The sequence below is a fragment of the Levilactobacillus tangyuanensis genome, from assembly GCF_003946545.1.
In the GTDB taxonomy this organism is placed as follows: domain Bacteria; phylum Bacillota; class Bacilli; order Lactobacillales; family Lactobacillaceae; genus Levilactobacillus; species Levilactobacillus tangyuanensis.
Genome location: NZ_RHOA01000010.1, coordinates 1 through 57,671 on the forward strand (window position 1 = coordinate 1; position 57,671 = coordinate 57,671).

General features: G+C 49.7%; 55 protein-coding genes (1 of these 55 running past the window's edge). 9 read left to right on the forward strand and 46 right to left on the reverse strand.

Annotation, left to right across the window (positions count from 1 at the left end; all coding sequences use genetic code 11):
* Positions 1 to 312 precede the first annotated feature (312 nt).
* The 10 genes from hslO to pth form a co-directional block, all read right to left on the reverse strand.
* Complete coding sequence (gene hslO, locus EKM96_RS07590; RefSeq protein WP_125642039.1) at positions 313 to 1,200, reverse strand: Hsp33 family molecular chaperone HslO; 888 nt, start codon at positions 1,198 to 1,200, stop codon at positions 313 to 315.
* A gap of 110 nt (positions 1,201 to 1,310) precedes the next feature.
* A complete protein-coding gene (gene ftsH, locus EKM96_RS07595; protein ID WP_125642042.1) occupies positions 1,311 to 3,410 on the reverse strand; it encodes an ATP-dependent zinc metalloprotease FtsH in 2,100 nt (699 codons plus the stop codon).
* A gap of 107 nt (positions 3,411 to 3,517) precedes the next feature.
* Positions 3,518 to 4,060 (reverse strand): hypoxanthine phosphoribosyltransferase, encoded by a 543-nt coding sequence (gene hpt, locus EKM96_RS07600; protein ID WP_125642045.1) that lies wholly within the window; start codon positions 4,058 to 4,060, stop codon positions 3,518 to 3,520.
* Positions 4,053 to 5,444, reverse strand: coding sequence for a tRNA lysidine(34) synthetase TilS (gene tilS, locus EKM96_RS07605; protein WP_125642048.1), 1,392 nt, complete (start codon positions 5,442 to 5,444; stop codon positions 4,053 to 4,055). Before tilS ends, hpt begins: the two co-directional genes overlap by 8 nt.
* Positions 5,445 to 5,521: 77 nt before the next feature.
* Positions 5,522 to 6,064, reverse strand: a complete 543-nt coding sequence (locus tag EKM96_RS07610; RefSeq protein WP_125642052.1) for a S1 domain-containing RNA-binding protein — start codon at positions 6,062 to 6,064, stop codon at positions 5,522 to 5,524.
* A gap of 268 nt (positions 6,065 to 6,332) precedes the next feature.
* The gene (locus EKM96_RS07615; RefSeq protein ID WP_125642055.1) at positions 6,333 to 6,743 is read right to left on the reverse strand and encodes an FtsB family cell division protein; all 411 of its coding nucleotides are present in this window, start codon (positions 6,741 to 6,743) and stop codon (positions 6,333 to 6,335) included.
* Positions 6,744 to 6,855: 112 nt separating this feature from the next.
* Complete coding sequence (locus tag EKM96_RS07620) at positions 6,856 to 7,128, reverse strand: RNA-binding S4 domain-containing protein (protein WP_061777240.1); 273 nt, start codon at positions 7,126 to 7,128, stop codon at positions 6,856 to 6,858.
* A 3-nt stretch (positions 7,129 to 7,131) separates the two neighbouring features.
* Positions 7,132 to 8,712: a putative polysaccharide biosynthesis protein gene (locus EKM96_RS07625; protein ID WP_125642058.1), complete on the reverse strand. Its 1,581-nt coding sequence runs from the start codon at positions 8,710 to 8,712 to the stop codon at positions 7,132 to 7,134.
* Positions 8,713 to 8,724: 12 nt separating this feature from the next.
* The gene (gene mfd / locus EKM96_RS07630; protein WP_125642061.1) at positions 8,725 to 12,279 is read right to left on the reverse strand and encodes a transcription-repair coupling factor; all 3,555 of its coding nucleotides are present in this window, start codon (positions 12,277 to 12,279) and stop codon (positions 8,725 to 8,727) included.
* 17 nt (positions 12,280 to 12,296) lie between these two features.
* On the reverse strand, positions 12,297 to 12,854 hold the full coding sequence (gene pth, locus EKM96_RS07635; protein ID WP_125642064.1) for an aminoacyl-tRNA hydrolase: 558 nt from the start codon (positions 12,852 to 12,854) through the stop codon (positions 12,297 to 12,299).
* A gap of 289 nt (positions 12,855 to 13,143) precedes the next feature.
* Here pth and EKM96_RS07640 point away from each other — a divergent pair, with 289 nt between their 5' ends.
* From EKM96_RS07640 to cbpA, 3 genes are all read left to right on the forward strand, one after another.
* Entirely contained in the window at positions 13,144 to 14,103 is a 960-nt protein-coding gene (locus EKM96_RS07640; RefSeq protein WP_125642067.1) for an L-lactate dehydrogenase, read from the forward strand.
* Positions 14,104 to 14,305: 202 nt separating this feature from the next.
* Entirely contained in the window at positions 14,306 to 15,694 is a 1,389-nt protein-coding gene (locus tag EKM96_RS07645; protein WP_125642071.1) for a L,D-transpeptidase family protein, read from the forward strand.
* 277 nt (positions 15,695 to 15,971) lie between these two features.
* Complete coding sequence (gene cbpA / locus EKM96_RS07650) at positions 15,972 to 16,613, forward strand: cyclic di-AMP binding protein CbpA (RefSeq protein ID WP_125642074.1); 642 nt, start codon at positions 15,972 to 15,974, stop codon at positions 16,611 to 16,613.
* A gap of 68 nt (positions 16,614 to 16,681) precedes the next feature.
* Here cbpA and EKM96_RS07655 read toward each other — a convergent pair whose 3' ends face one another.
* The 9 genes from EKM96_RS07655 to EKM96_RS07695 form a co-directional block, all read right to left on the reverse strand.
* Positions 16,682 to 17,062 carry a type II toxin-antitoxin system PemK/MazF family toxin gene (locus EKM96_RS07655; RefSeq protein ID WP_125642077.1) on the reverse strand — a complete coding sequence of 127 codons (381 nt, stop codon included), beginning with the start codon at positions 17,060 to 17,062 and terminating at the stop codon, positions 16,682 to 16,684.
* A 30-nt stretch (positions 17,063 to 17,092) separates the two neighbouring features.
* A complete protein-coding gene (locus EKM96_RS07660; protein WP_125642079.1) occupies positions 17,093 to 17,320 on the reverse strand; it encodes a hypothetical protein in 228 nt (75 codons plus the stop codon).
* Positions 17,321 to 17,403: 83 nt separating this feature from the next.
* Positions 17,404 to 18,528 carry an alanine racemase gene (gene alr, locus EKM96_RS07665; protein WP_125642082.1) on the reverse strand — a complete coding sequence of 375 codons (1,125 nt, stop codon included), beginning with the start codon at positions 18,526 to 18,528 and terminating at the stop codon, positions 17,404 to 17,406.
* 2 nt (positions 18,529 to 18,530) lie between these two features.
* Complete coding sequence (acpS, locus tag EKM96_RS07670) at positions 18,531 to 18,890, reverse strand: holo-ACP synthase (protein WP_125642242.1); 360 nt, start codon at positions 18,888 to 18,890, stop codon at positions 18,531 to 18,533.
* A 182-nt stretch (positions 18,891 to 19,072) separates the two neighbouring features.
* Positions 19,073 to 20,638 carry a DEAD/DEAH box helicase gene (locus EKM96_RS07675; RefSeq protein ID WP_125642085.1) on the reverse strand — a complete coding sequence of 522 codons (1,566 nt, stop codon included), beginning with the start codon at positions 20,636 to 20,638 and terminating at the stop codon, positions 19,073 to 19,075.
* Positions 20,639 to 20,828: 190 nt separating this feature from the next.
* The gene (locus tag EKM96_RS07680) at positions 20,829 to 22,214 is read right to left on the reverse strand and encodes a UDP-N-acetylmuramoyl-tripeptide--D-alanyl-D-alanine ligase (RefSeq protein ID WP_125642087.1); all 1,386 of its coding nucleotides are present in this window, start codon (positions 22,212 to 22,214) and stop codon (positions 20,829 to 20,831) included.
* A gap of 285 nt (positions 22,215 to 22,499) precedes the next feature.
* A complete protein-coding gene (locus tag EKM96_RS07685; protein WP_125642090.1) occupies positions 22,500 to 23,285 on the reverse strand; it encodes a hypothetical protein in 786 nt (261 codons plus the stop codon).
* Between the two features lie 74 nt (positions 23,286 to 23,359).
* Entirely contained in the window at positions 23,360 to 24,250 is an 891-nt protein-coding gene (gene htpX, locus EKM96_RS07690) for a zinc metalloprotease HtpX (protein WP_125642092.1), read from the reverse strand.
* Positions 24,251 to 24,258: 8 nt separating this feature from the next.
* A complete protein-coding gene (locus EKM96_RS07695) occupies positions 24,259 to 24,834 on the reverse strand; it encodes a LemA family protein (protein WP_125642095.1) in 576 nt (191 codons plus the stop codon).
* Positions 24,835 to 24,938: 104 nt separating this feature from the next.
* On the opposite strand from EKM96_RS07695, the gene EKM96_RS07700 reads away from it, so the two are divergent.
* Positions 24,939 to 25,397, forward strand: a complete 459-nt coding sequence (locus EKM96_RS07700) for a low molecular weight protein-tyrosine-phosphatase (RefSeq protein WP_125642098.1) — start codon at positions 24,939 to 24,941, stop codon at positions 25,395 to 25,397.
* A gap of 61 nt (positions 25,398 to 25,458) precedes the next feature.
* Here the strand turns inward: EKM96_RS07700 and EKM96_RS07705 are convergent, their stop codons facing one another.
* The 9 genes from EKM96_RS07705 to EKM96_RS07745 all read right to left on the reverse strand — a co-directional run bounded on the left by EKM96_RS07705 (position 25,459) and on the right by EKM96_RS07745 (position 34,510).
* Positions 25,459 to 27,660 carry an L-type lectin family protein gene (locus tag EKM96_RS07705; RefSeq protein WP_125642101.1) on the reverse strand — a complete coding sequence of 734 codons (2,202 nt, stop codon included), beginning with the start codon at positions 27,658 to 27,660 and terminating at the stop codon, positions 25,459 to 25,461.
* Positions 27,661 to 27,906: 246 nt separating this feature from the next.
* Entirely contained in the window at positions 27,907 to 28,947 is a 1,041-nt protein-coding gene (locus EKM96_RS07710) for a DUF916 and DUF3324 domain-containing protein (RefSeq protein WP_125642104.1), read from the reverse strand.
* 94 nt (positions 28,948 to 29,041) lie between these two features.
* A complete protein-coding gene (locus EKM96_RS07715) occupies positions 29,042 to 29,755 on the reverse strand; it encodes a WxL domain-containing protein (protein WP_125642107.1) in 714 nt (237 codons plus the stop codon).
* Between the two features lie 43 nt (positions 29,756 to 29,798).
* On the reverse strand, positions 29,799 to 30,446 hold the full coding sequence (locus tag EKM96_RS07720; RefSeq protein WP_125642110.1) for a WxL domain-containing protein: 648 nt from the start codon (positions 30,444 to 30,446) through the stop codon (positions 29,799 to 29,801).
* Between the two features lie 19 nt (positions 30,447 to 30,465).
* Positions 30,466 to 30,894, reverse strand: coding sequence for an LPXTG cell wall anchor domain-containing protein (locus EKM96_RS07725; RefSeq protein ID WP_125642113.1), 429 nt, complete (start codon positions 30,892 to 30,894; stop codon positions 30,466 to 30,468).
* A gap of 454 nt (positions 30,895 to 31,348) precedes the next feature.
* A complete protein-coding gene (locus tag EKM96_RS07730; RefSeq protein ID WP_125642116.1) occupies positions 31,349 to 32,056 on the reverse strand; it encodes a class A sortase in 708 nt (235 codons plus the stop codon).
* 149 nt (positions 32,057 to 32,205) lie between these two features.
* Complete coding sequence (locus EKM96_RS07735) at positions 32,206 to 32,457, reverse strand: type B 50S ribosomal protein L31 (protein WP_061777380.1); 252 nt, start codon at positions 32,455 to 32,457, stop codon at positions 32,206 to 32,208.
* A gap of 100 nt (positions 32,458 to 32,557) precedes the next feature.
* Complete coding sequence (locus EKM96_RS07740; RefSeq protein WP_125642118.1) at positions 32,558 to 33,844, reverse strand: UDP-N-acetylglucosamine 1-carboxyvinyltransferase; 1,287 nt, start codon at positions 33,842 to 33,844, stop codon at positions 32,558 to 32,560.
* A 126-nt stretch (positions 33,845 to 33,970) separates the two neighbouring features.
* Positions 33,971 to 34,510: a TetR/AcrR family transcriptional regulator gene (locus EKM96_RS07745; RefSeq protein ID WP_225417705.1), complete on the reverse strand. Its 540-nt coding sequence runs from the start codon at positions 34,508 to 34,510 to the stop codon at positions 33,971 to 33,973.
* A 187-nt stretch (positions 34,511 to 34,697) separates the two neighbouring features.
* On the opposite strand from EKM96_RS07745, the gene EKM96_RS07750 reads away from it, so the two are divergent.
* The gene (locus tag EKM96_RS07750) at positions 34,698 to 37,031 is read left to right on the forward strand and encodes an ABC transporter ATP-binding protein/permease (protein ID WP_125642121.1); all 2,334 of its coding nucleotides are present in this window, start codon (positions 34,698 to 34,700) and stop codon (positions 37,029 to 37,031) included.
* Between the two features lie 58 nt (positions 37,032 to 37,089).
* Here the strand turns inward: EKM96_RS07750 and EKM96_RS07755 are convergent, their stop codons facing one another.
* From EKM96_RS07755 to EKM96_RS07765, 3 genes are all read right to left on the reverse strand, one after another.
* Positions 37,090 to 38,697 (reverse strand): CTP synthase, encoded by a 1,608-nt coding sequence (locus EKM96_RS07755; RefSeq protein ID WP_125642124.1) that lies wholly within the window; start codon positions 38,695 to 38,697, stop codon positions 37,090 to 37,092.
* Positions 38,698 to 38,875: 178 nt separating this feature from the next.
* Entirely contained in the window at positions 38,876 to 39,541 is a 666-nt protein-coding gene (gene rpoE / locus EKM96_RS07760; protein ID WP_125642128.1) for a DNA-directed RNA polymerase subunit delta, read from the reverse strand.
* Between the two features lie 45 nt (positions 39,542 to 39,586).
* The gene (locus tag EKM96_RS07765; protein WP_125642131.1) at positions 39,587 to 40,027 is read right to left on the reverse strand and encodes a DUF1934 domain-containing protein; all 441 of its coding nucleotides are present in this window, start codon (positions 40,025 to 40,027) and stop codon (positions 39,587 to 39,589) included.
* A gap of 206 nt (positions 40,028 to 40,233) precedes the next feature.
* Here EKM96_RS07765 and EKM96_RS07770 point away from each other — a divergent pair, with 206 nt between their 5' ends.
* The 4 genes from EKM96_RS07770 to yidA (EKM96_RS07785) are packed head-to-tail and all read left to right on the forward strand — an operon-like array spanning position 40,234 to position 44,097.
* Positions 40,234 to 41,061, forward strand: a complete 828-nt coding sequence (locus EKM96_RS07770) for a lipoate--protein ligase family protein (RefSeq protein WP_225417707.1) — start codon at positions 40,234 to 40,236, stop codon at positions 41,059 to 41,061.
* A gap of 21 nt (positions 41,062 to 41,082) precedes the next feature.
* The gene (locus EKM96_RS07775; protein WP_125642134.1) at positions 41,083 to 42,450 is read left to right on the forward strand and encodes an HD domain-containing protein; all 1,368 of its coding nucleotides are present in this window, start codon (positions 41,083 to 41,085) and stop codon (positions 42,448 to 42,450) included.
* Complete coding sequence (gene yidA / locus EKM96_RS07780; protein WP_125642137.1) at positions 42,451 to 43,272, forward strand: sugar-phosphatase; 822 nt, start codon at positions 42,451 to 42,453, stop codon at positions 43,270 to 43,272.
* Between the two features lie 15 nt (positions 43,273 to 43,287).
* Positions 43,288 to 44,097: a sugar-phosphatase gene (yidA, locus tag EKM96_RS07785; RefSeq protein WP_125642139.1), complete on the forward strand. Its 810-nt coding sequence runs from the start codon at positions 43,288 to 43,290 to the stop codon at positions 44,095 to 44,097.
* A gap of 451 nt (positions 44,098 to 44,548) precedes the next feature.
* On the opposite strand, the gene EKM96_RS07790 is transcribed toward yidA (EKM96_RS07785), so the two are convergent.
* The 15 genes from EKM96_RS07790 to metG form a co-directional block, all read right to left on the reverse strand.
* The gene (locus tag EKM96_RS07790) at positions 44,549 to 44,905 is read right to left on the reverse strand and encodes a DUF3899 domain-containing protein (RefSeq protein ID WP_125642142.1); all 357 of its coding nucleotides are present in this window, start codon (positions 44,903 to 44,905) and stop codon (positions 44,549 to 44,551) included.
* A 67-nt stretch (positions 44,906 to 44,972) separates the two neighbouring features.
* On the reverse strand, positions 44,973 to 45,953 hold the full coding sequence (locus EKM96_RS07795; protein ID WP_125642145.1) for a ribose-phosphate diphosphokinase: 981 nt from the start codon (positions 45,951 to 45,953) through the stop codon (positions 44,973 to 44,975).
* Between the two features lie 83 nt (positions 45,954 to 46,036).
* Complete coding sequence (glmU, locus tag EKM96_RS07800; RefSeq protein WP_125642148.1) at positions 46,037 to 47,416, reverse strand: bifunctional UDP-N-acetylglucosamine diphosphorylase/glucosamine-1-phosphate N-acetyltransferase GlmU; 1,380 nt, start codon at positions 47,414 to 47,416, stop codon at positions 46,037 to 46,039.
* A gap of 19 nt (positions 47,417 to 47,435) precedes the next feature.
* Positions 47,436 to 48,266, reverse strand: a complete 831-nt coding sequence (gene purR, locus EKM96_RS07805; protein ID WP_125642251.1) for a pur operon repressor — start codon at positions 48,264 to 48,266, stop codon at positions 47,436 to 47,438.
* 184 nt (positions 48,267 to 48,450) lie between these two features.
* Complete coding sequence (locus EKM96_RS07810; protein WP_125642151.1) at positions 48,451 to 49,248, reverse strand: metal ABC transporter permease; 798 nt, start codon at positions 49,246 to 49,248, stop codon at positions 48,451 to 48,453.
* A complete protein-coding gene (locus EKM96_RS07815; RefSeq protein ID WP_125642154.1) occupies positions 49,241 to 49,939 on the reverse strand; it encodes a metal ABC transporter ATP-binding protein in 699 nt (232 codons plus the stop codon). The genes EKM96_RS07810 and EKM96_RS07815 overlap by 8 nt, the downstream gene beginning before the upstream one ends.
* On the reverse strand, positions 49,936 to 50,847 hold the full coding sequence (locus EKM96_RS07820; RefSeq protein ID WP_382336250.1) for a metal ABC transporter solute-binding protein, Zn/Mn family: 912 nt from the start codon (positions 50,845 to 50,847) through the stop codon (positions 49,936 to 49,938). Before EKM96_RS07820 ends, EKM96_RS07815 begins: the two co-directional genes overlap by 4 nt.
* Positions 50,848 to 50,947: 100 nt before the next feature.
* A complete protein-coding gene (locus EKM96_RS07825; RefSeq protein ID WP_125642159.1) occupies positions 50,948 to 51,880 on the reverse strand; it encodes an alpha/beta hydrolase in 933 nt (310 codons plus the stop codon).
* An 878-nt stretch (positions 51,881 to 52,758) separates the two neighbouring features.
* The gene (locus EKM96_RS07830; protein WP_125642161.1) at positions 52,759 to 53,343 is read right to left on the reverse strand and encodes a uracil-DNA glycosylase family protein; all 585 of its coding nucleotides are present in this window, start codon (positions 53,341 to 53,343) and stop codon (positions 52,759 to 52,761) included.
* Between the two features lie 23 nt (positions 53,344 to 53,366).
* On the reverse strand, positions 53,367 to 54,221 hold the full coding sequence (gene ispE, locus EKM96_RS07835; protein ID WP_125642164.1) for a 4-(cytidine 5'-diphospho)-2-C-methyl-D-erythritol kinase: 855 nt from the start codon (positions 54,219 to 54,221) through the stop codon (positions 53,367 to 53,369).
* 111 nt (positions 54,222 to 54,332) lie between these two features.
* Positions 54,333 to 54,569 (reverse strand): Veg family protein, encoded by a 237-nt coding sequence (locus tag EKM96_RS07840; RefSeq protein ID WP_061777444.1) that lies wholly within the window; start codon positions 54,567 to 54,569, stop codon positions 54,333 to 54,335.
* Between the two features lie 99 nt (positions 54,570 to 54,668).
* Positions 54,669 to 55,559: a 16S rRNA (adenine(1518)-N(6)/adenine(1519)-N(6))-dimethyltransferase RsmA gene (gene rsmA, locus EKM96_RS07845; protein ID WP_125642167.1), complete on the reverse strand. Its 891-nt coding sequence runs from the start codon at positions 55,557 to 55,559 to the stop codon at positions 54,669 to 54,671.
* Positions 55,552 to 56,121 carry a ribonuclease M5 gene (gene rnmV, locus EKM96_RS07850; protein ID WP_125642170.1) on the reverse strand — a complete coding sequence of 190 codons (570 nt, stop codon included), beginning with the start codon at positions 56,119 to 56,121 and terminating at the stop codon, positions 55,552 to 55,554. The genes rsmA and rnmV overlap by 8 nt, the downstream gene beginning before the upstream one ends.
* Positions 56,108 to 56,887: a TatD family hydrolase gene (locus tag EKM96_RS07855; RefSeq protein WP_125642173.1), complete on the reverse strand. Its 780-nt coding sequence runs from the start codon at positions 56,885 to 56,887 to the stop codon at positions 56,108 to 56,110. Before EKM96_RS07855 ends, rnmV begins: the two co-directional genes overlap by 14 nt.
* A gap of 68 nt (positions 56,888 to 56,955) precedes the next feature.
* Positions 56,956 to 57,671, reverse strand: the 3' end of a protein-coding gene (metG, locus tag EKM96_RS07860) for a methionine--tRNA ligase (RefSeq protein WP_125642176.1). The gene runs 1,294 nt beyond the window's last position; only the last 716 of its 2,010 coding nucleotides appear in the window; the start codon falls outside the window, past its right edge — the gene reads right to left on this strand; its stop codon occupies positions 56,956 to 56,958.

Below are 57,671 nucleotides of genomic sequence, written 5' to 3' on the forward strand. Positions count from 1 at the left end.
TGGGTTTGATATAAATATCAAACCGCCCTACACATATTTGGTTTGTCGAAACAATGTTCAGTTTTCAAAGGTCTACCTTGTCACAACGTTACTCCCTGTGACAACTCAATAAGAATAACATACCTTATCATTAGCCGTCAAGAGAAAAATTAACGTTTATTTGTTAAGCAACACTCTGTGTCGCCGTGACAACGTTTATAAATATACCAAGATTTGGATGATTGGTCAAGCCATTTTTGTATAAAATTGACAAAAGTGCAAATAAATTAGTAAAAGGGCGCCCACCATGCGGTGAGCACCCTTTTTTTATGGTTATTTTGCCTGAGTTTCGGCCAAAATGGTCCGTAAATCATCTTCGGAAAAATGATAATGATTGCCGCAGAAATGACAAACGGCATCCGCACCATGGTCCTCATCAATCATTTCTTGCAAGGCCTGTGGCTGCACTGAGGATAATGCCTTAGCAAACCGGTCTTTGGAACAATCGCACTTAAAGCCGACGGGGAGTTTCTGAAGAATCTTAACCTCTTCATCCTTAAAGAGAAGCTTCAAGATGTCCTCTGGCTTCTGTCCCGCCAATAACAGCTCTGATACCATTGGCATCGCCTCAATGCGCTTTTCTAACCGACTAATCGCCTCATCGGAGGCCCCAGGCATGACCTGAATCATGAACCCACCAGCTACCTTGACACTATTGTCCGGCTCTACAAAGACTGAGACCCCTACGGCACTCGGAATCTGTTCTGACTTAGCCAGATAGTAAGTGAAGTCTTCTCCCAGTTCTCCTGATACTAACGGCACTTGTCCCGTATAGGGTTGTCCGAATCCTTGGTCCTTAGTCACTGTCAGCATACCAGCGGTACCGACAGCCTTTTTAACATCAATTTTATGTTTATTATTCAATGGTAAATTGATATGCGGATACTGGAGGTACCCCTTAACCGTTCCATCCGCATTCCCGTCGGCAACAATCGCGCCAACCGGGCCGTGACCATTGACCTTAACCGTTAAGGTCTCCTTCCCTTTTAACAGAGAGGTTGACAGCAACATGGTGCCAATCAAGGTCCGTCCAAGGGCAGCCGTCGCGGCACTCCAGGTGTCGTGTTTCCGTTGTGCTTCAGCAACCGTCTCAGTGGCATCTACCACATAGGCTCGAAACATTCCGTTATCAATCAAACTTTTTACTAAATAATCTGCCATGCTCTTTATAACGTCCTTTCGTTCATACAGTCATGCCCTACCATACCAGAAACCTTTGCATTTGCAAACAAAAAAGGAATCGGAGTTATCCGGTCCCTTTTCCTCACAACCTATTCAGAATCGCTTTGGTTTGACTGGTCATCAACAGAACTTGCTGGTGATTCAGCTTCACTCGAGTCAGCGGCAGCTGATGAAGCCAGCTTAGCTTCGGTAGAAGCCTGGCGTTCTGCTTCACGCCGTTCCAACTCACGCTTGGATTCTTCAAACGTTGCTGCTTTTTCGCTTGGGAATTCGTTTGCGCTGTCCTTATCGGGCATCTTACCCGTATTGAACAGACTAAGAATTTGCTTTTCATCCAACGTTTCATACTTCAGCAAGGCTTCGGCAATTAACTTGTGTTCTTCCTTGTGTTCGTTCAAAATCTTCCGAGCAGTCTCGTGGGCTTCTCCGATGATTCGACGAACTTCACTGTCGATCAGGTTAGATGTGTTTTCAGAGTATGCAGGCTGGTTGTAGTATCCGGCGCCAGCAAATGGTTGCCCACTGCCGCTTTCGAGTGCTACAGTCCCTAACTTGTCACTCATCCCATACTGGGTGACCATGGAACGGGCAATTTGTGTTGCCTGTTCAAAGTCATTAGAGGCACCGGAGGATTCAGAATCAAAGATTAATTCTTCAGCCGTCCGACCACCCATTAACCCGGCAATCTGTTCCATAGCATCCTTCTTGGACATCAGCATTTGATCTTCACGTGGCAACATGATGGCGTAACCGCCAGCACGACCCCGCGGAACAATCGTCACCTTGTGGACAACCCGGGCGTCGTTTAAGACTAACCCAACAATCGTATGCCCAGCTTCGTGATAAGCGACCGTCTTGCGTTCCTGCGGACTGACCACACGGTCCTTCTTCGCAGGTCCCGCAATGACCCGGTCTTCAGCCTCATCCAAATCAGATGCGTCAATTTGAGTCTTGTTACGACGAGCTGCCAGCAAGGCGGCTTCGTTCAACAGGTTTTCCAAATCGGCCCCAACGAAACCAGGGGTTTGCTTTGAAATTTCCTTCAAATCAACATCATTAGCTAACGGCTTGTTCTTCGCGTGAACCTTAAGGATTGCCTCACGGCCCTTAACGTCAGGACGACCAACTAAGATCTTCCGGTCAAACCGGCCTGGACGTAGTAAGGCTGGGTCCAAGACATCAGAACGGTTAGTGGCGGCCATAACAATGACCCCTTCACTCCCCGTAAAGCCATCCATTTCAACCAGCAATTGGTTCAAGGTTTGTTCACGTTCATCGTGGCCACCGCCCATGCCGGCACCACGTTGACGACCAACCGCATCAATTTCATCAATAAAGATGATTGAAGGTGCGGCCTTCTTGGCCTGTTCAAACAGATCCCGGACACGGCTAGCCCCAACCCCGACAAACATTTCCACAAAGTCAGAACCAGAAATTGAGAAGAATGGTACGGCAGCTTCACCAGCAACAGCTTTGGCCAGCAAAGTTTTACCAGTACCAGGCGGGCCCTCGAGTAACACCCCGGATGGGATCCGGGCCCCTAACGCAACGAACTTTCTAGGATTCTTCAAGAACTCAACCACTTCAACCAGTTCTTGCTTTTCCTCTTCTTCACCCGCGACATCGGAAAAACGAACTTTATTTTCCTTACTATCGGCAGGCTTAGCCTTGCTCTTCCCAAAGTTCATGACTCGACCATTGCCGCCACCTTGGCCGGCTTGGCCCATCATCATGTAGAAGAAGAAGAAAAAGATCAAGAGTGGTGCCACGTAAACCAAGAGGTTAATCCAGAAACCACTGGACTCCTCGGCCTTCGTGTTCACCTTTACATTGTGATTCTTGGCGGTCTTGTCAATCTCAGAAACCGTCGAGTTATTAGTTAAAACTTGGGTACTAAATCCAGTCACTGCGGTACTCTGTGAGCCACCGAGGCTGAAACCGGTGTTGGTCGAACGCTTTTGGGCGTCACGGTATTCACCGGTGATCTTGTAAACTCCACCAGACGGTTGAATGGAGAAGTTCTTGATCTTATTGGCATTCAAGTCCTTCACGAACTGACTCGATTGGATTTCTTGGGATTGTGAATTGCTGCTATTTCCATTGAACATGTAAATAACACCAACGATCAACAAGAACATCACAATGTAAAACAGGCTGTTACGGAACAGTCCATTTCGTCGATTATTCATGTCTTGCCTCCTTACTCACAGTTCCCAGTTTTAACATAGGAACGAAAATTTGGGCTTTGGCCCTTTTACTAAATAAGATGTTATCACAATTGACTATCGTTGACTAATTATTTATCTGAATAGACGGAAGGCTTCAAAACACCGACGTAAGGCAGGTTCCGATATTTTTCTTCGTAGTCCAAGCCGTACCCAACCACGAACTCACTTGGAACATTAAACCCAACGTAATCGGCCTTAGCCTCAACCACACGGCCACTGGGTTTGTCCATCAATGTGCAGACCTTAATCGAGTTAGCCTGACGGTCCTTTAGAAGGTCCTCAAGGTACTTTAAGGTCCGACCAGTGTCGATAATGTCTTCAACTAACAAAATGTCGCGACCAGCAACGTCCGTGTCGAGATCCTTCAGGAGCCGAATGGTTCCAGAGGATGCCGTACCACCGTTGTAACTGGAAACATCGATAAAGTCGATTTCTGCATAAATATCCATATCCCGAATAACATCTGTCATAAACAAGATGGCACCCTTCAAGACACAGATGATTAATGGGGTCTTACCCTTATAATCCTCCGTGAGCTGAGTTCCTAATCGTTTACAAGCTGCGGCGATATCTTCCTCACTGTACAGAACCTTTTCAATATCGTTATTCATGCTGTTCCCCTTTCATCTCATCACGCTTCAAAATTAGATGGTACGCTGTTGCATGCGTTTGCCGTGGCCAGACCGACCATTTGACTCCCGGTACCGCCAGAACCTCCTGCTTAGCTGTCACCAGCACCGATATTTGTGCCCGTTGATCACGTGGAATCTTCGCGTTGATCAGCGCTCGCCGAACGGACTGGTGATGACCATTCCGTAACCGTAGCACATCTGTCGGTGTCCAAGGACGAACCTGCAAGGGTAACTGGTCAGGCGTCAAAGTCACCGTCTGCGCCACCTCCTCCTTCTGAGAGGCTGAGGCCACAAACAGCCCTAGCTGCCAACCGCGACCAATCGCATGGTAATGGTTTAAGTCTACCATAAATCGAAATTGTTCCACGGATTTTTCTCCGCTTTTTTTCGGTTGCCAAACTTTGAAGACCTGGTACCGTTTCTCCACGACCCAGCCAAGTCCCAACTTCACGGTCCCGGTGGGGTGTTGCCGGCTCTTTAACAATCGGAAGACCTGTTCCAATTTTGGCTTTTCGGTGGCCAGTGTCGGCTCAGCCTGTTTCAATACCTTCATTAAGATAATCGACTGATTGACCTCTGACTGTGATAATAGTTTCTCAACAGAACCGGTTATCGGGTCAGCCGCCGTGAGAATATTGCTCATAGCCGCCGTGATTTGTGGCTGGGCCAAATCCAAGGTCGTTCTCAGTTGGTCAGCGTAGTCTAAAATGTGGCGATCTACCTGCGGATTCTCTTCCCGTAGCTGAGGCAAGATAACCTGACGCACCCGGTTGCGGCTGGCCACCAATTCCCGATTTGTAGCATCCTCATACCAGGGAATCCGTTCTGCAACGGCGAAGTCGTGAAGCTCCTGCTTGGTCATCGTGAGCAATGGCCGAATCACCTGCCCCATTCCCAATGGACGGCTGGCTGGCATCCCAGTTAACTGATCCAACTGACCGCCGCGAATCAACTTTAACAGAATGGTTTCGACCTGTTCATCTGCCTGGTGGGCCGTGGCGACCCAGTCTGCCGATTGCTGCTCAAGCTGTTCCTTGAAGAACCGGTAGCGAAAGTCTCGCGCTGCGAGTTCAATCCCGTTTGCGGGATGATCGCCTATCGGCCAACGCTTGATCACCAAGGGCACCTGGTGTACGTGACACCAGTCCGTCAGAAAGCCTTGCTCAACCTCACTCTGATCTCGTAGTTCATGATTGACATGAACGACCGTTAATTGCGGTCGTTCGCTCACCGGCAATTGGAGAAATAGCGTCAAGAGGGCCATCGAGTCGACGCCTGTTGAAACGGCAACCAATCCTTTTTGGGTGGGATCATTCCAACCATGAGCCGCACAGATTTCCCGAAACCGTTCAATTAATGACATCACATCGCCCTCCCGCTGAATTATCCCTGACAAAAAAGGGCCGCACGAATGCGGTCCTCATCTCTTTAAAGGCGTGATTAACTACGCCGGCCACCACGACCGCCACGCTTGCCTTCAGTATTACGCTTAATAGTTGCCAGGCGATCTTCACTTTGTTTCATGAAGCCTGACATCAAATCGTCAAAGCTTTCTTCATGTTTAGCAGCGTGATGCCCTGAAAAACGGCCATTTGCTGAACTATGGTGTTGTGCCCGGGGCCCGTTGTTGTCGAACCGTCGACCATGTTCCTGACTTGAACCACCATGATTAGCATTACTCTTACCATGAAAATCATGATGTTCGCTATGACTAGGCCGATCATGATGTGGCCGGTCGGCTGCTGGATGGTCACTAGCCTTACGAATTGAAAGACCAATCTTACCATCATCACCAACAGTCAGGACCTTAACCGTCACTTCGTCCCCTACCGTCAAAACGTCATGAATATCCTTAACATATCCATCAGAAATTTCACTAATGTGAACCAACCCGGTCTTGTGGTCACCTAAATCAACAAATGCACCAAAGTTCGTAATCCCGGAGACCTTTCCGGTAACTTTAGCTCCAACCTCGATTGCCATAAACAAGAAGTTCCTCCTTAAAATAAGTGATTTCAGTATAACACAGTTTTAACCAAACCCCTACGCCAAAACAAAAAATATCATGCGACGTTTCATTGAAATCAGGGGCACGAAAGCTGATTAAACTAACCTTCACGCCGCCCATTCCCGAACCAGTCCGTCTGATTCAGGGGCTCAACTAATGAGAAAGCCATCACCGACCAACCTGGCTCTCACTAAAAAATCAGAAAACCGCCAGCCAAGAATCCACTGACGGTTTTCTAAGACCTTACTTGGCAGTTACATCGCCAGCATGGTCGCCTGGGAGACTATAGATCGTCTCACTGGACTTCGAATAATAATACTTGGACCGAATTAATTGCCCAACGTAGTCATCATTGTTAAGTTGCTTAACCTGAAGCTTTAACTTCTGGCTCTCGGCCTTCGTGCGCTTCAAGTGCTGTTCACTCGTGGCAACCTGGCTATTCACGTGGCGGAGACTAGCATTCGTCCGAATGAGCTGAACCCCTAGGATCGCTGCAAAAATCACGAAAATGGCGATGATCCGCGTTGCCCGTCGCTTGCGACGCTTACCCAAAACCGGAGTATGCTTCACCGCATCCCGTTGGTGGCTAAGCCGACGGGTGTATTCATTCTCTAAGCGTTCAACTTTACTAGCTTTGGCTTTCACATCGGCCATCCCCACTCACTCCTCGACTTTTCACCAGATAATTTAACTTGAGTATAGCAAGTTTCAATATGGTCGTCTAGCTAGTTAAGCATATTGTAAAAGATTCGTCACATTCAAAGCGTTATTCTTGCCGGAAGTCTTGTGCATATTCTTCTTTGACGATGGTGTACATCCGTTCAGCATCATCCTTCTTAGTTGTCTCCAACAGCTCATTAACTTGTACCGTTAATGTTTTGTTACCGAACTTAATAACCAATTCATCATTAGTCACCACGTCACTCGAAGACTTGGCAACCTTACCATTGATCATGATCCGGCCCTTGTCAGCAATTTCCTTGGCAACTGACCGCCGTTTGATAATCCGTGAAACCTTCAAATATTTATCTAATCGCATAATTTATTTTCCTCCAATTTGGCCTAGTCGCTGCCAAAATCTTAATAATCGTTTAGCAAAGGGCAAGGTTAACCATTCCCGAACGGTCAATAGACGCCACCATAACGCCACCGCCAAGAACACCAACGCCCCAACTGGAATGAGAACCAGCAGTCCCGCACCGTCTAGGAGTCGACCACTGGTCAGCCGCGGCCACACCGTTTCGCTAATCCCAACCAACCCGCGCAGACTGATCACCATCAACCCGGTGCAACCAATCAGTTTAGCCAAGAAGCCAGTCGTCCAGACGCCTGACCGTAATTCCACCGCGGAACCGTACCAGATAACCACTAGGGTCACCAAGAGACCGGCTACCGTGAGCCAACTGGCGCCAATCCCGCCAAAACGTTCAACCATCCAGTGATTGCCCACCATTTTCACAGCTAGCCCCACTAATAGGGCCACCACCGTTAGACGATAGCCATCCTGGCTCTGAAGCACACTGTTATAGGTCTGAATCAAGGTGGCTAAAACGATGCTCAACATGTAAATAGCCAGCATCGTGGCGCCTTGGGCATCCCCGAACAACAGGCGATCGACCCAGGGCATCAACGAGATTAAACCGGCCGCGGCCGCGGTAGCAATAATCAAGGCGATCCGCATCATGGTTGCCGTTAGCCGTTTAAAAGCCAACGGCCGTTGCTGTCGTTGGGCCTCCGTTAGTGCTGGCAACAAGGACGTCGCAAACGCCACCGCCACCACTAGTCCTAGCTGGACCAGTGGCTGGGCGCGATCATAGATCCCCTTCAGGCTCTTGGCCGCCAAATCAGATGCCCCGCCAGCCACTAAGCCATTCTTAACCGTAAACGAATCGACCAACTGGAAAAGCACCATCATCGCCGTTAACAGGCACAGGGTTCCCCCCTCGATCAGCAGGCGCCGACCCAAATGAGCTATCGGCGTTCCAGTAGTTGCCACCGGTTTTCGCCAGCGTGGCAGGACTAAGCAGGCCGCGATGGCCGCAAAGGTCCCGCTGCTGAGGGTCCAGACCCCCATCCGGTAATCCGACCAACCATGATGGGTCGCCCAAGCAGCTGCCACTAAGATAATGGCCACCCGGACCAGCTGCTCCACCACCTGAGAACGGGCCGTGGGTAACATGTCGAACTGCCCCTGGTGGAGTCCTCGATTGACCGAGAGCTCCGGCATGAGTAGAAACATCCACGCCACCATTCGAATCAGTGGCGTCAGTTGCCGATCACCCATTCCCGCCGCAATGAAGGGCGCGCCCAGCATTAGGCCAAGGAACACCCCACCGGCTAGCAACCAGACCCAACGATAGACTTGTCGAGCAATCTGCTGTTGGCTGGGCAGGTCAGGCACACTGGCAATTAATTTTGAAATAAACACGGGTAACCCACTCAGCGCAAAGGTCATGCCAATCCCATAGATTGGATAGACCTGTTGGTACACGTAAAAACCCGTGTTGCCCACCATATTCTGAAAGGGCACCCGATAGACCGCACTGAGTAACTTGGCAATAAATGCCGCGATCGACAGGACCAGGGCCCCGCGTAAGGTTGTATTCAAATGACGGTTGCCCATGGTCGACCTCCTTTATTCAGCCGAGGACTCAGACTTCTGGTTTTCTTTAGGCTTCGTTGTCACTTCGACAACGTCGCGTAAGGCCGCGAGAAATTGGTGTAACTGAGGTAACCAATCGGCCGTTTCCATCCGTGGTTGAATAACCAACTTGATATGCAGTCGATCGTCATTAATCCCCACAGTTGCCTTAAGCTTCGTGGCGGCCAAGGCCTTGAAGACATCTTCGCCACCGAGAATATTAGTCCCACGCTTCGAAATCGTGACAAAAATATCCCCATCCACGCGACGAATCTTATCAACCAGCGCCTGATCGGCAGCCAACTTCAACTGACCTATCGTCAGTAATTGGGCCACCGCCGCTGGGTAATCCCCAAACCGGTCAATCAGATCGGCCTGAATTTCACTCACTTCATCGTCACTTTCCAGTTGACGAATTCGCTTATACATTTCAATCTTTTGTTGCTCATCAGTAATGTAATCACCGGGCAGATAAGCTTCCACGCCCAGTTCGACCGTGGTATCCGTCTTGGGCTGAACATGTCGACCGCGCTTCTTGGCCACGGCATCACTTAACATTTGCGTATAGAGATCATACCCCACCGAGTTAATGAATCCATGTTGTTGCTTACCCAATAAGTTACCGGCCCCACGAATGGACAGGTCACGCATGGCAATCTTGAAACCAGAACCCAGTTCAGTGAAGTCTTTGATGGCCTCGAGCCGCTTTTCACTGACCTCGGTCAACACCTTATTAGGTTTGTAGGTAAAGTAGGCGTAGGCAACCCGGTTGCTCCGACCGATTCGGCCCCGCAGTTGATACAGCTGTGACAGACCCATTCGGTCCGCATTCTCCACAAACAGCGTGTTGGCGTTCGCAATATCAATCCCGGTTTCGATGATCGTCGTGGTGACTAACACATCGTAATCGCCCCGCAGAAAGTCCACGAGGACCCCTTCTAACTGAGCTTCCGTCATTTTACCATGAATATAACCCACGTGGGCTTCGGGAACCAAGGCCTGGATCTGGCCAACGGTCTTCTCAATATCCTCCACGCGATTGTGCAGGTAGAAAACCTGTCCGCCCCGTTGCATTTCACGTCGAATACCATCCTGAATGGCCCCGGCGTTTTGTTCCATCACATAGGTTTGAATCGGGAATCGGTTGGCCGGTGGCGTCTCAATCACTGAGAGATCCCGCACACCAAGCATCGACATGTGCAGTGTCCGTGGGATTGGCGTTGCGGTTAAGGTCAGCACGTCAACATTCGCCTTCAGCTGCTTCAATCGTTCCTTATGTTTCACACCAAACCGTTGTTCCTCGTCGACCAAAACCAGTCCTAGATTCTTAAACTTAACGTCCTGTGACAGCAGTCGGTGAGTCCCGACAACAATATCGAGTTGGCCACTTTCCAAATCTTTAATGGACTGGTGAATCTGTTTCGTGGTCCGGAACCGCGAAAACATTTCGACATTGATCGGATAACCCTCAAACCGATTGACCATCGTATCATAGTGTTGCTGGGCCAAAATGGTTGTTGGCACCAGAAAGGCCACCTGTTTGCCCGCCTCGACGGCCTTAAAGGCGGCCCGCAAGGCAACTTCAGTCTTACCGTACCCAACATCCCCAACTAACAGACGATCCATCGGCCGGGCCTTTTCCATGTCGTGTTTAACTTCCTCAATGGTCCGGAGCTGGTCTGGCGTTTCCGCATAAGGAAAGTCATCTTCGAAGTCATGTTGCAGGCTGTCATCCATCGGAAAGGCGAAGCCCTTCTCGGCCGCCCGCTTGGCATACAGATCGACCAATTCATCGGCAATGTCTTCAATCTTCGCCGCAACTTTACTCTTCGTCTTGGCCCATTCGGAGCCACCCAAACGATTAATCTTAGGCTTCTTGTCCTCGGAGGACACATACTTTTGAATCAGATTTAACTGGGTTACCGGGATAAACAACTGCGCGTTGTCCTGATAATCAATGGTCATGTAATCCTGATGGACCCCATCGACCGTCAACGTCTGCATCCCAATGAATTTCCCAATCCCGTGGTTCACATGAACCACATAATCGCCGGGCTTCAGATCCGTATAGCTCTTCAGGCGCTCCGCATTAGCCATGTTCTGACGACGCGGCCGCTTCTTCGTGACCTTCTGGAACATTTCGGCTTCGGTAATCACGACTAGATTGGCCTCTGGCAATTCAAAGCCGGTTCGCAATCTTTCGGGTACCAGTTGTGTGAGACCGGCCTGTAAGTTGGTCGACTTGGTTAAGACCGCCTGAATTTCAAAATCATCCAGCGTCTGTTCGATTTTTGCCAACCGTTCCTCGTCCTGAACCAAGACAACGACCGTTTGCTTTTGCTTATGCCACCGATCGATCTCCGTCTTCATGACCGGAAGTTGACCAAAGAATTGTTGCATGGCTCGCGTCGTCAGGTTGGTCACGGCTTGGAACCGCAAGCTCCCCATGCCCTTTTGGAACAGGGCCAGCATAATCTGGGCATGGTCATCGCCGCGAACGATCGGCCGTAACTCACCGCCAAAGACCTGTTGGGAAAAGATCTGGTGGTGGGTCAACTTGTCGGTGGCCCAGTTAGCCTCGTCCTCCAACAATTGACGTTCGGCGTCTTGCAGCCGTGAATAGTCACCAAATAGCGCCAATCCATTATCTGGTAAATAGTCGAGCAACTGATGATGTTCAGGAAATAAGTAATCCGCAAATTCCATCAATTGTGGGTCCACCGACCCCTTTTTCAGGCCATCGATCAACGGCTGTACCTGATTGGTTAAGGTCGTTTGAGCCTCGGCATCCTTTAGATTGTTCAACTGCTGCTTCAGGGCAGCGGCTAAACTCTCGGCCCCAGCCGTTCGTTCCGACTGGGTTAAGATAAAGTCCGTGGCCGGTAGAATTTCAATTTTTTCTGTATTTTCAATGCTCCGTTGCGTGGCCGGATCAAAGTACCGCAGTGAGTCCACCTCGGTATCAAAGAAATCGAGTCGCACGGGATATTCCGCTGCTAATGGGTAGATATCGACTATCGACCCGCGCACGGCAAAGTCGCCAGGCCCCGCTACCAACTTCTGATGCGCATAGCCCATTGAGAACAACCGCTGTTGCAGATCGGTCAGGTCAAATTCATCCCCAACGTTCACTTCGAACCGGGCTGCCGCAAAGTTAGCGGGCGCTGGCAAGAAACGGCGTAATCCGGATAACGACGTGACCACTACAACCGGACGGTCACTCTGTAGGGCGCGCAAGGCATCGATCCGTTCTGACCGATATTCTGGTGAGCTGGTTGCAACCTCTGCCGCCAAAAGCTCCTCAACGGGAAACTCAAAAAGCTCGTCATCACCCAGCAGGTTCGCTAGATCATCGACGAGTTGGCCGGCATGATAGAGTGTATCCGTCACGTAGACAATCGATCGTTGTTCTTCGTGGAGCAGACTAGCAATAAATAAGGTTTCGGCCGACCCATTGAGGCCCGTGACCAGCTGGCGCTGTCCGGGGGCTAAGGATTGGCGAATCGTCCCATACTGGCTAGTCTGGGTCATAAATCCTTCTAAATTCACACGATAACTTCCTATTCTTAGTTGTACTGGTTCATCAGTTGGGGGAATTCAGTGCCGGCGATCCAGTCATCTAGTGCTGACACCGCATGATCCGTGGCTTGGCCGAACAAAGGAGCCTGTTCGGTCGTAAACTTACCCAGAACATAGTCCACCACCGTCGTTTGTTGCGGATGGGCAATCCCGACCTTCAACCGCTTAAAGTGTTCGCTGGAGACGTGAGCAATGATGCTCTTGATCCCATTGTGCCCACCAGCAGATCCATGGTCTCGCAGGCGAATGCGGCCAACGGCTAAGTCCATATCATCTTGAACCACCATGATGTCATCCAGGTCAATCTTAAAGTAATTCATCAAGGGATGAACCGCTCGGCCGGATTCATTCATAAAGGTCGTTGGCTTAACCACCAAAACCTTTTCACCATTGACGACGCCGGTCCCATAACGAGCATCTAGCTTACGCGTGGTCAGATCGATACCATGCTCCTTAGCAAAGGCATCCACCACCATGAAGCCGGTGTTGTGTCGCGTATTCGTGTACTGTGGACCAATATTTCCTAAACCAACAATCATTTTCATCTTTAATGTACCCTCTTATATTTAAGCTTGCCGAACGAGAAACAAAAGAGCCGGACGGGACCGTTCCATTCCCGTTCAGCCGGTTCAGCTCAATTCATTTTAATTAACCTCACTGAGTATAGCATAGTCCGCCCGCAACTTCACGAATGCCGCACCACCAGTGTCTTTCCGTCACCTTACCGGAACTTTCCCACCGGTTTTCAACGAGCATCATGGCCCCCGATCTGGTTACATGGTATACTGGTTTTGGGTATTTATCGTGACCCTCGATGTCATAATTTATTAGGAGATGAAGAATTTGACTACTAAGAATCATCAAAAAGTTGTTTTAGTCGGTGACGGATCTGTCGGTTCAGCCTTCGCCTACTCCATGGTGAACCAAGGTTTAGCCGAAGAATTCGTAATTGTGGATGTTGTTAAGGAACGTACTGAAGGGGACGCCTTAGACCTTGAAGACGCCCAAGTCTTTACCGCTCCTAAAAAGATCTACTCTGGTGACTACTCTGACTGCAGCGATGCAGACGTCGTTGTCATCACTGCTGGTGCCCCTCAAAAGCCCGGCGAAACACGTTTGGACCTGGTCAACAAGAACTTAAAGATCTTGTCTTCCATTGTTAAGCCAGTCGTTGACTCCGGCTTCGATGGCATCTTCGTTGTTGCTGCTAACCCAGTTGACATCTTAACCTACGCTACTTGGAAGTTCTCTGGCTTCCCTAAGGAAAAGGTTATCGGTTCAGGGACTTCCTTGGACACCTCCCGTCTGCGCGTTGCTTTAGCTAACAAGCTGAACGTCGACCCACGTAGCGTGGAAGCTTATATCATGGGTGAACACGGTGACTCTGAATTCGCTGCTTACGATGAAGCAACGATTGGTTCTAAGCCATTGAAGACCATTGCTAAGGAACACGGCTTAACTGACGATGACCTGGCTAAGATCGAAGATGACACTCGGAACAAAGCTTACGAAATCATCAACCGTAAGGGCGCAACCTTCTATGGTGTTGCAACCTGCTTGATGCGGATTACTAAGGCGATCTTACGGGATGAAAATGCCGTATTGCCTGTTGGTGCTGCCTTGAACGGCGAATATGGTTTGGACGATATCTTCATTGGTACGCCTGCCATCATCAACGCAAGTGGTTTAGCCGGTGTCGTTGAAGTCCCATTATCCGACAAGGAAATGGCCGCAATGACTAAGTCCGCTGAAACTCTGAAAAAAGTCACGAAGGATGGCTTAGCTGCCCTTTAATTTGACGTCGATCGTCACCCCTCATCGGGTGGCGATTTTTTTATTCCTTCGAATTTTGACTAAATTCGTAACGTAAGCGTTAACATCTCAGTAATCACATTGTCATTTAAGGTTCTGTGAAGTATGCTAGAGTTATGCTGATAGATGATAGTTAACCATAACTACTTTTTCTCCATTGGCTTAATTCTGGGAGGCCTCATACATGAAAAAGAAACGAGCCCTCGTGATTGGTCTAGTAACCGCCTGTGTAGCGGTTGGGGCCATTTACGTTGGACAAGCAGTCCATTATTCCTCGTCCAAGGTTTTCTTTAAGGACACGGAAATCGCCGGCGTTAACGTCGGGGGTAATACGGCAACTCAAGCAGCAACGAAGTTACAAGCTGCCCTGAAGAACCAAGAACTAACTTTAAAGGACGGTCAAAAGACCGTCACGTCATTCAAGACGCGTTCCATTAACCTCAAGGTCACCTCGAAGGCCGCCTTGAGTCACCTCATTGCTAATCAAAACATTTGGAGCTGGCCAGTACACATGACCACTGCTACCGCGGATTCAATTGCCCTGAACGCAGATGAATCCAATCAAAAGAGCGTTCAATCCATGGCTAACCAGATTGCTAGCAAGGCTAACAAGACTCGGACGGCAGCCAAGGATGCTAGCTTCAAGTATGCGAACGGCCAATTCGCCATTCAAAAGGAACAGGCCGGTAACCAACTCGATGCCGCTAAGCTCGCCAAATCAATTTCACTAGCCATCGAAAAAGGCGAAACCACGGTCAACGTCGATACCGATTACCTGAAGCCTCAGGTAACCACCACATCGGCCACCTTCAAAAATGCCAAGACCAAGGCGGTCGAGGCTACCAAGGCAACCTATACCTATGAACTTAGCAATCATAAGGTCACCATCCCGGCCGACACCATTGCTTCTTGGTTAACCTTTAAGAAGGGGAAGTTCACAACCGATGACACACTGGTTAAAGCCTACCTCACGAAGTTGAGTAAGAAATACGGGACGGTCAACAAGACCCGGACCTTCAAGTCCACCAAGCGTGGTACTGTCAAGGTTAAGGCTGGTCTCTATGGCTGGAGCATCAAGGTCAAGAGCGAAGCCCCAATCCTGAGTAAGCTCGTTGTTGCGGCTAAGGGGATGGACCGTACCCCTAAGATCCAAGGCTCCGGTTACCACAAGAACGGTACCGATATTGGCAACTCCTATGTCGAAGTCGACAAGGTCAACCAACATATGTGGGTCTACAAGAACGGTAAGGTCGTCGTCTCAACTGATGTTGTGACCGGATTGCCTACCACGGCCCACCATACCCCCGTTGGTGTTTGGGTCATCTGGAGCAAGCAACGGAATACCACCCTGCGTGGTGAAAACGATAATGGATCCAACTACGCCTCTAAGGTGAAGTACTGGATGCCAATCGATGATACCGGCGTTGGGATTCACGACTCGCCATGGCAACCACAATATGGTGGCACCTGGTACGTCAAGCATGGATCTCACGGCTGTGTGAACACCCCACCTTCTGAAGTTGGCAAGGTTTTCGCTAACGTCAGCGTTGGGACGCCCGTCATCGTCTTCTAATTAGATTTTAAATAAGTCAAGGCCACCATCAACCGATGGGGCCCTGGCTTTTTTGTTGATCATGATTCATCTATTCTCGTCACCGATGAACGTCCTTCATCCAATGTTGACGGTCTTTCGCGTTCCTTGAGTCTCTCGATTCGTTTCCTGATAATCGGACTGCTCAGCCACATATTTTTCACGGTTAGGCCTAAAAACCAGTTCAGGTTTCTGGCAATCTATGTTATTATTAGGAAAGAATATTAGAAGTTTCTAATCTTTTAGGAGGTCATCTGCTATGCTGCTTAAATCCCTAGTGAAACCGAAAGAACGTTTGGTTACGGTTCGCGAGGACGTTACCTTGGAACAGGCTTTAAAAGTCTTGGAAGACTCCGGTTACCGGTGTGTCCCAATCTTAGATGAAACGGGACAGATTTTCCGCGGTAACATTTACAAGATGCACATCTACCGTCACAAATCTCGCGGCGGCGACATGCAGTTGCCCGTAACGTCATTACTAAAGAACGCGACCAAGTTTATTTCCGTTAACTCGGCCTTCTTTAATGTTTTCTTCTCCATCAAAGACTTGCCATACATCGCGGTTCTGGATGACAACAACGCCTTCTATGGCATCCTCACCCACACGCGCCTAATGGATATGCTGTCCCAATCATGGAATGTGAATATTGGGAGCTACGTGCTCACCATTGTTTCCGGTGGTGACCGTGGTGACCTGGCTGGTATGGCCAAGATCATCACCAAGTACACCAACATTGCCAGCGTCATTAGTCTCGATGGCCAGGAAGGCGAACTGGTCCACCGGATCATGTTCACTCTGCCTGCCGAAGTCGATGAGGAAAAGCTCGATCGGATCGTTAAGGCCCTAGAACGTAAAGAATTCCAGGTCACCGAAATCGAAGACTTACGTCACGAAAACTAACTGATAATAGACAAAAGGGTCGCAACCTAATCGTTGCGACCCTTTTCTTCTACAAACTATGTATGACACTATTTTCCTTTTTTCTTCCGGGCCTTATCTACCAAGCCAATACTTGTTGCCAAGGCCGCGTCAACCGCTGCCATGGTCTTCGGATCCAAATGAGTCACCTGATCTTTTAACCGTTGCTTATCTATTGTACGGACTTGCTCAAGCAAAATGACGGAATCCCGTTCAATCCCGGTCCGATCAGCCGAAATGCCGACATGCGTCGGCATTTTGGGCTTTTCGATCCGGGCGGTAATTGCCGCCACGATAACGGTCGGACTATAATGGTTTCCCACGTTGTTCTGGATAATTAACACGGGGCGCATGCCCCCTTGTTCCGAACCAACGACTGGTGATAGGTCGGCGAAAAAGACGTCACCGCGTTTAACCTCAACACGGGCCATGGGCCGCCATCCCCTATCTACGTTTATTTTTTATTGCTGTTTTCTACGAAATTGTGTTAACCGGCGTTCGGCCTCTTCTTCACATGGCGTGAACATACGGGTCAAATCCTGATTAATCAGTGCCATTGCTCGGTAACCAACAATTAAAGCTAACTTGTGTGATGCTGCGGAATGCAGTGGCATTAAGGCCTGACGTCGCCGGGTCTTTGCCATGTGTAAGCGCACATTGGGTTGTTCCAATTGTCGCGAATGAGCCATGAATGCCCCTCCTCAAGAAATCTCCATTTCGTCTCATTCATCTTACCACGAAACGAGGATGCAGGACAGAATAACCCTCGAAATTAATGGGTATAGCGGCGGGGTACCCGGGCCGTGAACCCACAGGCAATTTCATAGTTGATCGTGCCACAGTACTCGGCCATCTCTTGAAGGGTAATCTCTGCGCCCCCATTACGACCAACTAAGGTCACCTTGGTTCCCCGTGGATACTGATGTGGCAACCGAATCATGAATTGATCCATGCAGATCCGGCCAATAATTTCACAAGGTTGACCATCAACCAGTACATGAAAGCCTTGCAAACGGCGTTCGTAGCCATCGGCGTAACCCAATGAAACGGTTCCCACCCATTCGGCTTTGGTCGTCGTGTACGTGGCCCCATAACTCACGGATTCCCCAGCAGCCAATTGTTTACAATGGGCCAATTCACTAACCAAACTCATGGCGGGTTGTAACTCAAAGGGTGGCTTCAAGGTATTCCCTGAGGGATTCAAGCCATAACCAGCGGCACCATACCGCACGATATTAATGTTGTGGTCGGCATGCCAGAGACTTGTCGCCGAATTTGTGACGTGAACATACCGGGGTTTATCAGGCACTGCCGCCATGAAGGCATCCCAGCGTTCAACCTGCTTATGAAAATAATCGGCACTGGCTTCGTCGGCAGTGGAAAAGTGGGTAAACATCCCCTCAAAGGTGAAGACCGTGTCGTGCTCGGCCAAGAACGCAACCGCATGTTGTAAAGCTGCGGGCGTTTGAAAACCGATCCGCCCCATCCCAGTGTCCAAGCCAAGATGAACCCGTAACGGTTCCTTAGGTTGAGACAACTTCAAGTAGTGATCGGCTTCAGCCAACCAATCCTCAGCGGCCACCGTGGTCGAGACCTTTTCTCGCGCCATGAGTGGTGCGTATTCGGGTTCAACAACCCCTAGTACCAGGATTGGTTCATCAAAACCAGCAGCTCGCAGCTCCAGGGCCTCGTCGAGAATGGCGACACAAAACCCCTTAGCACCAGCCTCTTTAGCTGCCGCAGCGACTTGCACGGCTCCATGACCATACCCATTGGCCTTAACAACCATGAAGAGTTCGCAATCCTTTGGCAGACGCTGAACTTCTTCCCGAATATTATGCCGAATAGCCTCCCGGTCGATGACCAACTTAGATGGACGATGTTCACCAATAATCATACTTATTGCCCTCTTTCCAAAATAACCTGACTCATGACAACCGTTGCCGTATGGGAAATTGACACATGTGCTATCCCCTCAAAAGGTTGTCTCAACACGACGGGCCGGCCAGCCGAATTATCGCGAATTTCAATATCCTGAAACCCCACTCTCCGGCCGATCCCGGTGCCCATGGCCTTGCCGTAGGATTCCTTGGCCGACCAGCGACCGGCGATAAATTCCACGGCCCGTGGTCCGGTGAACTGGCGGTAATCGGCCAGTTCATCTGGCGTCAGAACCCGCTCTAAAAAGGCCGGCTGGCGATCAACAATTGCCGCTACCCGCGCTAAGTCAGTTATATCAATCCCAGTACCAACGATCATGGTATTCACCTCACGATAATGTCTACGGTATATTTTAGCACACGCCACACTGATTAATCCCCACAACATCATTAGTTAAGAATAATCATAAACTAATATTAAGCTCCTAGCCAGCAAGTTCACAAAAAAACGAGCACCCCCTAGTGGGTTGCCCGTTTTCTACCAATCAATCTCTTTTTAAATTAGTCTTTTTTCCGGATAGTGAAGCCGCGGCTTCCACCATCGGAACGCCGACCACCGTTACCGTTGCTGTGATGGCTGCCATTGCCGTTACGATTGCCCCCGTGATTACGGGAGTCATGGTTACGGGAATCGCTGCCGCCACGACGGTCTTGGCGATGACGGAAGTTACCGCCACCACGATGATTATTGCCACCGCCGTTGCCGCCGCGATGGTAACCACCACCGTTGCGTTTGCCGCCACGACGAGGTAATGGACGCTCAGGTGTGATCTTAACTGGAACCTGACTGCTGTCATCCTTAGTTACATCATTTAATAATGCTGCAACCAAGTCTTCGGCGTCATATTCGGCCAGTAAGCTTTCAGCAACCTTAGAGAACTTTTCAGTATCGGTCTTGTTGATCAGATCGACAACTGCGTCCTTGGCTGCACCAAGTTGGCTGACCAAAGCTTCTTCATCCGAAGGTGGCTTCAGAGGTAACATACGCACCTTAGTTAACTTTTCGATTTCACGCAAGTAATCCATTTCGTTAGGCGTCACGAAGGTCATGGACACACCATGCTTCCCGGCACGGCCAGTCCGGCCAACCCGGTGAACGTAACTATCTGGATCTTGAGGAATATCGTAGTTGTAAACGTGGGTCACGTCATCAATGTCAATCCCACGAGCTGCAACGTCCGTTGCAACCAGGATATCCAATTGACCGTGCCGGAACTGGTTCATGATTTGAGTCCGACGCTTTTGCGTCAGGTCACCATGAATACCAGCAGCGTTGTAGCCACGTGCTTGTAAACCACTTGAGATTTCATCAACCCGGCGCTTCGTCCGCGTAAACACAATCGTCAAATCTGGCGATTGAACGTCGAAGAACCGTGTCATAATGTCAAATTTTTCAAAGTCACGAGAACGGACGTAGAATTGATCAATTAAGTCAGTGGTCAATTCCTTCGCCTTAATCTTCACGTGCTTAGGGTCCTTCATAAACTGAACCCCGACACGTTTGATTTCTGGTGGCATAGTTGCTGAGAATAACATCGTTTGACGTTCTTCTGGCAATTGCTTGATGATATCTTCAATGTCATCCAAGAAGCCCATGTTTAACATTTCGTCGGCTTCATCCAAGACCAACATTTGCACGTGGTCAAGCTTCAGCGTGTGACGACGGATGTGGTCGAGTAAACGACCTGGCGTCCCAACAACGACTTGGGGATGATTCTTCAGCGCTTTAATTTGACGCCGAATATCTGCCCCACCGTAAACAACTTGCACGTTAGCCCGTTCGTTACGGCCTAACTTGTAAATTTCTTCTTGGGTTTGGATAGCTAATTCCCGTGTTGGTGAAACCACGAGGGCTTGGACATTTTGATTGCTCTTATCAATCTTTTCAAGGATTGGTAAGGCGAAGGCCGCCGTCTTCCCAGTACCCGTTTGGGCCTGACCAATAACATCTTGGCCATCCAACACCATTGGGATGGTTTCGGCTTGAATTGGGGTCGCTTCTTCGTAACCTGCTGTAGTGACAGCTTTCAGTAGGTCATCGGAGAGACCTAGTTCATTAAACTTCAAAAATATTTTCCTCCTAATATGGGACCATCACACTAGTGCCTCGTAGTCCTTGGAAAAAATCCGTTTCCCATGGTGCGAACCGCGATTGGCTAGTGCGGGTTAATTCGATTCTAAATACAACTAAGCCATCATACAACGCTGAAACAAAATAAGCAACTCCCAAGACTTATGGAAGTTGCTTCGTTTTCATTTAATTTTCAGAAGAATCCTTTAATGCCGCTAAAACTTGTTCCAAGTGGATTCCGTGCGACCCTTTTAATAAAATTTGATCGTCATTGGTTAAAACCGCTTCCAGGTCCTGACTCAATTGTTCCAGCTCTGTTGTGGCATAATGGGCAACCGCTAAGTTCGGATCATCCTTCGCTAACGCCCGTTGCAGGGCCTCCATATGCGGGCCAACTAAGAAAACCTTAGCCATCTTAGTCGGGTCGATGGCCGTAGACAAACTCGCATGCATGGCATCGGCTTGCTTGCCTAATTCCAGCATGTCCCCAAGGACCACGTACCGCTTTCCCTTAACCGGCGTTTGTGAGAAGGCCAACAGGACCTCTTTAGCAGCCGTTGGATTGGAATTATACACGTCACTCAGGATGGACTCGCCTTGTTTGCCCGGTAACCATTCGGCGCGATTCTCGGTCAAATCAACATTGGCCAGGGCCTTCTGGGCATTCTCAGGTCGAATCCGGTAAACAGAAGCTACCGCCAGCGCAGCCAGCGCATTGTTGACATTATACGTCCCTAACATTGGAATCGTAAACGTGGTGTCTGGCCATTGGTTAGCCTTGAAACTCGTTGACGTTGCCTCGCCCTGAATATCCTTCGAGAACAAGTCGTTCGTCCCTTGTTGACCAAAGGTGACTTGACGCTGTGGTAGATCGGCGGCTCGTTCACGTAGCAACGGTTCGTCACCATTGTAAACGAAGATCCCATCGTCATTCAGACCGTGAGTAATTTCCAACTTGGCATCCGCAATCTTATCCCGCGTTCCGAAGAATTCGATATGCGCCTCGCCAATCATGGTCACGATGGCCACGTCTGGCTTCACTAAGTTACTCAAGAAATCGAGTTGGCCCGGCCGGTCCATCCCCATCTCAACCACCAACATTTCAGTGTTGGGTTCCATCGATAGGACGGTCATTGGCACACCGATTTCATTATTAAAATTGGCGTTGGTCTTAGTCACGTTAAACTGAGTAGCTAACACGGCAGCCACCATGTCCTTAGTCGTCGTCTTACCATTGCTACCGGTAATCGCAACGACCCGTGGATAAATCTTTAACAGATAGTATTGTGCCAACGCTTGAAGGGCCTTCAGAGAATCTGCCACTTGAATGACGGGAAAGTCAGCGGGGGCGGTTGCTAAATCCTTGGCCCACAACGTGGCCACAGCCCCGTGATCAATCGCCGATTGGACGAACTTGTGGCCATCCTGCTCACCATTGAGCGGAATAAACAAGCCTCCCGGTTGGAGGTGACGACTGTCGAACGCCACGCTAGTCACGCTGACATCTCGCCATTGGTCAAAATCGTTGATTGCTCCGACTGCTCGAGCAATTTCTGCAAGTTGCATTTTCATTTTATATGCTCCTAATTTTGAGGCCCAGCCGTCTATCGCAAACTGGGTCATCTGTTTTTCTAAGTGTCTAGTCGCACACCTAGTTAAGCACGGCTTAAAATTTCTGTCTTACATTATACCATGGATCCCCAGGCCGAACCTAAAACAGTCTAGCCGCCATTTGGCGTGACAGCCTTTGGAGCCCGTGGCAATAGGCATTGGGCCGTCATTTTCAGGTCACTTTTCGTTAAAACCACATATTGACAATAAAAAAAGAACCCGGCATCTGCCAGGCTCCCACTATTCTTAAATTAAATCGGCCACATCGCTAAAAACCTCGTTGTCATGGATGCTGAGAGCCCACTCCCGTGAGGTTAAATCGTAGCGCAAGCTGGCAACCTCTCGCGAGTCTGCATAGACTTCCTCTTGAGAATACCAAGTCGCTTGCCGCTCAGGATGATCAACGGCTCGAACGGGAATGACGTAGACTCGCCGGCGCTCAACCAGTTGGTCAAAGGCCACAATCATGCCATCCATTAGCCCCTGCGTCAACTGCAGCAGAATCTCATGAGGAATGTCACTAATAGCCAACGGCCGGGCAAAGACCCAACGATTATTATGCATCGCCCGTAGGTGCCGCTTTAGGCTAACCTCCAACACATGATTGAAATCACCCAACTCGCGATAGTAGGTCTTGTAGAACCCATCACGTAAGGTTAGGAAGGCATATTGATTCTGTAACTTGGCATAAAACGGGGTTCTAATATGCGTTTCCATGTGGGCCAGGTAGAGTAACTCGGCAATCTCAGATGGCAACAGAAAATCCAAGTCATCCGAATGCGTATAATCAACCCACTTGACTGGCCGTTCATGCTTAGCTAATAGGTAGCGTCGAATCTGTGCTTGCCCATTGACCGTTTGGAACCGGGTATGCGGGTTAATCTCAACATCACTCCCTGATTCTTCGTTCAGCAAAAGGAGCTGATTCGGGATTGCTGGAATCCCATTCAAAAAATCAGCGGGTGATATCCCTAACGAATAAATCATATTCGTGACGGGTTCTAGACTTAAATAAACAAAATTTCCGCGCATACTCGTACACTCTTTCCCCGATACTCAGTCAAGTTTAATTGTACTCCTAAACACCCCCGAAACGAACACTCGTTTTACATTTTTTCTAGCCGAGCGATACGGTCCGCAATGGGTGGATGGGTCGCAAACAAGTCCGAAAACTTTTGCTTTTTCTTGAAAGGATCGCTGATATAGAGAGCAGAACTGTTAGGGTCTGCTTCTTTCATGGGCGCACTGTCATCAATCTTTCTGAGCGCCATAATGAGGCCTTGTGGATTCCGGGTCAATTCAACACTGGAGGCGTCCGCGAGATATTCACGATTCCTGGATAACGCCATCTGAGCAATGCTAGCAGCTAGCGGTGCCAAGAGAATCAGGACCAGTGAGATCACCATCCCTATCGCCCCGGCATTCCCTTCCCGGTCGTCCCGGCGACGACTGCCACCCCAGAAAAACCAGTTATGGGAGAAGCTGACTAACAAGCCAATTGCCGCAGACAAAGCCAAAGCAATCGTCTGTAAGCGGATATCATAATTCCGAACGTGAGACATCTCATGACCGATTACGCCTTCGAGTTCTTCCCGGTTTAGCCGTTGCAAGAGCCCGGTGGTGACGGCCACGGCCGCGTGCTGGGGATCATTTCCCGTTGCAAATGCATTGGGGCTGGCGTCATCAATGATAAAGACTCTTGGCATAGGAACTTGGGCAACCAATGCCATATCTTCCACCAGATGCCACAACTGAGGGGCGGCACTGACGTCCTTAATTTCTCTAGCGTGGTTCATGCTCATCACAACATTGGTCGATTGACTAATCATGATGGCCATATAGACTGCCGTGACAATAGCCGCGATGACGATTCCTGATTGCCAACTTGCCCAGAACAAATCGCCAAGGGCCGCTCCAATTGCCAGGACCAGTAAGCCAAAGCCCACCATGACATATCCTGTTCGCCGTTTATTCATGGCAATTTGATCATACAACATGCTATCGCCTACTTATCTTGACCAAAGTCGTCAAAGTTAACCTTGGGCGCTGTTTTTTCTTCTTCTGGAACTTGAAGATATTCGCTGGCCTTAAAGTGGTGAATATTGGCCACCACATTGCTTGGGAACGAATGAATCTTCATGGTTAAGTTGGCCACTGATGTGTTATAGAGTTGCCGTGAATAGGCAATCTTATTTTCAGTGTTTGTCAGCTCTTCCATCAATTGGGTAAATTGCGTATTTGCCTTTAGGTCAGGATAATTTTCTGACAAAGCAAATAGTGACCGCAACGTGGTGGAAAGTTGATTAGAAACTTCCATCGTCTGTTGATGATCGTCGGCAGGAACCGCCGTTAATTGATTCCGTAACTCAACAACCTTCTTCAACGTTGCCTGTTCATAATTCGCATAGCCCTTGGTCGTTGACACCAAGTTAGGAATTAAATCGTTCCGCCGCTTCAGCTGAACATCGATCTGACTCCATGATTCTTCCACGTGTGTCCGGGTCCGAATGAGACCGTTGTAAGCACTGATGTACCAAGCGACTATCAAAACCACGATGATGATTAAAATTATTGCTACCAAACTGCTCACTCCTTCTCCAATGTCTGTTAAACTCATGATAACAAATGGCCAATTCAGACTCCAGCAAGTTCGCCTGACTTTACCATTAATTAGGAGGTTTCACCATGCAACACGTTTTGTTCGTTTGTCTAGGGAACATTTGTCGCTCCCCAATGGCCGAAGCAATCTTTAACGATCTGGTTGCTAAGCAAGGCCTCACTGACCAATTCACGGCTATTTCGGTAGCCACTAGTCCCGAGGAAGAGGGCAATCATCCCCATCCCGGTGCCCTGAAAACCATGCGGGAACACGGATTAGATGCCAGTCAACACCGATCACGGCCAATTACCGCGGCGGACTTTGACTGGGCCGACATCATTATTACGATGGATCACGCCAATGTGGCTAACTTGAAGCGCATGGCGCCAACGGCAGCCGATGCCGCTAAGGTTCAACTCTGCCTGGATATTCTTCCTGGACGTCAGGGCGAGGCCATCGATGACCCTTGGTATACCCACAAATTCGAGCTGACCTACCAAGAACTGGCGCAATCCCTGCCAGCTTGGCTAGAGAAGCTTCGGTAAAATACCTTATTAAAATACGCTGATCAGTGACTGTTAAAGTGGACTGATCAGCGTATTTTCTTTAAACCTCTGGGACATCATCTAGACTCCAGGTGATTTTACCGGTGTAGTTTCCCTGTTGAGCGCCGGCATTCAGTTGCAGCATTAGGCCTCTAAGCCCCTGCCAATCGGCCGCGACATTAGTCGAGTCGTTACTTCCCGTATTTTTTTCATGTTCCGCCACAATCTGGGCGTCATCTGACAAGGTGAGCGTCTTCCCCCAGGTGGTCACGTAGGCCATGGCTCCCGCTAAATGGCGCTGGTCTTTATCGGTTGTCAGAGACGTGGCCGTGGCCTGCAACGCCCATTTATTCCCAACGGGCCGTGTATCCGTGATGGTTAGTTCTGCCTTGGAGGCAGTGGGAATAAGTGCCGATGTGCCGCTCAGCCGTCCGACGAAGTCAACTGCCGGCGATGCCGATGTGAACTCAACGGTTCCCCGTGATGGGTCTTTTGAATAATGCGCCGGTACGGATACGGCTACCTCATTTGACTGATTATTGGCGGTATCAACGGCCGTGATGGCAAGCTGATTGTCTCCCTCTCGTAACGTATTGGCCGGCACCCGATAATTGAAGTGCCCGGCATCATCCAGTAAGGTCACCCCTTGGTCTGGCTGACTGTCACCATTGAGGCGGCTTTCTAGATGGATATCTTTAGCCGTGAATTGGGTGTGCGACAGATCCAATTGGCCTTTGATCAGGGCCTGCTTGCTGCCATCCACTGCTGTATCTTTCGACTTTTCCAACGTTAAACTCATATTATTCGTTCCATGGACCTTAAACGAGGGTAGTGTCGCCTGAGCAACGGCTTCCGTCCCCGTGAACACACTGGTTTGTTCCGGCTCCGTCCCACTCTCATCCTTAACCTTACCCGTCAGAACAATCTTGGCACTAGGATTATCGTCAGACAGGTTCTGTTGTAATTGATGAGTAATCGTCGACGCCTTTAAATCTAGTCCGCTTAGTTCCTGAGTTGACCCATTGGCATATGTCAGCGTCGCTGTGGCAAATCGGATCTTTCCTGGCAAATTCAAAAGGGCCTTAATATCATGCCAATCGGTCGTTCCGTTAGCGTATTTTAGGTTGTATTGCAGGCTAACTGGATCACCATGTTCTAGTACGTCGCCGGCCTTAACCAGGTGATCGTTGTCCTTGAGCTCTACCGAGGCATCGGCATCGACCAAGTTGGGGACAGTGTCGAAGACGACCAAGTTGTTCTCCCAGGCGCTCCCCGTTGACCCTGTAAATCCCCAGAGGGCATCCTTATTATGGTCCGGATCAATAATTTTCCGGTTAATCCGAACATCCCGTGTAACTGACTCCCTGGCTAAAGAGTGGTCATCAAAAGAATAGGACATCGTGGCTAGGTCAGAGTTTTCAGAATCTGGATGATAACGAATCGTGAGATGATGCCACCGGGCATCCGACAAGAAATTAAAATCATTACCTTGGATTAACCCATTATGAATTAACCCAGCATACAGTGATGACCCCATGCCCCAGATTCGATTGTAGATGTGATAACTATCGGGTTGCGCCGGATAGTTGGAAGCGATATGTGGTCGTTGAATACGACCTGGATTTTCATCAAGATCAAAAGAATTGCCGGTGCCGGCCTGATCCCGGTCATTTGAGTTATTAATAAAGGTATCAAATTCTAAGGCCCAGCTATTTTGAATGGCTGATTTGGCTAAGTTCTGCTGAATCGTATCAAACAACCACTGACTCGGCTTATTATCGACACCCCAGACCCCCAAAGTTTCACCAAATGGACTTGACTTGCCAAAATCAGGTGCGGCTTTGCTTCCTCGCTTATCATTCTGTAGAACAAAGGCCATGCCATCTCCCGCATGATTCAACTCTTCCTGAGCGTTCCCCAGGTTGCCAAAATATAGCCACATCGAAACCGTCTGGTCATGCCGCAGATTAAACCGCATATTGTCTCGGGACCAAATCCCCCCTATCTGAGAGCGACCATCGGTAATTTTGACGACCTGGGTCCCCAATGTTTGGGGATTGGTACTGTCGATCACCTCGGCACGATTGCGGTCCGATTGACTAACCTCAAAGAAGTCTTGTAGGTGAATCCCTTGAGGCGCCGACCTCAATGCCGCATTCAAATCATCATTATAAAATGATGCCTTGACCGGGATAGTTGCCGTCCAAAATAGACATACAGCGGCCACCATGCTAACAATTCCTAGTCCTATTGTCTTCATCATGTGTGATGTCCATCCCCTTCTTGATGCCAACCAAGGGGGTAATCCATTATGAGTCAAAATTATATTACAAGTTATTTAATAATAACACCCCTGATTGTTTTGCTTAAGTATAGCATTGCCAATCCGGTTATGGGACCACAAACGTTGATATAACAATATTTGTGATTAATATTATTATGATAACGAACTCATTACGACGAAAAGAGAGCTGTGAGATATTTTCATCTCACAGCTCTCTTTTGTTATTTATTCCGCATCGCTTGAACCATTGTCATCACGGCGACGATTCTTTAATAACAGGTAAATAATAATCAATAACAGAAGAATAATCACCGCGCCACCCGCCACGAACCACCATAAATAGTTGGTTTTCTTTGGCGTATTGAACTTGTTTTGCATTTGACCGACTTCCTTGGTCGTCAGTTCAAAGTCCTTGGTAAAGTGCCAGTGGTAGCCCCCCTGAGCGTAAGCATCCAACGTCAAGGTATACGTGCCCGCCTTCAGCTGCTTGTCGCCCCAAGGAATCGCATAGTTAAAGTGACTGTTTGGTGCCATAGCTAAGGACGATTTCTCGTTATTCAAGATCACCTTGCTGTCACCCTGCTTGGTCACTTTGGCCTTCACTTTTAACTTACTCATGATACCAGGCCGTGGGTTCTGCAACTTGGCTTCAACCTGATTGAACTGATTAAATTGGCCGTTCTTCACCGAAAGCAACTTCATGTCTGGTGCAACATTGACATCACTTTCCCGTAACCGCACCCCAATCACATAGGCGAAGGCGTTCTTAATGCTAACGCCGCCCTTCTTGCCAGCCTCATCCGAAGTCAATTGCTTCACATAGATGCCGCCGAGAATCATGCCTTCAATCTTTTGTGGCGGCATCTTGTAGGTCACATAAACTTTCTTCTTACTCTTACCAGGAATTGTGACCTTCTGCGTTTTATCGCCAAAGATGTCTTTGATTCCCACCTTCAGGGTACTATCGCGTTCGGGCTTTTGCTTACTGTAATCGATCACCCCATTGCTATTAGTAATGGCCTGATTGACTCCAACTTGATAACTCTTTTTTTCCTTACTCGTGTTACTAATGACGATGGCCAACTTCTGCTTTTGGTTCGGTTTGACCCGCAAAGCAAAGTAAGTGACCTTTTTATCATCCTGATTATCGGGAAGAATTGAACTCACCGTATAACCCACGCCCTCTGCATGAGCAACCTGTTGAGCAAATCCAACTCCCAAAATCAACGTCCCTAACGTTAGAACAATCCGCCACCATTTTTTCATAATAAATTGGCCCCCTCGCTTATCAATATATTTATCGCTGCCTTGCGAAAAAATGCGATGACTGGTGCCATCGCATCCTTCAAATCGCATCTTTTCAGGGTGCTTCAGTCAACTGCCAAGTTAACTCACCCGCATAACTCTGTTTACGGGTAACCTGTGCGCTATTAAAGAACAAGCGCATCGGTGAAGCTGAATTGTCGTTCAATCGCAATAACCACGTGCCAATTCCAGCATCGCGCCCGGCTTCGCCAACGAGTGTCGACTCACCCATCTTAACTGGCTGTTTACCATCCAGGGTCGTGACAGGTGGATTACTAACCGTATTGGCAATTGCCGGCGTAAATTTCGTTGACCCAATCGCTAGTGAACTCTGTGACAGCGTTTCACCATTCGATTGGCCCTTCGGATACCCAGCCAATAAGGTTAGTTTCCATCCCGCACCATTGTAACGGCGGTCGCTGACTTGAATAAAGGCTTTGGTATTTGTCGCGGTGGCGCTTAACGTTTGACCTGTCGTTGCCCCCTGCTTGAAGGTAAGGTTCGAGACATAATCCAAGGTTAGGACACCAGTTGACCCGGTTCCATGGTTATCCTCGTCCCCTGGTTCCGGTTGAAAACCACCACCAGGATTATCTGGATCCACCGGTTTCACCGGTCCCGTCGTGTCACCGGGAGTCAAAGACGTTGTTGCCGTGGTCCTTTGTGAGTCACGCGTTGTCGTTGCAAATGCGGTTATCTGCGTCGGCCCCGTCAGTATCCCAAGAATACAGGCTAACGAAGCCACCATTCCTAATATTTTTATAGTCACTGCGCAGCCCTCCTTTGCTTAGAGCAACGGAATTGGGAAGCGCTTAAGCCTGGTCGCCAGTGTCAGTACCACCAGGAGCATTGCTTAACGTCCAAGTCAACGTACTTGCGTAGTTACCAGCCTTGTTCCCACCGGCAACGGTAAACTGTGGTTTCGTGTATTTAGCGGCCCATTGCCCAACCCCGGCATCCTTAGCTGCGCTGAAAACTAACATATCTTCAGAACCTTGGCTGGCAAACTTAATGTCGCCACTAGCGGTTGGATGACCACTAGCACTGTCTTCGCCAGTAACGGTGCCAACTACTGGTGTCAGGAAGGCCATTTCACTCGCCTTCATAACCGAACCGTTATCCGTATCTTTGAATGCACTAGAGTTCACATGGACAGTCCAACCAGTACCACTACCTTTATCGTTAACAACTAAACTGTCTTCAGTAAATGCAGCGTCACCTAAAACCTGAGTAGTCCCATTGAGTTTGTCGGAAAAAGATGCACCAGGCGCCTTTTCCAAGCTAATACTCCCGACACCACCAGTACCACCGTCACCAGGCTTTAACTCAACCGTTGCCTGTGTTGTCGTCGTGCCTGGTGCTGGCGTTTCGCCCTCAGCCGCATGAGCGGTGACGCCGCTGAAACCAATACCTGCTGCCAGTGCTAAAGTCGCCATTAATTGCAAAGTCTTTTTAGTCATAATATTCTCTCCTCAACTTTTAGTTGTGTGCTTTCCGTCTACGCGTCAGTACTACAATCCAAATTAATAACAATAAGATGATACCGGTCATGGTTCCAATTCCGAACCATGTCTCAGAAGTTTGAGGTAAGCGTCCCGTCAACCCGGAATGATGCTGGGTTGACTGACCATTCACGGTATCGCCATCGCCGCCAGAAGTCGCTGTAGTCGTTGGCTTCTGATGGTTATTCGAGCCGTTAGAATCGCCACCGGGTGAAACTAAATCCCCATCGCCACCACCAACCAAGTTCCCATCGGAACCGGAGTTGGCGGTAGGCTTCAGAGTGACAGAGTAATGACCCTGCTGGACATCCCCAGCTGATTGACTCGCGGCATGAGCAGTCGTGGGAGCCCCCCAACCGACGATGAGCAGGCCCAGTATCAGCAACATTCTCTTTCCTAATTGCATCGCTGTCCCATCCTTACGTCTTAACTTGCTCAAACATCTATCTATTGCCAGGACCGAATCCGGCCGGAAATTGGTCCTGATTTGGAACTCATCTGATGAACGTCATCTGATTACAAACACAGAATATCATGGATTTGTTGCCTTGTCCACAATTAACCATGTGTGGTGATTCAGGATATTATGGAATCGCTTCCGTTTTTGATAAATCGATTGATATATCAAGTGAGCCGCATTCGAAATGCACTGGTACATAAGCAGTTGAAGCGTTTTATCGGTTTGATTCTCGTTTCCACATTTTATCATTATTTTCTCATCTATCCATAAATATTAAACGTTTTATACTGTACCATAAAAGCACTTATATTCACGCAATTGTAGATGAAATCACAACCATTTTTGACCCCAAAAAAGGCGATCGCTGTTAGATAGCGATCACCTACTAGATGACTTTAGCTTACTTGTTATTGAAACCACTGTGGAACCCTTTTTGTACGGAAGTCGGGGCATCCTTGTACGCCATCTGCTTCACATACGTTCCGCGAATCATGAGTCGGTTGGCCCCGGTCGCATCACAGGTAATTAGTGTCACCAGCTTCCGCTTGGTCTGCGCCACCACCTGGACATCGGTGGCCTTGATAAACTTACGGACACTAACCTTGTAGACATAAACTTTCTTGGCATTCGTCAGGTAGATGTTCTGCCCCACCCGTGTCTTCCAATAGAGTGGACTGAACAGAATGGTCTGCGAGGTCATATGGTGCCCGGCCAACGGATAGTTGCCTTCGCCCATCTTCTGATCGGGGCGCATAGTTCCCGCCGTCAGAGCCAACACCTCGTTGCTGACACCTTTGGCAATTGGCAAGTGAATCTTCGATTGTGGCATTAGAAGTTCACCAACCACATGAATATTGGCCGTATTCCAGCGAGCGTTCGCCACCGTTGAGAAGTCGAGCGACTTCACCTTACTGAAATCATAGGAGGCTTTCTTCTTCTCACTCTTCTTCACCGACTTCTGAGTAATCTGCGGTTGATAGGAAGAAATCAGCCAATTTTTAATCTGCTCGTTGAAGATTAAGGCCAATGAAACGATTAATAGTAATACAAATATTGTGGACCAGAACCAGCGCATTCGACGCGGTTTTGGGGTCTTTTTATCTGCCATTTGAGTTTACTCCAATCCCCAATTAATTCGATCTCTACGATACCGCATTTTACCCCAAAACACGGGAAAAACAAAGCTATCCGCAATTTTGAGCAAACAAAAACCGGCGACAGATAACTGCCACCGGCGACGAATCATAATTTTTATAATTAGTCGTTTGCCAAACCGTATTTCTTGTTGAAACGGTCCACGGCACCATCGGCCTGAGTAAACTTTTGCTTACCAGTGTAGAATGGGTGTGAATCTGAAGAAATTTCGACACGGATCAATGGGTAGGTGTTGCCATCTTCCCATTCAACCGTTTCGTCAGAAGTTGCAGTTGAACCAGACAAGAACTTGTAACCAGTACTTGAGTCTTGGAACACAACTTCACGGTAATCTGGATGGATTCCTTGCTTCATAATGTATTTCGCTCCTTTGCCCTGAACCATTGACTGGGTCAGAGATTGATTTAATCGTCAACCGTTGAATTATACCATGAATCTATCTGCGCGGCAATGGCTAATCTTGACCATTCTCCACGAGACTGTCCTCAACGATTTCAACGTCGGCATTTAGGTCCGTTAGTTTTTTAACAATTCGGTCGTAACCCCGCATGATATTCTCCGCACGATTAATTTCCGTGGTTCCGTCAGCCATCAAGGCCGCAATTACTAGTGAGGCCCCCGCCCGAATCTCGCCGGCCTGAACCTCGTTGCCGACCAGATCGGTACTTGGGTCAACCACGATGGTGCCTTCTTCGGAACGGATGTTAGCCCCCATCTTCCGCAGCTCGGCAATATGCTTAATCCGCTTGGGATAAATGGTATCAATCACCACACTACTCCCGGCCGCTCTGAATAAGAGTGGTGTCAGGGGTTGTTGCAAGTCAGTGGCGAAGCCAGGGAATGGCATCGCCTTAATCTGAATTGGCTTGAGATCATCCACGTGTGGCACATAGATGCTATCCTCGTTAATCTCTAACGGCACACCCATTTCCATCATCTTGGCCGTGAAGGCCTCCAGATGTTCAGGGATCACGTTCTTAACCGTCACACCATCCCCAACCGCAGCGGCCATTGACAGATAGGTACCCGCTTCAATCCGGTCTGGAATAATCGTATGGGTGTTCATGGCCCGTAACGTTGAGACCCCTTCGATCCGAATGACATCGGTTCCGGCACCACGCACGTGGGCCCCCATGTTATTCAAAAAGGTGGCAATATCGATAATTTCGGGTTCCTTGGCGGCATTTTCAATCACCGTCGTGCCAACGGCCTTGACCGCCGCCAGAATCGAGTTAATCGTTGCCCCAACAGAAACCATATCTAAGAAAATTCGGGCCCCATGGAGGCCATCTGGACCAGTCGTGATCCGAACCGTGTTATCATGTTCTTCAACCGACGCCCCCAACGCTTGGAACGCCTTGATATGCTGGTCGATTGGTCGCGGACCAATATTATCACCACCAGGGAAACTTAGCGTTGCCCGTTGGAAACGACCTAATAATGACCCCATGAAGTAGTACGAGGCTCGTAAACTCTTGATTGCTTTACTTGGTAATGGGGCTTCCACGATTTCCGTGGGATCGATCGTCAAAACACCGTCTTCAAACGTTGAATGCACGTTCATCGAGCGGAGGATTAACATTAAGTTATGCACGTCTAAGATATCCGGTACCATATCGAACCGAACCGGTGTGTCAGCCAAAATTGCTGCTGGAATTAGGGCTACTGTGCTATTTTTAGCGCCGCCGATCGTCACTTCTCCAGCTAGACGATGGCCGCCATGAATAATCATTTTCTTCATTGTGATGGGTTCCTCACTTATTTATCTTCCATTTATAATTCCATACAGTCAGATACCATGATAAATAATGCCGAGCAAAAAGACAACAGTTTCCCGGGATTCTGTGCAAAATGTAATATTTGCTAGTTACAAGACCACGTGACGTAAGTCATCCAAGTCCTTTGCCAGAATCGTATCGATAATTATTTTTGTTAGTTCTTTCGGGGTCTCGGGCATCCCGTCCTTAACCCATTTCTTCATAATACTCTGTAACCCGGCGCCAATATAGGTGCCTTGATAATCGTCAATCATTGGTGGTTGGGGACCGACCTGCATCATCAGCGCTTGCATCCGCGCCAACAATTTGGTCTTACCTTCCACAAAGACTAGGTGACTAAGCTTCTCATCCTGGTAGAAGGCGCTCAACAGGTGTTCTAAGGCCTGGGTAGGGGTTCGCCCATCAAGTGGCTCTAGCGAGTCAAAAAAGGCCTTCTCAATCGTCTCAACGCACTGGTAGATGTCGGTATAGTAACGGTAAAAGGTCGTTCGGTTCACATCTGCCTGCGCACAGACCTCCGTGACCGAAATCATATTAATTGGTTTCGTCTCCAACAAAGACAGCACCGTCGTTTGAATGACTTGCTGGGTATACTGTGCCCGGCGGTTATTCTTGACTCCAGCCATCATGCTTCACTCCCATAAGTTCAACAAAAAGAATAAATCTGTTGAACTAACAACATTTACAATTAAATTGATGGTTGCTAGTCCCTGTAAAAATTTTTATGATATAAGACACGGTGTTGCATTAATGCCAGTTTACCAGAAAAATTGTACAGGCGATAGTCGTAATCACAAAAAGGAAGGATTCTTTCAAATGCTGGAACTAAAACACATTAAGAAATATTACTACGTGGGTGATTCCGTCACCAAGGCGCTGGACGATGTGTCCGTGGCCTTCCGTTCACAAGAATTCGTCGCCATCCTCGGTCCCAGTGGATCCGGTAAGACCACCATGCTCAATGGTATTGGTGGCCTCGACATTTACGACTCCGGCGACTTAGCCATCGAAGGCAAATCGACCAAGGACTTTACCGCCGCGGACTGGGATGCCTATCGGAACAATTCCGTTGGCTTCATTTTCCAAAGCTACAACATCATCAGTCATCTGAGTATCCTCGACAACGTCGAAATGGGGATGACCCTGAGCGGTGTCTCCAACCAAGAAAAAAAGGAAAAGGCGTTAAAGGCCCTCGACCGGGTTGGCTTGACCGAGCACATTGGCAAGCGCCCCAATCAGCTCTCAGGTGGTCAACTCCAACGAGTTGCCATCGCGCGGGCCATCGCCAACGATCCAGAAATCTTACTCTGTGACGAGCCCACCGGTGCCCTAGATACCGAAACCAGCGAGCAAATCATGCAGCTGATCAAGGAACTGGCGGCCGAACGACTGGTCATCATGGTGACCCATAACCCCGACTTGGCTAAGGAATATGCCGATCGGATTATTGAATTCGCGGACGGCAAGATTCAACACGACTCCAATCCGTATGATGGTCATGCCGATGCGGAACAGTTCAAGCTTAAGAAGACGCGGATGACCTTTTGGACGGCCTTGAAGCTTTCCTTTAATAACATCCGGACCAAGAAGGGCCGAACGGCGCTGACTGCATTTGCCTCAAGCATCGGGATCATCGGGATCGCCATCGTCCTCGCCCTATCAAATGGTTTCCAAAAACAAATCAATAAAACCCAGGCTAATACGTTGGCCCAGTTCCCCGTCACCATTTCGCAAACGGCCACCAGTACCAGCGGCACCAATGCCAATGACAAGGTCAAGGCAACCAAGTCCAACAAGGTGATGGCGAAGGTGTCCGAACAGGATAAGGCCACGCACGCCAATAAGCTTACCAAAGATTACTTAAACTACGTTAAACGGCTCGATCCACAACTCAGTAAAAATATTACCTACACTTACTCAACCGGGATGAACCTACTCCGCCAGGTAAACGGCAAGACCAAGTCAGTCTCGTTCTCTAACGCCGATAACAGCGGCTCTAACAGCGCCAGTGCCATGCAGTCGGCCATGTCCGCCTCGACCGGTGTCGGTGGCTCGGTCTACCCTAGCGCCAATGACGGCGGCATCGGCTTCCTGAAGAAGCACTACAAACTGGTCTCCGGCAGTTATCCCAAGAATGCGAACGATGTCATTCTGATCGTGGACCGCGACAACTCTACAAACATCAATGCCCTTAAGAATCTGGGCTATTCGGTTAAGGCCGATCAAAAGTTCTCCTATAATCAAATTGTTGGGACAACGATCAAAGTTGTGAACAACAATGATTACTACCAGAGCCTGCCAACCGGTAACTACGTGCCCAACAAGGCGACGTCAAGCCTTTATAACAACCGGAACAATACCAGCCTAAAGATTGCCGGGATCGTCAAGGTTAAGGCCAAGTCCTCAGAAAATGTTCTGGCCTCAGGGATTGCTTACAGCGACCAGTTGACCCAAAACATTATCAAGAAAAATCAGAATTCCAGCATCGTCAAGGCTCAGAAAAAGGCTAATGCTAACGTGATGACCGGCCAAAGCGTCGACAAGCCGACTAAGAAGTCCTTAGTGAGTTATCTTGGTGGGTCAACCACCCCATCGAGCATTCTCATCTATCCCAACACCTTTAACAACAAGGATAAGGTGCTGAGTTACCTGGATAAATACAACCACGGTAAGAAGAAGGCCGACCAGGTCATCTACACCGACATGGCCGGAACCGTTTCTAGTCTAACCGGTGGCTTGATGAACGCGATCACCTATGTTCTCATTGCCTTTGCCGGCATTTCGCTGGTTACCAGTATGATTATGATTGCCATCATTACCTACACCTCGGTACTCGAACGGACCAAGGAGATTGGCATCTTAAAGGCGCTCGGTGCTCGGAAGAAGGATATTACCCGAGTATTCGATGCAGAAACCTTCATCCTCGGGGTCGCCTCAGGAGCGCTCGGGGTCGTGATTGCTTGGCTCCTCACCTTCCCCGTCAACATCGTATTGAAGAACATCACGAACCTCAGCAACGTCGCCCACTTGAATCCGATTCATGGGGTGATCTTGATTATTATTAGTACCATTTTGACCGTTCTCGGCGGGCATATTCCGGCCCGCATGGCGGCCAAGAAGGATGCCGCAACGGCGCTGCGTTCCGAATAGTTAATCACATAAAAACGGCTTGCGATCGATTGACCGCAAGCCGTTTTTTCGAATTAAATTAGTCGTTAACTTCCTTGCTGGCCGCAGCGATGAAGGCTTTGAACAGGCCTTCAGGACGATTAGGCCGAGACAAGAATTCTGGATGGTATTGCGCAGCGACGAAGAACTTCTTATCAGGCAATTCAATCACTTCAACCAAATGGTCGTCAGGTGACGTCCCAGAGAAGACCAGGCCCTTAGCGGTCATTTCTGCCCGGTATTCGTTATTGAATTCATAACGGTGACGGTGACGTTCCTCAATCTGAGTCTGGTTGTTGTAGGCTGCCGCGGCAACGCTACCAGCCTTCAACTTGCAAGGGTAAAGACCCAACCGTTGGGTCCCACCCATCTCATGAACATCGGCTTGGTCGGCCATCAGGTCAATAATCTTGTGGCTAGTGTTTGCATTCATTTCCGTTGAGTTGGCATCCTTATACCCCAGCACATCCCGGGCATATTCGATGCTGGCCACTTGCATCCCCAGGCAAATCCCCAGGTATGGAATGTCTTGTTCCCGCACGTACTTGATAGCCGTAATCATGCCTTCAATCCCACGGTCCCCGAAACCACCAGGAACAACGACGCCGTCCATCCCCTTCAGGATATCGGCAACGTTATCGTCGGTAATCGTTTCAGCATCAATCATGTGAAGGTCAATGTTGGCATCAACGGGGTAACCCGCGTGTTGCAAGGCCTCAGCCACGGAAATGTAGGCATCATGTAGGCCCACATACTTCCCAACCAAGGCAATCTTGATCGTCTGCGTCAGGTTTTGCATGTGATCAACCATCTTCGACCAGTCGGCCATATCAGATTGTGGTGCTTCCACCTTGAAGTGGTCCAGAACAATTTGGTCCAGGCCCTGCTTTTGTAATAATAATGGAATAGAGTAAATGGTCGGAACATCCATGGATTCAATGACAGCGGATGGCTTAACGTCACAGAACAACGCAATCTTCTGCCGCATGTCATCCGTAATATGGTTCTCCGTCCGCACAACCAAAATATTTGGTTGAATCCCAATGCTCCGAAGCTCACGCACGGAGTGTTGGGTTGGCTTGGTCTTCATTTCATGAGCCGCATGCAAGGTTGGGACCAACGTTGTGTGGATGTAAACCACGTTCTCGTCGCCAACTTCTGACTTCATTTGCCGAATGGCTTCAAGGAAGGGTTGTGATTCAATATCCCCAACGGTCCCCCCAATTTCGGTGATCACAAAGTCGGCACCTAAGGTCTTACCGGCCCGCATGATCTTTTCCTTAATCATCCCCGTAATGTGAGGAATCACTTGTACCGTGGCACCCAAGTAGTCCCCACGACGTTCCTTTTCCAAGACTTCCGAATAAATCTTACCAGTCGTGACATTAGAATATTTGTTCAAGTTGTTATCGATGAACCGTTCGTAATGACCTAAGTCCAAATCAGTTTCGGTCCCGTCGTCAGTGACGAAGACTTCCCCGTGTTGATAAGGATTCATGGTGCCGGGATCCACGTTGATGTATGGATCGAATTTCTGAATCGTGACGTTTAACCCCCGGTTCTTCAATAGCCGGCCCAATGAAGCAGCCACAATTCCTTTACCTAATGATGAAACCACGCCGCCAGTCACAAAAATATATTTGGTCATGTGCAAACTCCTCGTAAGATTATTTAGGGTGATCCGGTGCGTCCGTAAAACTATAAAAAAAGCTCCCTATTCGTTGGAATAGGGAGCTCACCGTTCAGTTGTCCTCGACTACAAAGTAGCAAGGAGCCCAAAAAATATGATACCTGCTTTTGGGTAAGAGGTCAAGTAAACAAAGAAACTATTTTTCTTCGCTGTCCTCTTCTTCATCATCATCGTCACTGTCATCATCGTCGTCGGCGGAGAAGTCGAGACTGTCATCCTCGTCGTCATCGGGAGCATCCATCTGTGAAAGCTGGTCTTCGATTCCGTCAGGGATATCTTCGGTATCGTCTTCTTCGTCATCGTCGTCAATGCCGAGACCCGTCTGTAACTTACCCAAATCTGGGCCGTTAGAACCAGTCGTGTCGTCATCGTCATCATCGTCGTCGGCGTAAGTGCTGCTGTCGTCATCTTCTGGATCATCGTCGTCATAATCGATCACGTCATCGTCATCGGTCGTGTCGGCGAGAAAGGCATTAACCTTCTTGCGCTTCTTGCGCTTAGGTTGGTCCTCATCCTCTTCGGTGTGAACCGTTGCCTCATCGATGGATTCGAACGGATACCAAGTTCGCAGTCCCCAAAGGTTATCACCCAGAGAAATGAAACTACCATCGACGTTTAAATCCGTATAAAATTGGGACAGCCGTTCACGAATTTCTTCGTCGCTATCGCCTAAATAGGTTTGGACGGCATTTGCCAGATCGGCAAACCCCATCACATCGCCATGCTGTGACAAAATGGCGTGAGCGACTTCAATCATTGATAATTCCTTTTTGTTCTGGCCCTCAAAGACTTTTAATTCCAAACTGGTGCACGTCCTTTCCGCAGTCTACTAAAATATGATACTCGCTTATGCTGTAAATTGCAATCTAATCTTATAGTTTCCGACCAATTCTTCCCCAGCATACAGGAGGTAATCAATCTTAACGTTCCCACGGAATGGCCGTTCCTCAAATTTTGTCTCAAGGAGTGGCGTCACCGTTTCGATGGGCATCGTCCCATATGGCGTATTATAACGGGCCGTGACCCGTTTGCCACTGACAAAATGCAACCGTAGTTCGGCTTCGGCCGCACGAGTCAAATGAACCTCGCCCTCCGGCGTAAACTTCATAGTGACTGGTGTCTTATCGCCGGTCTCTTCATCGGGTTCGAGGTATCTGAGGTACAAATTGGTCCCCATCTGGACCAATTGTCCATCAACGTCCAAGCGGTAATCCGAAACATCGTCATGCTGCTTGATATGCGTTTCCAAGTGAATCGCAACGGGCACCCCCGTAGATAGCTGATCCATTTGCACCCTTCCTTTCCAAAAATGTCTGTTCTAATTATAGTTCATTTGTGGGTGAAAACCTACCATTTAACTATCGTGACTGCAATTGATCTCATCCCCAGCTGCGGCAACCCTCAGTTTTCGTTAAGAGTGGTCCAGACCATGACGGCACCAGGCTTTTCTAGTATAATGGTGGGGTGAAGACCTATCGTGAAGGGGGATGACCATTGTTGGATCAATTAAACCAAATAGCGCCTGATATCCAGACGCTGACCACACCGATTCCGGCGGACCAAGCCAACGCTGCATTCGGCTATACCAATGCCCTACTGGATTCGGTGGCGGAACTTGGTCAACCAATCCTACATTTCTGGACCATGACCCCCACGCTGATCATGGGACTAAAAGACAAGCATCTCCCGCACCTAGCGGCGGCAGTCAGGGCGGTTCAAGCCCATGGTTACGACGTTGTTCTCAGAAATTCGGGTGGGCTCGCCGTCATTGCTGACAGCGGTGTCCTCAACGTCTCACTCTTTGCGCCACTAAGTGAGCCCATCAGTGTCAGCGCCGCCTACCAGCAAATGACGACCTTGGTCGCGGCAGCCTGGCCCGAACTTAGCATCGATCACTACGAAATCAGTCGGTCATATTGTCCGGGCGACTATGATCTCAGTGTCGGCGGCCGTAAAATCGCCGGCATTGCGCAACGCCGCAGTACCAATGCGCTAGTCACCATGTTGTACCTGAGCGTCAGCGGTAATCAATCGCAGCGGGGTCTCATCGTGCGGGACTTTTACCAGGCTGGTTTGGGTGATGAACCCAATCAGTGGAGCTTCCCGGACGTGGACCCCGATACCATGACCACGACTGCCGACTTACTCGACCAGCCACTAACCCTGACAACCGCTCAGGATCGGTTCCGAACAGCCCTTGTGCAGGCTGGGACCCGAGTCGGTCGTGGAAAGATAACGGCCATGTTGAGCACACCGGCCTTTCAGACGCGACTCGACCGGGCAACAGATCAAATGCGGCGTCGCCAACCAAAAATAAATTAACTTTAGCAAGGAGGAATTAGTGTGTCCTATGCCCAAGCACGGTTACCCCGCGAGAAAGTCTTTCGGGATCCCGTTCATAACTATATTTATGTTCAACATCAAATTATTCTTGATCTGATTAATACCCGGGAATTTCAACGACTACGCCGAATCAAGCAGCTGGGGACAGCCTCACTAATCTTTCATGGCGCGGAACACTCCCGTTTCACCCACTCCTTAGGGGTCTACGAGATCACCCGCCAAATTTGTGACAATTTTCAACGAAACTATCCGACCAAGGAACCTGGCGATGGGGGTTGGGACGACAGTGAACGGCTGACCGCCCTATGTGCGGCACTGCTACACGACATCGGCCATGGCCCCTACTCTCACACCTTTGAACACATCTTCCACACCAATCATGAGGCCATTACCGTTGAGATTATTACCTCGCCCACAACCGAGGTGAATCAGGTCCTTCGCCGGGTAAGCCCAACCTTCCCCAGTGAAGTGGCCAGTGTTATTCAGAAGACCTATCCTAATCCACAAGTCGTCCAGATGATCTCCAGCCAAATTGATGCCGACCGCATGGACTATCTCTTGCGCGATGCCTACTTCACCGGAACCGAATACGGCACCTTCGACATCACGCGGATTCTTCGCGTGATGCGACCATACAAGGACGGGATTTGCTTCGCGATGAATGGGATGCATGCCGTGGAAGACTACATTGTGAGTCGCTTCCAAATGTATCAACAGGTCTACTTTCATCCGGTCTCTCGTTCAATGGAGGTTATCTTGGACCACCTCTTGGGACGGGCCAACGAGCTCTACCAATCCGGTCAGAGCAATGAGAGTTTCATCCCCCATCTGCTGTTGCCCTTCTTTAACAATGAATTTGACCTCGAAGATTATCTCTACCTGGATGATGGCGTGTTAACCACCTACTTTACGCACTGGCGGCAATCGCCCGATGATATTTTAGCCGACTTGGCTCATCGTTTCTTAGACCGCAAGCCGCTCAAGAGTGCCGTCTACAATGACGCCACCAAGTCGTTGCTTCCTCACCTGCGGGAAGCCGTTCGGTCCGTTGGCTTTGACACCGACTACTACACAGCCACTGACGACAGCTACGACCTGCCATACGATGACGCTTACGATCCGAAGATGACCTATCCTTTGACGCAAATTGAATTGCAGGAGCCCGATGGCAGCCTGCGGGAGCTTTCCACCGTTTCTGATCTGGTGAACGCGATTCGCGGGAAGTTCACCGGCGATCAACGTTTCTTCTTCCCAAAGGAAATGCTGAATCCGGGAGATGATGCCCCGGAACTCTTCCAACCCATTTACAACGATTTCACAACTTATCTGCAAAATGACCAACTGATTCAACCACAGGGACGTGATTAGATGACAATCAAACTCATTGCCATTGACATCGATGGCACCTTATTGAATAATGACCATCGCATCACCCCAGGAACTAAGGCCACCATCCAGGCTGCCTTAGCCGCCAACATCAAGGTGGTCCTGTGTTCCGGAAGACCATTGACTGGTGTGACGCCATTTCTTCACGAATTAGGGATTAGCGGACCCGACCAATACGCGATAACCTTCAACGGTTCCATGGCCCAAACGGTTACCGGCAATGTCTTGGTTCAACACGCTCTGTCCTATACGGATTACATTGACCTCGAGGCCTGGGCCCGTAAACAAGCGGTCCATTTTCAGGTGGAAACCCCCGAACGGCTCTACACCGCCAACCCGGATATTAGCTGGGAAACGGTCGTTGAAAGTCATTTGGTGCACCTGCCCATTGCCATCCGAACGCTTGATGAAATGCCGACGGACCTCATCATGCCAACGGCCATGTTCATCGATGAAAAAGCCGTAATCGACCGTGTCATCACCGCGATCCCCCAAGACTTTCACGACCGTTTCTATGTGGTTCGAACGTCGCCGAAATTCATCGAAGTCATGAATAAAAACGCTAGCAAGGGTAAGACACTCCACGAGTTGGCAACCCGCCTACAAGTAAATGCCGATGAAATCATGGCGATTGGCGACCAGGGCAACGACCTCCCGATGATCCAGTATGCGGGGGTCGGCATCGCCATGGGTAACGCCAGCGATCCCGTCAAGGAAATAGCCGACCACATTACCCTGCCCAACACCGAAGATGGTGTTGCCGCAGCAATCAACCGATACGCACTTAACTACTCAGAAGAATAAAGGAGACTCCTCTACATGACGATTAAAGTAATCGCAATCGATATTGATGGCACCTTAGTTAACGATCAAAAGCAAGTCACGCAAACCACCATCGACACCATTCAGGCCGCCCGCGACCGTGGCATCAAAGTGGTTCTCTGCAGTGGCCGACCACTCTCTGGCGTCAAGCCCTACCTCGACAAATTGGGCATCGATGGGGATGACGAATACGCGATTACCTTTAACGGATCCGTTGCCCAAACCATCAGTGGCAAGGTCATGACTAACCACTCCCTGTCATACGATGACTTCATTGACCTCGAAGCCCTATCCCGGAAGCTTCAAGTGCATTTCCAAATTGAGACACCCGATCATATCTACACCCCCAATAAAAATATCAGTGCCTACACCATTGCCGAAAGCTACATGGTTCGCATGTTGATTCGTTACCGGAACGCCGCCGAAACCAGCCGCGACCTGACCATCTCTAAGGCCATGTTTGTTGACGAGCCTAAGATTATCAGCCGGATCAAGCCGCTGATTCCAGCCGAATTCCATGACCGCTTCTACGTCATTCAGAGTGAACCCTTCTTCATCGAAATCATGAACAAGAATGCCAGCAAGGGCAATGCCCTCAGTGAACTGGTTGCCGATCTCGGTTTCAAGTCCGACGAAGTCATGACTCTTGGTGACCAAGGGAATGACCTGACCATGATCCAATACGCCGGCCTTGGCGTTGCCATGGGTAATGCCATTCCTGAAGTCAAGGAAGCCGCAAGCGCCGTGACCTTGACGAACAACGAAGACGGTGTCGCCGCTGCGATCAAGAAATACGCACTGGCTTAAATTCAAGACCAGGTTCAAGAGAAGGCCGCTCGCCGGCGGCCGGGGATGGCAGTCCGCCGTGGGGTCGCTCCAGCCAAAGTGCGGGCTGCCACTCGACTTGAAGCCGCGAATAAACCTCGCGTCTCCAAGCTCGACCCATGCTGTAAACTGGTAAATCATCAGTTAACACCATCGTCACAGCTACCCGCCATCCCCAACCGCCTCCGGCTACATGGAAGCATCAATTAAACTTAGGCCAAATTGGTCCACCGTTTTTTTATCGGTGGGCCTTTTTGTTGTTCTCGTGAACGAGATTCCCGACAACCTCATTGATTTCTGACAGGTCATAGTTCAAATGGACTTGTCATCGCACGCCACATCACATGGTCAGTTCTCACCCATCACCGTGGCAACAGCAACAAAAAACCGCCGATCAATCATGATCGACGGCCCTTTAACATTTAGTCTGTTTTTATAAGACGGTAAAGATGATTCCCAGGACCATGTAACAGGCACCGGAAACCAGGCCATAGCGGGCCGGAGCGTTAACCGTGATCGGGGCGTTCTTCACGCTTGCGACGTGACGGACCCCAACCTTTTCGCCTGGTAATGGCGCCGGGTCTTCACCTTTGCGTCGGCGATGCCGCCAGCCCGTAAAGAGATGCCCCTTCAATAAGACACAGATAGCCCCAAAGACTAACAATGCCAACCCGAACATAAACAGGAGATTGCCAATCACCATTAACGGCTGGTTCAGGATCTTCATGACCAATGCGACCAACAGGCCGCCCGCAACCGTTCCCGTTGCCCAACGTTGCCACTTATTCATTCAACCGCTCCTCACTTTAACAAAAAAGCCCAAGCCAACGCCCAGCGCCGCTCAAGCCTTTAAGATCTTACTGTTCTTGACTCCGAAAACGATTCTTAAACAAAGGACTCACTGGACGGTTTTCGTTAATCCGCTTGATGGCTTGGCCAATCAGTGGACCGACAGAAATCTGTTCAATCTTATCGATTTGTTTTTCTGGCGTTAACTGAATAGAGTCGGTAATCACTAACTTTTTAATTGGTGAATCTTGAATCCGGTCGATAGCAGGACCAGACAGGACAGGGTGAGTACAACTGGCGTAAACCTCCGTTGCTCCCGCATCCATCAAAGCCTTCGATCCCAGGGTAATCGTTCCGGCCGTATCAATCATGTCATCAATCATGATACAACGCTTGCCCTTAACGTCACCGATGATGTTCATCACCTTGGCCACGTTAGCCTTGGGCCGCCGCTTGTCAATGATGGCAATTGGGGCCTTTAAGAATTCGGCTAATGCTCGTGCCCGCGTCACCCCACCATGGTCGGGTGAAACAACAACGGCATCCTTAGCCAAACCATTACGTAAGAAGTAGTCCGCCAACAATGGCGCACCCATCAAATGGTCGACAGGAACATCGAAGAACCCTTGAATCTGGGCAGCATGGAGGTCCAGTGCCAAGACCCGAGTCACCCCGGCCGTCTGTAACATATTTGCTACAAGCTTGGCCGTGATTGGTTCCCGAGAACGTGCCTTACGGTCTTGTCGAGCGTAGCCGTAGTAAGGAATGACCACGTTAATGGTCGCAGCACTTGCCCGCCGCAACGCATCGATCATGATTAACAATTCCATCAAGTTGTCGTTTACTGGCGCCGAGGTCGATTGAATCACGTAGACGTGACAACCCCGAATGCTTTGTTCAATGTTAATCCGAATTTCACCGTCACTAAAACGGTCCACCGAAGTTTTACCCAATTCAACCCCAACTTCGTCGGCAATCTTTTGAGCCAACGGTTTGTTAGAGTTCAACGCAAAGATCTTCAATTTAGGGTCAAAATATTGCGTAGCCATAATTTCCTCCAATAGCAACTAAGCTGCCAGAATTTACTATAACAATTTTATGCTATCGAGTCGTGAAACACAAGACCTACAACCTAGTCTTCGCCCCGATATGGTAGTTTTTGGTAATAATTAGGCTTATTCGTTTGCCGTTGACGGGCAATGGCCATGTCGTATTGGTTAACCTGATCCGTAATCGTTGAACCGGCAGCGATGAAGCTGTGGTCAGCAACGTCCAATGGTGCCACCAGATTTGAGTTAGATCCGATGAAGGCATCATCGCCAACCACCGTCTCATGCTTGTGTTTGCCGTCGTAATTAACGAAGACCACGCCACAACCAACGTTGATGTTCTTACCCAACGTGGCATTCCCAACGTAGGTCAAGTGACCGACCTTGGTGCCCTCGCCAATCGTGGCCTTCTTAACCTCCACAAAGTTCCCCAGGTGGACGCCGGCCCCAATGTGGGACTCTGGCCGTAAGTGACTGTCAGGACCAATGTTGCTCCCGCTAGCCATATCAGAATCTTCCAGCAACGAAGACGTTACCGTGACGTGGTCGGCCAACTGGGCATTCCGCAATTCAGAATGAGCACCAATGTAGCAATCCTCACCGATTACCGTGTCACCCTTCAGCAAGACGCCGGGTTCAATAATGGTGTCGGCACCAATCTTAACGCCGGCATCAATATAGGTCGTCGCGGGATCGATTAACGTCACCCCATCACGCATGTGAGCCTCGTTAATCCGCTTCCGCATAATCTTCGTTGCTGCTGACAAGGCCACGCGATCATTAACCCCCATGGATTCATTGAAGTCATCCATTTGGTAGGCCGCCACGATGTCACCCTTGTGCTTCAAAATTTCAATGACATCGGTCAGGTAGTATTCCCCTTGAGCGTTATCGTTGGAGGTTTCGTGCAGGGCAGCAAACAACTTTTGATTATCGAAGACGTAGACACCCGTATTAATTTCGTGGAATTCCTGTTCTTCTGAACTGGCATCCTTTTGTTCCACAATCTTTTCGACGATGCCGATGTTATTGCGGACAATCCGGCCATAGCCAGTTGGGTCTGGGGCAACGGAAGTCAAAATGGTTGCGGCCGCGTGCTTAGCTTCATGATAGGCAAACAGATCGTCGAAGGTTTCCGCCCGGAAGAGTGGCGTATCGCCACTAACGATTAAGGTCGTTCCTTCTTCATTCTTCAGCATCGGTTCCGTCTGAAGAACCGCATGGCCGGTCCCTAATTGCTTGGCCTGTAAGGCGTATTGTGTCCGGTCACCTAAGGTTGCCTTGACATCTTCAGCGCCATAACCGACAACCGTCACAATTTGGTCCATCTTGGTTTGTTCAACCTGGGTCAACACGTGGTCAACCATGGCCTTACCACACACTTGATGTAAGACCTTGTACAACTTCGACTTCATCCGGGTGCCCTTACCGGCAGCCAGGATAATGGTATTTCTCGTACTCATTCGAAAAATCTCCTAGTTTTTAATTATTGTCAGTATTAAAAATCTGCGTCAGGTAATTCCCTGGTGTCACACGAATCTTCTCGTCTTGGGTGTGAATCTGCAAGAGCGAGGTGTACTTGCTAACGGTCCGTTGGCCTTCGAAGTCGCCTTCGGCAAAGACCGCCACACCAGCTAATTGAGAATCGAATTCATCGACCAATGAACGAAGGCCCCCAACGGTGCCCCCGCCCTTCATGTAATCATCGACAATCAGGACTTTGGAACCCGGCTTAACGCTTCGCTTGGATAGGGCCATGCGTTCGATTCGTTTGCTGGAACCGGACACATAATTCACGCTGACCGTGGAGCCTTCCGTAATCTGTGAATCATGACGAACGATGACGAACGGAACGTTGAGGTAGCTAGCCACACTCTGCGCCAAAGGAATGCCCTTGGTGGCCACCGTCACCACGACGTCAACCGACTGATTCAGATACTGAGTTGCCAGAATTCGACCAATTTGCCGTAATGCCGATGGCCGACCCAAGATATCCGACATGTAGACGTAGCCACCCGGCAGGTACCGGTCAGCATCGGATAACTCCGTAATCATCTCATCAACAAAGTGTTGAGCATCTTCCCGTAAGATATAAGGGATGAACCGGGCACCACCAGCGGCACCGGGAACGGTCTCTAACAATCCTGTTCCGCGGGCCTGGAAGGTTCGCTTCAGGATTGTTAAATCTTCACTGATTGAGGACTTGGCAGACTCATAACGAGTTGCAAAAAAGGTCAATGAAACTAATTGGTGCGGTCTTTCCAATAAATAACGGGTCATGTCGACCAATCGGTCACTTCTTCTGACTTTCAACATCTTCACCTCAAACGTTTTCTTTAGAGTTAATTGTAAGGTCAATTTTAGCATAAATGTTCGGGTTTATCGTTATATTTTCGTGAGAAAAAGGAAAAATGGCGGAAATTTAAGAAATGAAAGCGAAAGAAAAAAAGTTGACCATCGCCAGCGCCTCGTAATTTCCAATTATTTTCAAATACGCCTATTCGGCCGTTTGTAATTTTTGCCAACCCAACGCCGCGAAGTAAAACAGCGCCTCGATGGCGGCAATAAAGAACGACACGGGATAGTTCGTGACATAGCTCAAAACCAGACCAAGCCAAACCCCAATCAAGGCCAAGCCAACCGCTAGGATCATCATGCCACCCACCGTATGGGCAAAGTACTTCGCCGTTGCCGCCGGCAGCGTCAGAAGAATAAAGATCAACAGTGACCCGACAATCTGGGCCGCCACACTCACGCTCAATGCCAGCAGGACCAGGAAAATAATCGACAGGCTGTTGGTCCACAGCCCCTTGACCCGGGCCCCGGTGTGGTCAAACGAATCGAATTTCAAAAACCGATAAATCACAAAGATCACGATGAGCACCAGCAGGGACAACCACAGCATCTGTCGCACATCGGCCGCGCTAATCCCAATGACGCTCCCAAACAAGATACTGGTGGCGTAACTGGCATTCTTATTGGCCAACGATAGGAATAAAATCCCTAGGCCAATGAAGAGCGCCGAGATAGCACTCGTAGCGGCCTCACGTCGTTCACTACGGGCACTCAATTGGCCCACAATGACGGAACTCACAACCGTGAACAACAGCATCCCATTCAGGGGGGCCCAACCGGCAAAAATCCCGAAGGCCGCCCCCGAAAAGCCAATTTCGGAAAGGGTATGCGTTAGAAACGACATGTTACGAGCGATCACAAAGACCCCCATGATGCCACAAATAATGGCGATGATGGTGCCGGCCGCGAAGGCGTTGCGCATAAATTCATAACTAAACATTTTCGCCCTCCCAAACCTTGTTCTGTGTCAGGCCAGCAATGGGACCCTGTTCAGCACCACGAGGCGTTAACATCAAGTATTCCGTACTGTACTTCCGTGCCATGGGAATATCATGCGTGACGAAGAGGACGGTCAGATCGAGTCGTTGATTCAACTCCTGGACCAGGTCGAGCAGGTCCGTCTTAGTCACCGGGTCCAGACTCGCCGTCGATTCATCCAGGATTAACAGATTCGGGGCCTCAACCAAGGCTTGCGCCAAGTAGGCCTTCTGCCGTTCCCCACCGGATGCCTGGCCAATCGGCCGTTTAGCAATGTCCGCCAAGCCGGTTTCCTTTAAGATCTCCCGGACCGCTTGATGCTCAGTCCGTGATAACCAGGGCCACTTCCAACCGGTCAGGTTTAACCCGACAAAATCCTCGATGGTCAAGGGATAGTCGGCATCGATGTTGCGAAACTGGGGAACATACCCTATCTTGACGTGATTGGCGTCCGGCAGATAGGTCACCCGTCCATGGGTGGGCCGCAACTGATGCAGGATCGTTCGCATCAGCGTCGTTTTCCCTACCCCATTTTTCCCGACGATACTGAGAAAGTCGCCATGATTAATGGTGAGATTAAGGTCCTTAAAGACCGGGTGGTTCGGAAAGGTCACGCCGAGATTATCTAATTTTAAAATTGGTGCTGTCGTCATGATTGACTTCCCTCCTGAATCCGTTGAACCTGGCGATACTGCTTCAACATCCACGTCCGATAGCTCTCCTTGGTCGGCATGGTCTCGGTGACCTTCACCACCGGAATGCCGGACTGCTTAGCTAACTTGACCATGGCTGTCACATTTTTACTAGAGTTTTGGGTGTTTTCCACAAAGAACGCAATCTGATGATGACGAATCTGGTGTTGTAACTGGGTAATGTCGGCGGGCGTCGGATCACTATCTTCTTCGATCGCCTGGGCAAAGTGGCCGTCACTGACGCGGTAGCCCATGGCCGTCAACGCCAGGTCAAAGACCGGCTCGCTCACGGCCACGCGTTGCCCATGAGACCCTTTAGCCAGTTGACGGGCTAGTTTAGGGAGGATGGCCAACTGCTGCTCATATGCCGCTCCACGCCGCTTATATTGGCTAGCATGGTCCGGATCAATCCGACTGAACTTCTTGACCAATTGCTGAGTGACCTTAGTCATCACCGCAGGGTCCGTCCAAAGATGGGGATTATCCCCCGTCGTCTTGCCCATTAGTTTCCCGATAGAAACCGTCTTCGTCCCGGAATCGGTGTTGGCCGCCACTAATTTATCCATCCAACTATCGTAACCCAAGCCATTCTCGATCACGACGTTGGCCTTGGCCACCTGCTTCGCCGTCCGAATATCCGGCTCGTAGCTTTCGGCATCGATGCTCGGACTATTAATCACCGTTGTGACCTGGCCCCGATCGCCCAAAATAGCTTTCGCTGCCTCACCATAAAAACCCAGCGTCGCGACCACCTGGAGTTTACCAGATTGGCGTGGCTGGGTTTGCTGCTGACAACCGGTCAAAATCAAGACGACGGCGAGCAAGGACATGATTAAGGTCAGGGTGCGCCATTGAATTCGCTTGCCCACTTTGTTCATCCCATTCTTTACCCAAATTTATGTAAACAGTAATAATTACCGTTTAGTAATTCTACCAGAGATTGAAAACTTGTCAACAGGGTGTCGTTAACTATTTGACGTAGGCCGTCAGGAAGTCGGCAACCATCTGGTCATAGCGTTCGGGGTCTTGGGCCCGGGTCTCGATATGGGCGGCAACCGGGTCCCGGTACTTAAACTTTGGACCCGCGGCGGCGCGATACAGTTTATCTAAATTATCAATGGGAACCGTTTGGTCGTTGACGCCTTGAATCAGGAAGATTGGCAAATGCGACTTACGCAATTGGCCAGCAATGTCGCCATCCGCCAATCGATAGTCGCTTAACCGTGAGTATTGGTCGGCAATCGACAGGGCCGGTTGAGCGGGCACGTGAAAATCATGGTGGAGCCGGTACCGCGCTTCGCCTAAGACGGAAGCATAGCCAGAGTCCGCAATCACGGCCTTCACATTTTCAGGGAGGTCTTCACCCATGGTAGCCATCACGGTTGCCGCCCCCATGGAGATCCCCAACATGACAATCTGACAATCATCGCCCTTGGCCGCAACGACCTGGTCAATCCAGCCTAAATAATCCAGCCGGTCCGTCCAGCCATAGCCAATCGTACTCCCGGCACTGTCGCCATGAGCCCGAGCGTCCGGCATCAGCACGTCATAGCCCCAACTGTGGAAGACCCGGGCCCAGGGAATCATTTGTTCCCGCGCGTGACCAAGGCCATGGGCCAAAATAACCACTTTCGTTGTTTCTTCTTCGGCAGCAAGCCAACTTGCCCTGAGCAGTAACCCATCGCGACTGGTTTGGGTCCATTCCACCGGCTGATGGCGCAGATACCAGGCATTATCAGAAGCTGAATTTTCCCCAATTGCCCGTTGTTTGGACTGTTCCCGACTCCGTGCATACGACTTCGTAGCGGCCACGTATAGCCCTGCCGCCGCTCCTAGGACACTGACAACGCCGACAGCGGAGAGCGCTGCAACGCCACCAACGACCTTTTGCCAAGTTTTCATCTTTACGACCCCTTTCGTTTTTTCCTACACCCCCACTGTACCCAAAAAAGGTAAGCGTTGCCACCATTTCCATTTAAATTATCTCGGGTTCCTCATATTGGACCGCCGTCGGCGGTTAGGGGCTCCGTCCTATGGGGAACGGTCAAAGCCAAAGGGCGGTCTTTGACCTCGCCTGAAAGCCTACCGGCTTCCAGGTCGTCCCGTGCTGTAAAGCCAGCAAGCCACCTGGCTTAACACCACTTTCACAGGACTCCGCCCCTAACCACCTCTGGCTAAGATCTGCGTAGACCAAAGATAAACAAATGAGATCCTACTAGCTCATCATCTTTCACAAACGATTAGAGCACGACAACTTAATATGCCGGTCAAGCACCAGTAAGATGGGTCAAAAATTAGGCGATGCTCACTTGCATCACCATTAGCTTTTCAGGGTAAGCGTCATTCATAAATCGTTTTGCGCAGACAACATGATATCGAGGCAGCTTACATCCAGACAGTCGCTAGACGCAAAAAATTCGGTCGATCCAACAATCCTGCCCGATTGGTGACAGGCTTGCCTGTGTCGATTGTCAGTTCAACAATGACCACCGTTTCAATCAGGCCTTGGTTGCATTTGATCATCCGTCTCGAGCCAGAGGTGGGGGGCAATGGAATCCTGTGACGGTGGTGTTGCTCCGACTGCAGTTTGTCGGACTTACACCACGGGCCGTCTTCGAGACCCACATTTTTTGTGGGACTTGAAGGCGAGTTCCGAGACCGCCCTTTGGCTCGGAACGGGCCCCACAGGATGGAATTGCCCCCCGCCGTCGGCGGGCCAGTATCGAAAAGAAACTCAGAAAACAAAAAAAGAGTCGCCAACATGTGGCGACTCTAATGAGTTAATCAGTCATAATTTGACGAACATGGTCTTGCAAAACAGGGACGACATCCTCGATAAACCAGGGATGTTGATGCTGCCAACCATAGTTCAATGGCGATGGATGGACTAACGGAAAGTATTCCGGAAGATAGTCCTGATAGTGTTCAACCGTAGCCGTTAAGGTTGGTTCATGCTTATCCAGGTACGCCTTTTGCGCATACTGGCCAATTAACAGCGTCAATTTAATCTTCGGCATCAACGCTAATAAGGGGGCATGCCACTTCTCGGCGAAGCCCTTTCGTGGCGGCAAATCGCCACCATGTAGATGTTTGCCAGGATAATAGAAGTCCAACGGCAGAACGGCAATCTTACCAGAATGATAAAACTCATCCTTGGTAACGCCCATCCACTCGCGGAGTCGGTTGCCACTGGCATCGTCCCAGAAGGTCATCGCGGCCTGTGCTTGACGACTAGGCGCCTGACTCACCAAAAGGATTTCTGCCTGGGGATCAATGTGATACAAAGGCTGAAGCCCCTGAGCAGTCAATGCCGCGTTCTGCGGATCAGCCTGGATCGCCTCAAAAATCTCAGCCGTTGTCTGCACACGATCGCCTCCCCTTTTTCAACCTATGGTAACGGCCGAACCAAATAAACTTCCCGACAGAAGCCCTTCATCCCGTTGAAGACGCGTTGCGCGCGAGACTGTTTGCTACACAGACCAAAGACCGTGGGCCCCGTTCCACTCATCTGAGCGGCATCGGCGCCAAACTTCATCATCTGTTGCTTGAGCTGCGTAATCTCCGGATGTCGAGTCGCCGTTAGCGGTTCCAGTGCATTGCCCATGGCCGCACACATGCTTTCAATATCCTGATTCCGAATGGCCCGTAGGAGAGCGTCAATGTCCGGATGATCCAGCTCGTCGTAACGGATCTGCTGTAAGATGCTTGGCGTCGACACACTAACCTTGGGCTTTGCCAAGACAACCCAAGCCGCCGGCAACTTGGAGAGCGGCGTAATCCGCTCCCCACGGCCACGAACATGGGCGGTCCGACCATAAACACAATATGGGACGTCCGAGTCGATCTGCAATCCCAACTCGGCCAATTCCTGCCAGCTCAGATCTAACGACCAGAGCTGATTCAGGCCCCGCAGTACCGCGGCGGCATCAGAAGAGCCACCGCCTAATCCAGCGGCAACGGGAATATTCTTTTTTATTCGAATATTCACGCCCTCATTGATATGAAACTTGGTTTGCAATAAGTGAGCGGCCTGAAATGCTAGATTCCGCTGATCATTCGGCAAAAAACCGCTATCCGAAGCCACACGAATTCGCTTGTGGGTCGATAACGTTTGAATGTCGACGTAGTCCGCCAGGTCGACGGACGTCATGACCATGTTCCACTCCTCTGCCCCATCCTGGTGGTGGTATGGGCTATCAAGCCCGAGGTTTATCTTGGCTGGCGCCTTTTCAATCAGTTGCATAAGCTCACCTTAATTCCAGATAGGCCACCGACCTACCGTTCTCGTGAATTTGATTAAGCCTATTATACTATGGTTTAAGCCAAAATAAAAAGGCCTCATCGGCCCAATTATTTATTCATCGAAGTCAACTTCGATGTTCTTCGTTAAAATATCGGTATAACTGTAGGAAACTCGTTCAAACGAATTTTCATTCTGGTCGAGATCAACCACAAAGACTGCTGGATAGGTTTCCCGGAGGATTCCATGCCGTTCTGTCGTTTTCTTGCGGCCCGCTTGGGCAATGACCATCAATTTTTCACCAATCCGGTCGTCCAATTTGTTCTTAATGTTCGCTAAACTTGTTGGCATGCATTTCACCTCTGTGAAACAATAATAACATGGTTTCACAAAAATTGCAAATTATACCACAACTCGATTTAATCCGCAAGAATCCTACGATGGAAAGGGTTACATAAGTCCCTCATTGTGAAAAGCGTTCGTCAATTCGATGAAATTAATCAGTGTCAACCGCTCAGGACGTAACTGCTGAGAAATTCCGACCTCTTTCAAAACGGATTCAATCCGTTCGCGAACCTCTGGCTGCTTACCGAAGATCCCTTGTAAATTGTTCCACAACGTTTTCCGCCGATGAGCGAAGCAACCCTTAACAAACTTAAACAGAGCCTGATCTTCGTACGGCTTAATGGGTAGTGGGTCTCGGGGTGTCAACCGCACAATCGCGGAGTCCACATTCGGTTGTGGAATAAAGGCGGTACGCGGAACCTCAAAGGCTACGGCCACATTGGCCCGATATTGCATGACCACGGACAGTGACCCATAGGCCTTTTGTCCTGGCGTTGCCACTAGTCGGTCGGCAACCTCGCTTTGCATCATGACCACGATACTAGCGAAATCCACCCCACTCTGCAACACGCCCATCAGGATGGGCGTCGTGATGTAGTACGGCAGATTAGCCACCAACTTGACTGGGTGGCCTGGCTCAAATTCGTCCTTGATCACTTCCGGTAGGTTAGCCTTCAAGATATCTTGATTGATGATTTTAACATTATCATAATCCATCAGCGTCTCGTCCAAAACTGGCAAGAGATTCTCATCGATTTCGAAAGCAACAACCTTACGGGCCTGTTTAGCAATCTGCTCGGTCAAAGCACCAATCCCAGGGCCAATTTCAATCACATCGTCATGGTCCGTCACATCCCCAGCCGCCACAATATTCCGTAAAATATTGAGATCTGACAGGAAGTTCTGGCCTAAACTCTTCTTGGCAACCAAGTGGTAACGGCTCAAAATAGCCTTGGTGCGGGCCGGTGACCCAATTTCAGGAACGCTATTATTCATGCAAATCCTCCTTTGACCGAATCGTCTTGACCGCCTCAGCGAAGGCCGCCGGTTGAATACTGAACATCCGCAACCGCTTCTCCAGTTGCTTACCATTCACATAACCAATCTGAAGCAATTCCCCTAACTGTTCACGACGGGCCTTGGCACCGGCGCCACCAATTAAGCCTGCTGCCATCAGATCTTCGTGGGTGATCAGGGTTGGTGCGGCGTCCGTTTCGGTATACACATGGTCGAGGGCCGCCCGAATGGCTGCCGGACTTGCGTGTTCCACACCCAACGAGCCACCGGCCTTATCCGGGCGCCCTTCTGCTTTTGGCAAGAAGGCGTGCTTGGCATTGGGAACGGCCTCCGCCACAATCTTTCGAATCTTCTCCCCAGAAAAGTCGGGGTCGGTAAAGATAATGACCCCCCGCTGGTCAGCGAGTTTTTGAATCAAGGCCAAGGTATCTTCATCGATTGCGGAGCCCCGCGTTTCGATGGTGTCGGCCACGACGGCCTGATTAATCTGTTTCGTATCGTCCTTGCCCTCAACGACGAGGACCTCTTTAATCTTCTTCATTTATGCGATAAAACTCCTCTGCGTTTTTGAACGTTGCGACCGCAATAGCTTCCGGTGTGGTTTCCCGCTCCTTAGCAATGGCTTCCACCGTGTAACGGGTAAAGGCGGGCTCATTCTGCTCACCACGATGCGGTTCCGGCGTCAGGTACGGCGCATCGGTCTCCACCATCATGACGTCTAAGGGCGTTGCCCGAACGGCGTCGTGAACCTCATGGGCATTCTTAAAGCTGGCGACTCCCGAATACGAGATGTGCATCCCTAAATCCAGGAACTTCTTCAGCCATTCCGGGTCACCGTTAAAGCTGTGCATGACGCCACCGATATCCTGGATACCGGCTTCCTTGATGATCCGGTAGGAATCCTCGAAAGCATCGCGATTGTGAACCACGATTGGCTTCCCAACTTCCTTGGCAATCGCGATTTGACGCGCAAAGATTTTTCGTTGGGTATCTTGAGGAGAGGTGTCCCAATGATAGTCCAGCCCAATCTCACCGAGGGCCACCACCCGGCTGTCCGCCAGCTGTTCTTCCAACAAGGTTTCTTTCTCGGGCGTATAGTCCTTCGAATCCTCTGGATGCCAACCAACGGCCGCGTACATTTGTGGGTACTCGTGCGCCAACTTAATGGCATCGGCATTCAGTTGGGTATTAGAGCCCACATTAGTGAACCGGGTCACACCGAGTTCGGCTGCCCGCTTCACAAAGTGGGGAACATCCGTGATGAACTCTTCACTATTCAAATGAGTATGTGAATCAAAGATTTTCATCAAAATTCTCCTATTAGCAGAAAACGTGGGTCAACCGTACGAAACGGACCACCCACGTTAACTTAAATTTATTCGACTGTTGATCCGTTAACTAACGCGTCAGGAACAATGACTAACTTGTGTCCCGAAGAGAGTAACATCCCTTCACTGACTTCCCCACGCATCTTCCGTGGCTTCAGGTTAGCAACGATCATAACCTTCTTATTTACCAGTTCATCCGGATTAGGATAAACTTCGGCAACGCCGGAAAGAATTTGCCGGTCGCCCAGGTCACCAACATTTAGTTGGAACTTCAGGAGCTTGTCGGCACCCTTGACGTGGTCAACGGCTGTGATTTGAGCGACTCGGAGTTCAATCTTTTCGAATTTGCTGAAATCAATCTCAGGCTTCGTGTCATCGTCTTCGGCAGCGGCAGCTTGTTGCGCGGCAGCCTTGGCGGCCATCGCAGCACGGCCCTTCGTCTTGTCAGACTTAGTCATCTGACCTTGAATGAAGTCGACTTCTTCTTGGACGTCAATTCGTGGGAAGATTGGCGTTCCACTAGCAACCACTTGTTTGCCGGCAGGTAAGTCGGCCATCTTCAAGTCGATCAGAGAAATCGTGGCTGGGTCCATCCCCAATTGCGTAAAGATTTCCTTTGGCGCATGGGTCATGACTGGGCTAATTAAGGTTGCGATTACCCGTAAGCTGGCAGCCAAATGAGCCATAACGGCAGCCAGTTCGTCAGCCTTGGTGTCATCCTTAGCTAACTTCCAAGGTTCCGTTTCATCAATGTACTTGTTGG

Bases quoted from the DNA above. Each gene is read 5' to 3' on its own strand.
- EKM96_RS07765 (WP_125642131.1), bottom strand. From the start codon at position 40,027: ATGGATCAGCTATCTACGGGGGTGCCCGTTGCGATTCACTTGGAAACG.
- EKM96_RS07680 (WP_125642087.1), bottom strand. From the start codon at position 22,214: ATGAAAATGCAACTTGCAGAAATTGCTCGAGCAGTCGGAGCAATCAAC.
- EKM96_RS07700 (WP_125642098.1), top strand. From the start codon at position 24,939: ATGCAACACGTTTTGTTCGTTTGTCTAGGGAACATTTGTCGCTCCCCA.
- EKM96_RS07840 (WP_061777444.1), bottom strand. From the start codon at position 54,569: ATGCCAACAAGTTTAGCGAACATTAAGAACAAATTGGACGACCGGATT.
- hpt (WP_125642045.1), bottom strand. From the start codon at position 4,060: ATGAATAACGATATTGAAAAGGTTCTGTACAGTGAGGAAGATATCGCC.
- yidA (WP_125642137.1), top strand. From the start codon at position 42,451: ATGACAATCAAACTCATTGCCATTGACATCGATGGCACCTTATTGAAT.
- EKM96_RS07625 (WP_125642058.1), bottom strand. From the start codon at position 8,712: ATGGGCAACCGTCATTTGAATACAACCTTACGCGGGGCCCTGGTCCTG.
- EKM96_RS07730 (WP_125642116.1), bottom strand. From the start codon at position 32,056: ATGGCAGATAAAAAGACCCCAAAACCGCGTCGAATGCGCTGGTTCTGG.
- EKM96_RS07610 (WP_125642052.1), bottom strand. From the start codon at position 6,064: ATGGCAATCGAGGTTGGAGCTAAAGTTACCGGAAAGGTCTCCGGGATT.
- cbpA (WP_125642074.1), top strand. From the start codon at position 15,972: ATGCTGCTTAAATCCCTAGTGAAACCGAAAGAACGTTTGGTTACGGTT.
- rnmV (WP_125642170.1), bottom strand. From the start codon at position 56,121: ATGAAGAAGATTAAAGAGGTCCTCGTCGTTGAGGGCAAGGACGATACG.
- ftsH (WP_125642042.1), bottom strand. From the start codon at position 3,410: ATGAATAATCGACGAAATGGACTGTTCCGTAACAGCCTGTTTTACATT.
- EKM96_RS07855 (WP_125642173.1), bottom strand. From the start codon at position 56,887: ATGAAAATCTTTGATTCACATACTCATTTGAATAGTGAAGAGTTCATC.
- EKM96_RS07615 (WP_125642055.1), bottom strand. From the start codon at position 6,743: ATGGCCGATGTGAAAGCCAAAGCTAGTAAAGTTGAACGCTTAGAGAAT.
- EKM96_RS07660 (WP_125642079.1), bottom strand. From the start codon at position 17,320: ATGGCTCATTCGCGACAATTGGAACAACCCAATGTGCGCTTACACATG.
- EKM96_RS07620 (WP_061777240.1), bottom strand. From the start codon at position 7,128: ATGCGATTAGATAAATATTTGAAGGTTTCACGGATTATCAAACGGCGG.
- glmU (WP_125642148.1), bottom strand. From the start codon at position 47,416: ATGAGTACGAGAAATACCATTATCCTGGCTGCCGGTAAGGGCACCCGG.
- acpS (WP_125642242.1), bottom strand. From the start codon at position 18,890: ATGATCGTTGGTACTGGGATTGATATAACTGACTTAGCGCGGGTAGCG.
- EKM96_RS07705 (WP_125642101.1), bottom strand. From the start codon at position 27,660: ATGATGAAGACAATAGGACTAGGAATTGTTAGCATGGTGGCCGCTGTA.
- EKM96_RS07645 (WP_125642071.1), top strand. From the start codon at position 14,306: ATGAAAAAGAAACGAGCCCTCGTGATTGGTCTAGTAACCGCCTGTGTA.
- htpX (WP_125642092.1), bottom strand. From the start codon at position 24,250: ATGTTGTATGATCAAATTGCCATGAATAAACGGCGAACAGGATATGTC.
- EKM96_RS07745 (WP_225417705.1), bottom strand. From the start codon at position 34,510: ATGATGGCTGGAGTCAAGAATAACCGCCGGGCACAGTATACCCAGCAA.
- tilS (WP_125642048.1), bottom strand. From the start codon at position 5,444: ATGTCATTAATTGAACGGTTTCGGGAAATCTGTGCGGCTCATGGTTGG.
- rsmA (WP_125642167.1), bottom strand. From the start codon at position 55,559: ATGAATAATAGCGTTCCTGAAATTGGGTCACCGGCCCGCACCAAGGCT.
- EKM96_RS07795 (WP_125642145.1), bottom strand. From the start codon at position 45,953: ATGGCTACGCAATATTTTGACCCTAAATTGAAGATCTTTGCGTTGAAC.
- ispE (WP_125642164.1), bottom strand. From the start codon at position 54,221: ATGCAACTGATTGAAAAGGCGCCAGCCAAGATAAACCTCGGGCTTGAT.
- pth (WP_125642064.1), bottom strand. From the start codon at position 12,854: ATGAAAATGATTGTTGGTTTAGGAAATATTGGTCCACAGTACACGAAT.
- EKM96_RS07725 (WP_125642113.1), bottom strand. From the start codon at position 30,894: ATGCAATTAGGAAAGAGAATGTTGCTGATACTGGGCCTGCTCATCGTC.
- EKM96_RS07720 (WP_125642110.1), bottom strand. From the start codon at position 30,446: ATGACTAAAAAGACTTTGCAATTAATGGCGACTTTAGCACTGGCAGCA.
- EKM96_RS07825 (WP_125642159.1), bottom strand. From the start codon at position 51,880: ATGAAAACTTGGCAAAAGGTCGTTGGTGGCGTTGCAGCGCTCTCCGCT.
- EKM96_RS07810 (WP_125642151.1), bottom strand. From the start codon at position 49,248: ATGTTTAGTTATGAATTTATGCGCAACGCCTTCGCGGCCGGCACCATC.
- hslO (WP_125642039.1), bottom strand. From the start codon at position 1,200: ATGGCAGATTATTTAGTAAAAAGTTTGATTGATAACGGAATGTTTCGA.
- EKM96_RS07755 (WP_125642124.1), bottom strand. From the start codon at position 38,697: ATGACCAAATATATTTTTGTGACTGGCGGCGTGGTTTCATCATTAGGT.
- EKM96_RS07685 (WP_125642090.1), bottom strand. From the start codon at position 23,285: ATGCGCGGAAATTTTGTTTATTTAAGTCTAGAACCCGTCACGAATATG.
- EKM96_RS07640 (WP_125642067.1), top strand. From the start codon at position 13,144: ATGAAGAATTTGACTACTAAGAATCATCAAAAAGTTGTTTTAGTCGGT.
- EKM96_RS07740 (WP_125642118.1), bottom strand. From the start codon at position 33,844: ATGAAGAAAATGATTATTCATGGCGGCCATCGTCTAGCTGGAGAAGTG.
- yidA (WP_125642139.1), top strand. From the start codon at position 43,288: ATGACGATTAAAGTAATCGCAATCGATATTGATGGCACCTTAGTTAAC.
- EKM96_RS07790 (WP_125642142.1), bottom strand. From the start codon at position 44,905: ATGAATAAGTGGCAACGTTGGGCAACGGGAACGGTTGCGGGCGGCCTG.
- alr (WP_125642082.1), bottom strand. From the start codon at position 18,528: ATGATTATTGGTGAACATCGTCCATCTAAGTTGGTCATCGACCGGGAG.
- EKM96_RS07750 (WP_125642121.1), top strand. From the start codon at position 34,698: ATGCTGGAACTAAAACACATTAAGAAATATTACTACGTGGGTGATTCC.
- EKM96_RS07710 (WP_125642104.1), bottom strand. From the start codon at position 28,947: ATGAAAAAATGGTGGCGGATTGTTCTAACGTTAGGGACGTTGATTTTG.
- EKM96_RS07735 (WP_061777380.1), bottom strand. From the start codon at position 32,457: ATGAAGCAAGGAATCCATCCAGATTACCGTGAAGTTGTGTTCCAAGAC.
- EKM96_RS07815 (WP_125642154.1), bottom strand. From the start codon at position 49,939: ATGACGACAGCACCAATTTTAAAATTAGATAATCTCGGCGTGACCTTT.
- EKM96_RS07655 (WP_125642077.1), bottom strand. From the start codon at position 17,062: ATGGCCCGTGTTGAGGTTAAACGCGGTGACGTCTTTTTCGCCGACCTA.